We start from the raw sequence: 54,384 nt of genomic DNA on the forward strand, positions 1-54,384 counted from the left end.
GAAGCTCCTCGCGGCGTACGACGTGGAGACCGAGGGCGCGGACGCGGTCGTCGTCGGGCGCTCCGACATCGTCGGGAAGCCGATGGCGAACCTCCTGATCCAGAAGTCGCCGACGGGCAACGCCACCACGACCGTCTGCCACTCCCGGACCGAGGACCTGGCGGGGAAGCTCGCGGAGGCGGACGTCGTGGTCGCCGCGGCGGGGATCCCGGAGTTCGTCGACGGCTCGATGCTGAAGGACGGCGCGACGGTCATCGACGTGGGCATAAATCGGGTCGACGCGGACACCGAGAAGGGGTACGAGCTCGTGGGGGACGTCGAGTACGAGTCCGCGAGGGGGGTCGCGGGAGCCATCACCCCGGTTCCCGGTGGGGTGGGGCCGATGACCCGCGCCATGCTGTTGTACAACACGGTGAAGGCGGCCGGACTCCAGTACGACGTCGACGTGAACCTGGACTGAGTTCGGAACGTTGCGGACTCGGTCGGTTCCGTTGTGTTCGGTACTCCCGATCGCTTGAACGGCTGGCCTGGAACGATCGATAACGAACTGGCTAAGAACTCCTCCAAGGTCCCTGTTGGTCGATTAATAGCTGGTCGTGTGTCGGCGGAGAACATCTTCAAAGCCCCTGTCGCGAGGCGGGCGCACGCTCGCTGCGCTCCTCACTCAGTCGCTTACGCTCCCTCGTTTCGGTGCTTGTGTCGCCTGCCCCCGCCTCGCGACAGCCCCTTTGAGTCCCACCCCTACCGCACAGCGACTGCACCTCACGCCTCCCCAGCCTCGTCTGCCGGCCTCCGCTTCGCTCCGGCCGCCCGACTCCCTCGCGCGTGCTGCTCGGCCGCGAGGCGGCCTCGCAGGCACGCGCCACCGCGTCCGTTTGTAAACAGGCGGTCCTCTTCGCGGTCTCGTCAGTCGTCGTCGCTCGCGACGGCGCGGTTCCGGATCTCGATGCGACCCTCGATCTCGGGGTCGATCCCGTGCTCGCGGGCGTAGGCGGCGAGCACCTCGTACTGGATGTCGGCCTCGTCGATCCGGTGCCGCTGTCCGAGCGTCGGGTACTCGTGTTCGGAGTGGAGCAGGTACTCGGAGACCGCGACGGTGTAGCGCGCCTCGGGGTCGATCGGCTCGCCGCCGACGGTCGCCTCCAGGATCAGCTCGGCGTCGGCGTCCCAGACGACGCGGGCGTTGGAGACGTGGCCGTGCCACCAGTCCTCCTCGCCGAAGTCGACGTCGGGCGCGGCCATCTCGCGGAATATCTCGAAGAGCTCCGCGCCGGTGACCGACGCGAGCGCCACGGGCTCCTCGAACGGGATCAGGCTGATCAGGTCGGCCTTCGTCACCTCGCCGGTCCACGGGTCGCCCTGTCGGAGCCCGCCGGCGTTCGACAGCCCCACGTCGGCGTCGTGGGCCCAGCGGAACGCGTCCGCGACGAAGTTCCCGACCCGGCACTCGCCGCCGTGGACCACGTCGCCCGTGCGCTCGATCGGCCGGTCGACGACGTCGACGGTCTCGTCGAGGTCGGCCGCGGCCATGCGCTCCGCGAGCGCGTCGGCCAGCCCGGGGGCGGGCGTCGCGCCGTCCGGCTCGTGGAGGGTCGCCTCGGGGACCGCGGGACCCAGGTCGACCTCGGCGACCGCCTCGCCGTTGACGCCGGGGCGGACGAGCCGCGTCCCGGCGACGACCTCGTTGCGCCGGCTGTGGACGTGGCCGCCGAGGATCGCGTCGACGTCGAGCCCCCGTGCGAGGTCGTCGTCGCCCGCGCCGAGGTGCGAGAGGACCACGGCGTGATCGAGGCTCTCACCCTCCTCGGCGACCGCGGTCCGCATCGCGGCGAGCGCGTCGCGCGCCGCGTCGAGGGGGTCGTCGAAGGAGAGGTCGGCGGCCATCGGATTCAGCGAGTCGGTGGCGGGGTCGGTGACGCCGACGAACCCGACCGTGGCCCCGTCGACCTCGCGGGTCGCCCACGGGACGACGCCCTCGTCGCGGCCGAAGGGGTCGCCGGCCTCGTCGCGGACGTTCGCGGAGACGAACGTCGCGGGCGCCTCGGCGACGAGCCCGCGGAGCGCGTCCGGCCCGTAGTCGAACTCGTGGTTCCCGAACGTGTCGAGGGCGGTGTCGGTGGCCTCGTAGAAGTCGACGACCTGACGCCCGCTCGCGACCAGCGAGAGGACGCCCGGCGCGGTCGTGTCGCCGGTGGCGACGACCGCGGCGTCGGGGCCGGAGAGCGCCCGGATCCGGCCGGCGAGGCGGGCCGCCCGCTCGGGGGCGTCGAAGACGTTCTCGATGTCTGAGTAGTGAACGAGACGGACCATTCGATACGCGAGTCGAGGGGCGAGCGACGCTTAAAAAGCGCGGAGTTCGGGCGAGTTCCGTCCGGCGAGCCCTGGCGCGTCAATACGGGGGATCCGTCGGGGAGGACGTGGCTGAGGGGGGCGCCGACCCCCGTGGCTCCCGATCGCACACCCGGGGGACATTGAAAGCGCTTTTATGGATGTCCGGACTACCTCGGGTCACAGCCTCTGTGGGGTCGATGATGTGCCGTTCCGTTAGGGACCGACCACGGGACGGACACGCGAGCCTGCACGGAGGATAGGTGAACAACATATGCCCGTTTACGTAGACTACGAAACCCCGGCCGACCTCGCCGAGCGATCGCTCGAAGCGCTCGAGGTCGCCCGAGACACAGGCACCGTGAAGAAAGGAACCAACGAGACCACCAAGGCCGTCGAGCGCGGCAACGCCGACCTCGTCATCGTCGCGGAGGACGTCTCCCCCGAGGAGATCGTCATGCACCTCCCCGAACTCGCCGACGAGAAGGGGATCCCGGTCGTCTTCGTCGACACGCAGGACGACGTCGGCCACGCCGCCGGCCTCGAGGTCGGCTCGGCCGCCGCCGCCGTCGTCGACGCCGGCGACGCCGAGGACGACGTCGAGGACATCGGCGAGAAGGTCGCGGAGCTCCGATAACCACCCATGAGCGCAGAAGAGGGCACCGGCGACTCGACCACCGCCGAGGTGATCGAGGTCGTCGGCAAGACCGGGATGCACGGCGAGGCCATGCAGGTCAAATGCCGCATCCAGGAGGGATCGAACCAGGGCCGGATCATCACCCGGAACGTCCTGGGCCCCGTCCGCATGGGCGACGTGCTCCAGCTCCGGGAGACCCAGCGCGACGCGGACTCCATCGGAGGGCGATAACCAATGGTCGAGACACGCACCTGCGACTACACCGGCGAGGAGATCGAGCCCGGCACGGGCACGATGTACGTCAAGAAGGACGGACAGATCCTCCACTTCGTCGACTCGAAGGCGGAGAAGAACTACTTCCTCGGCCGCGAGGCGCGCGACCTCGAATGGACCGAGGAGGGCCGCGACCACGGTGGCGAGTAGATGAGCCACCACGACGAGCGCACCTTCGTGATGGTGAAGCCGGACGGCGTCCAGCGCGGTCTCATCGGCGAGATCGTCTCCCGCTTCGAGGAGCGCGGCCTGAAGCTCGTCGGCGGCAAGTTCGTGCGGATCGACGAGGAGCTCGCCCACGAGCACTACGGTGAACACGAGGGGAAGCCGTTCTTCGACGGCCTCGTCGACTTCATCACCTCCGGCCCCGTCTTCGCGATGGTGTGGGAGGGCGCGGACGCGACCCGACAGGTCCGCGCGATGGTCGGCGAGACCGATCCCGCCGAGTCCGCCCCGGGCACGATCCGCGGCGACTACGGCCTCGACCTCGGCCACAACGTGATCCACGCGTCGGACCACGAGGACGAGGGCGCCAACGAGCGCGAGATCGACCTCTTCTTCGACGAGGACGAGCTCGTCGACTACGACCTCGACACCGCCGCGTGGGTGTACGAGGACGAACGGCACTGAGGCCGCGGACCGCCGTTTCGCCGCTCTCGACGCCGAGAGCGCCAGCGCCGCCGACACACCGCGCTTCCGGTGAAAGACCGTCGCCGATACGACGACGTCCGGCGGTTTCCCGTCAGCACGGTTGATAAACCGCCGCTCAGTCGTCGAGCGCGAGCACGCGGCCGTCGGCGGTGACGACGAGCACCTCGTCGCTCCCGTCGCCCGTCGCGTCCGCGAACAGCGGCCCCGCGTACACCACGGCGTCGCCGGCGTCGCCCTGCGCGACCGCCTCGCCGTTGGCGTTCAGCGCGAGCACGTCGCCGGCGCGGTTCACCGCGACGGGGCCGCGTTCGTCGGTCTCGGTGACGGCCGCGACGCGCGGGGCGTTCACGCGGGTCTCACCGCCGTACTGCTGTTTCCAGGCCACCTCACCGTCGCGGAGGTCGACCGCCCAGACGCTGCCCGCCCCGCCGACGTAGATCCGACCGGGACTCGCGTCGCCGACCGTCACGGGGAGGTCCTGGAGCCCGACCTCGAACCGCCCGGAGCCGTCGGCGAGGTCGATCGTCTGGAGGTTCCCGTTCGTCCCGCCGAGCGCGAGCGCCGGGCCGTCCGGCGTGTCGACCGCGGTCCACGTCAGCGGCGTGACCGCGGGCGTCTCGGTCCACCGCGCGTCGCCGTCCGCGTCGAGCAGCCGGACCGTCGTCTCGCTCTCGCCGACGGTCGCGACCGCGACGCCGCGGGGATCCCCGGTTCCCGTTCCCCCGTTGGCCTCGAAGTCGGCGATCAGCGGGCGTCGGTCGACCGTCACGCCGAGGTCCGTCTCGAAGACGGGGTCGCCGGCCGCGTCGACGGCGAGGACGGTGCCGTCGGTCGCGGCCGCGGCGACCTCCGCGTCGCCGTCGCCGTCGAGGTCGCCGACCGACGGGCGGAGCCCGCTCGGCCCCCTGAGGTCGACGGCGAACCGAGCCGAGCCGTCTCTCGCGTCGAGCGCGACGAGCTCGCCCGCGTCCGTCGTGAACGCGACGACCGGATCGCCGCCGACGGTCGCGGAGACGAGGCCGCTGATCCCGGCCGGGTCGCCGTCAGCGGTTTCGGACCCGCCGTCGTCGGCTCCGGCACCGCCGCCCTCGCCGGCGAGGTCGCCGGCGGCGATCGCCGATACGGGGGTCCGCCACGCGACGTCGCCGCCGACCGCGGTCGCCCGGACGACCCGCTCGCCGCCGGCGGTCGTCGACTGGACGACGACCGAGTCGCCGGCCGTCTCGGCGACGACCGCGCCGCTCCCGTCGTCGCCGGGGACGGGCTCCGTCTCCCAGACGATCTCGGCGTCGACCGCGCCGCCGTCGACCCCGACGAACGCGAAGAGGGCGACCCCGACGCCGGTCGCGCCGCCGGCGAGGAGGATCAGGCTCGCGAAGAGGACGCGTCGGTCCATTGGCGACCCGTTCGGTCGACGCGGGCATACGACTGTCGGATGCGGGCCGATCCCGCGTCGCCGACGCCGGTCAGAGCACGAGTCCGATCGCCGAGACGACGAACCCGAGGGCGAAGACCGCGAGCAGCGCCATCGTGGCCACGACCACCGCGGGCGCGAGCACCTCCTCGTCCTCGTCCAGCGTCATCTGTTCGATGTTTCGCATGGGATCGGCGTCGGCGCGACGGGATTTGAACGCTTCGCTCGCGAGCGCGCCGGGAGAGGCGCCCGGACCTCCGATGACTCGCGGCGAACGCCCGAGAGACGTTAAAAAGTAAAGTGGCGGTGCCACGGATGGACCGACATGACCGACGCCGAGATCGACGACGTCGACGAGGCGATCCTGTACGCGCTTCAGGAGGACGCCCGGAACGCGTCGTCCGGGGACATCGCGGAGCGGACCGGGACCTCGGACAGCACCGTCCGCAAACGCATCCGGCGACTCGAGTCCGACGGCGTGATCAAGGGGTACAGCGCCAGCGTCGATTACCAGCGCTCGGGGTACCCGCTCCGAATGCTGCTGTACTGTACCGCCTCGATCCCCGAGCGCGGGGACATCGTCGCCGACATCTTGGAGATAGACGGCGTCGTCTCGGTTCAGGAGCTGGTCACCGGCGAGCAGAACCTGCTCGTGACCGCGGTCGGGAAGACGGACGGCGACATCACCCCGGTCGCGCAGGCCCTCCTCGACATGGGGCTCACCGTCGCCGACGAGGTGCTCGTGCGGACCCACGAGACGACGCCGTTCGGCAAGTTCGACTCGGGGACCCGCGCGCCGGACGACTCCTGAGCGAGGACTCGCTTCCTGAGCGAAGACTCGTTTCCCGAGCGATGACTCGCCTCCTGAGCGAAGACTCGTTTCCTAAGCGATGACTCGTTTGACGTCCAGCGCGGTCGCGCGTCGAACCACCGCGCGCACCGGGTCGGCCGTCCCCGTCAGATTGTCCGAGTCCCCGTCGAGCACGAGCAGCGCGGCCGGCCGACCGGGGGCGATGACGCCGCGGTCGAGCCCGACGGCCTCGGCGCCGGCCGCGGTCGCCATCCGCAACACCTCGCGCGCGGTCGCGTCGAACCGCTTCGCCGCGAACGACATCTCCCGGAACATCGACGGGGGGTTCAGCATCGCGTTGTCGGTCCCGAGCGCGACCGTCGTGTGATCGAGCAGTTCCCGTATCGGCGGGTCGCCGACGTCGAGGACGGCGTTCGCCCGCGGACAGACCGCGACCGGAACGGACCGCTCGGCGACCCGTTCGAGGTGGTCTCGCTCCGCGTGAACCATGTGTATCAGGAGGTCCGGGTCGAGGTCGAGCGCCGGGTGGATGTCGGTCGCGTCCGGTTCGCCGGCGTGGATGGCGAACGGGAGGCCGCGCTCCTCGCACGCGGCGCGCTGGTCGGTGAAGTCGCCGTCGTTCGCTCCGGAGGCGCCGTAGCCGTCGGCGACGTCGAGGACGGACCGGCCACCGCTGCCGAAGACGAACGCGTCCACGTCCACGGGCGCCGCCGCGTCGCGGAGCGCGCGCGCCCCGTCCACCCCGAACTCCCGAAAGTCCAGACACGAGAGCGTGCCGGTCCGCTCCATGAACCGCAGCGTGCGGCGCATCGCCGACACGAGGTCGGCCCGGTCCGCGGCCGCCAGCCGCCGGTGTTTCACGCTGTCCGGCGGGGCGACGGCGTCGTCGAGCGACAGCCCCACGGCCGCCTCCTTCGCCACGGAGTCGCCGATGTGCGTGTGGGCGTTGACGAACGCCGGCAGCACGATGTCCGTCGACGCCGTGTCCGCCTCCTCGACGGCCTCGATCCGACCGTCCGCGACGACGACGCGGCCGCGGATCGGCTCGAACGACCGCCCCGCGAGAACGGTTCCGGAGAGTTCGTCCATACCGGGACCGCGGGGCCGAGAACGATATGTTTTCCTACGGCCGGGCGTCGAGCGGTCCGGTCGTCCGGCTCCGTCCCGAGACGGAGCGACTCCCCTCCCGTCACCGATCGACGAGCGGCGCCGACCGCGTCGACGGGCGCCGTCGACCGGCTCTCGGCCGATCCCGGCGGTCGAGCGTCCCGCCACCGGACGAAAATATAACGTTCTATCATGCATAATTTTCGAACGATTTGTGAAGTTAGATAGATTTAATAGACGTTCTGTTCTCAATACGGGTGAAGAACGACCAGAAACGGACCCGAGCGCGCCTCGGTCACCGAGACGGGTCGTCGGACGACTCAACGATGTCAGGACGCACCCAGAAGCCGACGGTCGGACCGCTTCCGGAGGCGACGACCGCCTCTTCGCCCGTACCCGCCGCGCTGACGCGGCTCGCGTGGTCGCTGTTCGCCGCGAGCGTCGTCGCCCTCGTCGCCCGCCTCCGACTCGACGGGGCGTGGGAGGTCCCCGGTCTGGTCGCCGTGGACGGCCTGACCGTCCTGCTGTGGGTGGTGGTGACGTTTTTCAGCGGCGTCGTTCACAGCTACTCGCGCCGCTACATGGCGGGGAACGCCCGCGAGACGCGCTTCTTCGTCGGGGTGTTCGGCTTCACCGTCGTCGTGATGGGGCTCGTGGCCGCCGATCACCTCGCTCTGTTCACCGCCCTGTGGCTGGCGATGGGGCTCGCGATGGCCGAGCTGATCGGTCTCGACGACGGGTGGCGGCAGGCGCGTGCGGCCGCGACGGTCGCCCGCAGACACTTCCTCGCGAGCGGCGCGCTCCTCGCCGTCGCGGCGACGACCCTGTGGCGGACGACGGGGGCGACGACGGTGTCGGGCGTCGCCGCGACCGCGGACGGCGTCGGCGGCGTCGCGTGGCTCGTCGCCGCGGCCGCGCTCGTGCTCGCGGCGATGATCCAGTCCGCGCTCGTCCCGTTCCACGGCTGGCTGCTCTCGTCGATGACCGCCCCGACGCCGGCGTCGGCGCTGATGCACGCCGGGTTCGTCAACGCCGGCGGCGTCCTCCTGATCCGCTTCGCTCCCGTCGTGACCGCCGACGCCGCGCTCATGCTCGGCGTCGTGGTCGTCGGCGCGACGAGCGCCCTGTTCGGGAAGCTCCTCAAGACGGTCCAGTCGGACGTCAAGGGCGAACTGGGCTGCTCAACGGTCGGACAGATGGGGTTCATGATCATGCAGGCCGGTCTCGGCTTCTTCGGCGCCGCGATCGCGCACCTGATCCTCCACGGCTTCTACAAGGCGTACCACTTCCTCAGCGCGGGCGAGGAGGTCGAGCACACCGTTCCGACGGAGGCGGACCGCACGCCCGGGACGAGCGCCGCGGGAGCGGTCGTCGTGCTGGCGACCGGCCTCGCCGGCGGCGCGCTGTTCGCGGTCCTCACCGGGAAGGGGACCGCCCTCGACAGCGGGCTCCTCCTCGCCGCCGTCGTCACGCTCACCACGCTGCACGGGGCCCGGAGCGCAGCCCGGCAGACCGGGCTGTCGGCCGCGGCCCGGTACGCCGCGGTCCCGCTGTTGTTCTTCCCCGCCATCGCCGGCTACGCGCTCGTCTACGAGGCCGTCTCCGTCGCGCTCGCCGGGCTCCCGGTGGTCTCCGCCGCGACCGAACTAAGCGCCCTCCACGCGCTGGTCGCCGTCGCGTTCCTCGCCGCGTACGTCGCGATCGAGACCGGCGTCTACCGCCGGAGCGAGCGCCTCTACGTCGCGCTGTTGAACGCCGGACAGCCCGCGCCGAACACCGTGTTAACCGCCAGGGAGGAGTACGATGAGTACTGAACGCGCCGTCCGCGATCGCGTCGACGACGCGGCGAGCACCGTCGGGTCGGTCTGGCCGATCCACTCGTTCGTGACCGCCAACCCGCTCTCCGGCTTCGAGGACGTCCCGTTCGTCGAGGCCGTCTCCCGGGCGGCGGACCGCTTCGGCGGCCGCGGCTACCCGCGGGCGGAGACGTTCCGGGCGGCCGTCGCCGACGGGCGGATCGACCGGGAGTCGCTCGACGCGGAACTGGCGGCCCGGGGGCTCGACGGCGATCCGGAGGCCCTGCTGGACCGGTTGGAAGCGGCCGCCGACGCGGCGGAGCGCGGGAGCGCCGCCGACGCGGCGAGCAATCCCCGCGGCGTCGAACGCGTCGACCGGGTGCTGACGAAGTGGCTGTCCGCCTTCCTCGACGAGGGACGGGCGGGGTGGTCGATGCCGAACCGCGAGGCGGGGTTCTACGACGCCTTCCGCTCGGTGGCGGCGCACGACGACCGGATCCCGGAGACGGGAGTCGTCGCCGACCTCCCGGCGTCGCCGGTGGAGGCCGTCGAGTCCGTGATGAGGCCGTACCCGGAGGAGCGGTGGCGGGCGATCTTCGAGCGGGAGTTCGCCGCCCTGCCCGGGTGGACCGGGCTGATCAAGCGCCGCGCCGCCGACGGGGACGCGTGGCAGTCCGCCTACCCGATCACCCTCGAAGGCTACCTCGCGGCCCGTCTCGCGCTGGCGGACGCCTTCGACGTCGACCTCTCGCCGCCCGCCGACGCGGACGGGTCGGAACCGGACGCGACCGACGAGATCGCCGACGCGTTCCTGAGCGCGTGGGAGGCGAGCTACCGCGCCGAACTCGTCGACCGAGTGGCCGCGGAGAGCGAGGCCGAGGCCCAGATTGACGGCGACGAGCCCGGGCGTCCGGACGCGCAGCTGGTGTTCTGTATCGACACGCGCTCCGAGGTCATACGCCGTCACGTCGAGGCCGCCGGGGCGTACGAGACCCACGGCTACGCCGGGTTCTTCGGCGTTCCGATGGAGTACCGGGGCTACGACAGCGAGGTGACGGTCGAAACCTGTCCCCCGATCGTCGAGGCGAAACACCGGATCTCCGAGGTCCCGACCGACGGCGAGACGCGGGCCGAACGCGACCGGCGGGCGGGCCTCCGCGAGGCGGCCGGCGAGGTCATCGAGGCGTTGAAATCGAACCCGGCCACCGCGTTCAGCTTCGTCGAGGGCGCCGGCGGCGGCTACGGGCTGGCGCTCGCGGCCCGCACGCTCGTTCCCGACCGGGTCGCCGACCTGCTCGACGCCGCCGACGACGCGGTGCCCGACGACCACGAGTTCTGCGCGCCGGGGATCCGCGGTCGGGACGCGTCCGCGGGCGAACTCCCGGCGGGGCTGACTCTTGAGGAGCGTGTCGAGTACGCCGCGACCGCCTTCGAGCTGATGGGGTGGGAGGAGTTCGCTCGCCTCGTCGTGTTTACCGGTCACGCCGCCGAAACGGCGAACAACCCGTACGACTCCAGCCTGGACTGCGGCGCCTGCGCCGGCAACCCCGGCGGCCCGAGCGCCCGCGTGCTCGCGGCTGTCTGCAACGACGACGAAGTCCGGGCGGGCCTGCGCGACCGCGGAATTGACGTGCCCGAAGACACCGTCTTCCTCGCCGCCGAGCACAACACGACGACCGACGAGATCGAGCTGTACGACGGCGGGGTGCCCGACTCGCACGCGGACGACCTCGACCGGCTGCGCGCGGGCCTCGACACCGCCCGCGAGAACGCCGCCGCCGAGCGGATCGGGTCGACGAGCGGAGCGGGTTCGGCGGCCGCGGGCGGTTCCGCCGGCGCGCGCGAGGCGGAGCGCCGCGCGGGCGACTGGGCCGAGACGCGCCCCGAGTGGGGGTTGGCCGGCAACGCCGGGTTCGTCGTCGGCCCCCGGGACCTGACGAGCGATCTCGACCTCGACGGGCGCGCGTTCCTCCACTCGTACGACTGGTCGACCGACCCCGAGGGCGACGCGCTCGAAGCGATCCTCGCCGGACCGATGGTCGTCACGCAGTGGATCAACGCGCAGTACTACTTCTCGACGGTCGATAACGCCGTGTACGGCAGCGGGTCGAAGGTGACCCACAACCCGGTCGGAAACGTCGGCGTCTACCAGGGCAACGGCGGGGATCTGATGACGGGGCTCCCGCTCCAGTCGCTCGCGGCGGCCGACGGCGAACCGTACCACCAGCCGCTCCGCCTCTCGACGGTCGTCCACGCCCCGGTCGACCGCGTCGCCGAGGTGCTGGCCGACCACGAGGAACTCGTCCGACTGCTCGACAACGACTGGCTCTCGCTCACGGTCGTGGACCCCACGCGGGACCACCGCGCGTTCCGCTACGACGAGGGCCTCGAATGGACGCCGTCGTTCGACCGGGTCGGGGCTCGGGAGGCGACGCTGACCACGCCGGTGGCCGAGGACGACTGACTCGGACCCGCGGATGCGGAAGCTTCTTTTGGCTCACACCGGTGCGTAGCGACAGATGAGCGACCGAGGCGGTCGAGCGCCGGACCGAGCCGAACCGTCGACCGGGAACCGCGAGGCGGCGGGCGGGGGCGAGCGGACGCCGTCGGCCGCGACCGCCGACGGCGACGCGTCGCGCGGCCGACTGGCGGTCGTCTGCGGGCTCCCCGGAGTCGGCAAGACGACGGTGGCCGAGCGCGTGGCCGCCCACCTCGACGCCGAGGTCCTCCGCACGGACGTGATCCGCAAGGAGCTGTTCGACGATCCGGCCTACACCGACGCCGAGACGGAGGCGGTGTACGCGGCGCTGATCGACCGGGCCCGCGAGCGCGTCGCCGACGGGGACGCCGTCGTCCTCGACGCCACCTTCGCCGACGCGGGCTTCCGCGCGGACGCCCGCGAGATGGGCGAGCGGGCGGCCGGCTCGTTCGACCTCGTGGCGGTCGAGTGCGACGAGTCGGTCGTCGAGCGCCGGATCGGGCGCCGCGACGGGATCAGCGACGCCGACTTCGAGGTCTACCTCCACTTCAAGGACGCCTTCGACCGGATCGAGACCGAGCACGTGGTCGTCGACAACTCGGGCACCGAGGCGGCGACGTTCGCGCAGGTCGACGCCGCGTTCGGCCGTGGGGTCGACGGCGATAGCGATGGTGCCGACGGCGACGACGATGGAGTCGACATCGACGGCGACGCGTGAGCCGCGGTCGCCGGCTTCGGTGCGTGCCATCGATCCGCACGACAAACGCGCACACGTATCTCCTACCACTTATACCGCCGAACGCACTACGGAGTGTATGAGCGAAGAATCCGGGCGTCGGAACCTCCGAATGCCCTCGGACGACGAAGTGTTCGCCGTGGTGACAGAGCACCTCGGCGGGAATCACGTCCGCCTGCGCTGCGTCGACGGCGAGACGCGACTGGGCCGGATCCCCGGCCGCATGAAGTACCGCACGTGGATCAGCGAGGGCGACGTCGTGCTCGCGGAGCCGTGGGACTGGCAGGACGAGAAGGCGAACGTCGAGTGGCGGTACGAGGACGACGAGGCCGACCAGCTGCGGCGCGAAGGCCACATTCAGTAGTCGCGTTCGAGCGGTCACGACGCTTCTCACGGCCCTTCTGGACGTCTGCCGCGGGCGTGCCCACATCTCTCCCGATCGTCCTCGCCGCTCGCGGCCGCGACGCGGCCCGCGTCTCAGGCGAACAGCAGGATGATCACGGCCACGAACAGCAGCTCGCCGCCGACGAGCAGGACCGCGACCAGCCAGTAGCGGTAGGTCCAGAGCCACTCGGCGGTCCGGTTCCACCGCGCCGAGAGCCCTGCCCCCGCGGCGTCGTCCTCGTCTCCGTCGCCGCGTCCCCCGACGTACGCCTCGTCGAGCCGCCACCCCTCGTCGGGGTCGTACGTCGCGGGGACCCGCGTCCCGGCCAGCTCGTCGACGTCGAGCGGCGACACGCCCGCGGCGTCGAGGAACGCGAGGAACGCCTCGGACTCCGCGAGCGACCCGTCCCGCGGGGCCCGGAACCGCTCGACGTGGGTCGATCCCCCGTGCGGCGGCCGGAACTCCACGACGACGTGACGCTCCGTCGACCGCACGCCGGTCACGACGAGGACGCTCTCCTCGTCGTTGAGGTACGCCTCCCGGAGGCGACGCTGCACCTCGTCGTCGACGGCGCCCGTCTCGTCTGCGGTCCGGTCGATCGGATCCGTCCGCTCGCGCTCGTCGCCGAGCGACGCCGTCAGCTCGCCGTCGTCGTCCGGCGGCGGCTCGGTCTCGTGCCCGTCGTCGGAGGGGTCGTCGGGCATTCGATCGGCGATTGGCGGCGCGCGCTGATAAGCCCGTGGCAGCGTCGGGGCGGGCGCCGCGGCGCGCCTCGGAGTCGCTCGCCGGTCCGCGTCCCGGAAACCGTTTGAACCTCGACGGTCACCTCTCCGGTATGCGCGAAGTGACCCTTCGGATCCGCCACCGCGGCGGGCCGGAGTCGGAGGTGAGCGCCCGCCACCCGGAGGTGACCATGCGGTCCGTCTCGTCGATGACCGGTCGGGGGAGCGAGCGGAAGCGGATCGTGGAGCTCCGCGGCCCGACCGCGGAGATCGAGTCGTTCATCCGGGAGTTCCGCGCGGCCGACGACGTCGTCGAGGCGGAGCCGCTCTCGCCGGTCACCGGCAACCACGCGTACGTGGCGGTGGTCGTCGACACCGAGGGGTGGGAGGGGATCCGCGAGCGGCTCGCCGAGATGGGGATCCACTACCGGACCGGGACGACCATCGTCGGCGGGATCGAGCGCTGGACGGTGTACATCGAGGCCGACGACGACCTCTCCGCGGTGATCCGCGAGCTGGAGCGCGGCGGCAACGACGTCGAGCTCGCGCGCAACGTCGAGCTGGCGTCGATCGAGCGGCCCCCCGGACTCCCCGCGTCGGGCATCCTCGACGGGCTCACGCCGAGGCAGCGGGAGGTCCTCGCGACGGCGATCGCGGTCGGCTACTACGACCACGAGGGCGGCGTGGGCGTCGAGGACGTCGCCGACGAGCTCGGCCTCGGGTCGACGACGGTGTGGGAGCACCTCTCGCGGGCGGAGTCGACGGTGATGAACGCCCTCTTCGACCGGTTCGAGCGGTAGGTAGCGCGTCCGTCGAGCGGGAGCGCAAGCGCCAACTCCCCGCCCGACGAAGGGGGGCCATGTCCACGAACGCAGGCGTCGACGTCACCCTCGTCCGCAACGCCACGCTCCTCGTAACCGCGGGCGAGACGACGTTCCTCGTCGATCCGCTGTTCGCGTCGGAAGGTACGCTGCCGCCGATCGACGACACGCCGAACGACCGGGGCAACCCCCTCGTCCCGATGCCCGACGTCGACACGTCGCACGACGCGGTGATCGTCACCCACCGCCACCCCGACCACTTCGACGACGCGGCGCGGGAGGCGCTGGACTCGGACGTCCCGCTGTTCTGTCAGCCCGCGGAGGCGGCGGCGTTCCGCGACGAGGGGTTCACCGACGTGCGCCCCGTCGAGGACGCGGCGTCGTTCGCGGGCGTCACGCTCCACCGGACCCCGGGCCGCCACGGATACGGCGAGTTGGCCGAGCAGATGGGCCCCGTCTCCGGCTTCGTCTTCGAGGGCGACGAGACGCTGTACGTCGCCGGCGACACGGTCTGGTACGAGCCGGTCGCGGAGACGCTGGACCGGTTCGACCCCGACGCGGTCGTGCTCAACGCCGGCGCGGCGCGGTTCAACCACGGGGAGCCGATCACGATGGGCGTCGACGACGTCGCCGCGGTCCGCGAGGCCACCGACGCCGCGGTCGCCGCGGTCCACATGGAGGCGATCAATCACTGCCTGCTCTCGCGCGAGGAGCTCCGGTCGGAGACGGAGGGCGTGATCGTTCCGGAGGACGGCGAACGGATCGAGTTCTAGTCGCACGGCCGTCTGGGAGCGGCGTTCCGCAGACGGTCCGGGTGCGAGAATCGAACCCGAAGCGAGACTCGCTCCGCTCGTCTCGCGTGATTCAATCCCGCCTTCCGTCCTTCTTCATCACTACGTTCCTCAGAAGGTCCGGGTGCGAGAATTGAACCCGCGTCTCAGCCTCCACAAGCGCCCTCAGACCCAATTGCGATCTTCGGGCGCGAACTGAAGGATGGGACCTATACCGGTTCTCACCTAATACACAGGATACCCCACAATATAAAACAGCGCCTTTGTGCCGCAAGGGTCAACGAAGGTTCAAAGAGTTCTCCACCTCCTATCGAATACTTTGATATGATAACCGTCTGAACCCTCAACCATCTATGGATGAGGACGCGGTGAAAGACTACGTCGATCACGCTCAAGCGACTATCGGGGCGGCCCCACAAATGGATGAGGCCAACACGAAAGCCGCCGTTCTACGTGACTTTCTCGACCTTCTCGACTGGACGATCCCCGACAACACCCAACTGGAATACTCTGTCAAAGCCTTCGGAAAGACCTACAAGGTTGATTACGCCCTGATACTGGACGGCACTCCCGTTGCCTTCCTCGAAGCCAAAGGCGTAGACACGTCGCTTACGGACAAGCACAGAGAGCAGTTAGAAGCCTATCTCAAGAACGAAGACGTGAATTTGGGTATCCTCACGAATGGACAGAAATACGAGTTCTATCGGCGGGAAGTGATTGACACCAAAGTCAACGTGAATACACTCGGGAGAACGGATCTCCAAAGGCTTCCTGAGAGAGTTACCACTCTGAGAGCATTCACTAAAGACGCGATCCAGAACAACGAGTGGGAGAAGATACTCAACCGAATCAAGGAACTCCGAGAAGCACGGACGACACTTGAGAGCGAGAAGGATGATTTAGCGACGGAAGTCGCGGAGCTATTCTCTGAACGGGTTTCGGGAACAATCACCCCTCAGACGGAGTCTCAAGCAAAGGAAATGATTGACCGTCTAATCGGTGATATTGAGAACGAAATCAATAGTGACGGAGATCTACCTGACCGAGACGATTTAGAAGGATCTCCTCAAGTTGTAGTTGAGAAAGATCAGACGAACTCTAACGGAGCTTATCAGATTACGTTCTTTGATGGGGAGAACGAGCTTGCCGACTTCAGCGCGCCACAACAGGCCGACGTGTTTATTGAGGCTGTAGATTACCTCCTTAGAAATCATAACCTCATCTCGGAACTTGAGCCACTTCCATATATACCGGGACGGACACGCCCTATCATCCATAACGAGAACAGCTTTGAGGGAAAGCAGATGAAGCAACCTCGGGAACTTGCTGAAGGATATTATCTTGAAGTCAACCTAAGCTCTGGACAGAAGCGGAGGGAAATTGGTCGTTTAGTAGAAATGTGTGACTGCTCTGTTCAGTTCGGCGGTGGTTGGTAGTAAGTTCAGCCACACTATCTGTAGCTTTACAGCCAATTCGTAAGTGATCGAAAACTGGATATGTCCCTGTTATAATGATTTGCCGTGGCAACGCTTCGCAATAAGACTACCAGTAAGGGTGTGATTGTTAGATGGAAGCCATATCCAGATCACAATCGCCCAAGTACATATCAGGTCAAAAGTTGTGCTGTATCATTCCTTGCGGAACTTGGATTTAGTGTTCCCAATCAAGGGGATGAGGTAGATGTTCCGTGGGACATTTGCCGTCCACTCCGCGTATTAGGTGATCTACATTTCAAATCAAATAGTACGGGAGAAGTAGAGACGGATGATATTGGAGAAATAAATGAAGACTTTGCTCAAGATCTTTCAGAGTCCCAACGAGAAGATCTTAGACGATATATTGCTACACATGACAATTATCAAAAGCAGAGTTCCACACTAACTGGTGAAATCTCTTCATTACCAGAAGGCGAAGAAGAGAACGATGAGAGTATTGATCTATACAAAAACCAGCTACAGGAGGGAGATCGATTCGTATCCACAATAGATAGAATCAGCAACTCTGGAAATGGAATTGTCAATACAAATGAATCACATATCAATATTGGTCCTGTAAAATCGAATGCTGACGGGACAAAAGTAGCGGTGGAAATGTATTCTGGTGCTTCTGGAATCTGTATAACGGAAAGCGTTCGAGCCGAGAACTATACTTCGAACTTTTGGAGGGCAAATCGCCATCAGTTCCACAAATTTGGAAAAGATACTATTGACTCGGCGATGTTCTGCGAGGAGTGTGGCTCAGTCGCACTAAAATCAGGGAAGAAATGGGAGTGTGGCACTTGTGGTAGTACGTTTCCATCTGACGACGCTGGTGATAGTGGGGTAACTATAGACCTCAGTATAGCTGAAGTCCCGGATCCGGGTGAGGTAGTTAACGGAGTGACAGTTGGATATGACTCCGAGAATAATTTCTGTGCGAAGAGGGAGAGGCGCATAAAGATTGTAGGAGATCAAAATATTGGTTCGGAAGTTGATGTGGAGATACAATCTCGGCGGGCTGGTTACGTAGTGGCCAAAGTGGTCGATTCATCTGATGAAAATACAAGTTTGTTCTCGGAAGATTCCACGACACAGAAATCTCTTGATGAACTAAGAAAAGAAGCTGAAGAAGCGGCTACTGATAACGTTTCAGTAACGGTAAGTAAATCGAGTTCTACGACAATTCGCTATTCACGGTCACAAGAAATCAAGGATTACGTAAAAGCTCGTGCTGATGGTATCTGCGAGGGTTGTAATGAACCAGCGCCATTCACCGACAAAAGCGGCGATCCATATCTCCAAGTTCACCATATCCACGAACTAAGTGACGGAGGTTCTGACGCACCAGAGAATGTAGTAGCACTTTGTCCAAACTGTCACTATAGGGTTCATCACGGACAGGATGGGGAGAGCTATAACCAAGAATTGTCGTCTGAATCTGATGAGCAGAATAAAGATGGGGGCTTGTCCTCCTTACTTGAGGAAATATCTGAAGACAATTAGTCGATTGAGGTACATCAATTAGTTCTTAGGTCTACTTTTGTACCCCTATCTCCTCCGACCATTACTCACACCACAGGAGATATGACCCCCTGAATATACTACTCCTCTATGTCGCTGTCACTCCCCGACCTCGATTCTCACCTCTTCAAATGTGCCGACATAATCAGAGACGCCGTCGATCCGACGGACTACAAAGAGTTCATTCTCCCGCTCGTCTACTACAAGGCAATCTCCGACGAGTACGAGAAGCAATACAAAAAGAACGTTGAGAAGTACGGTGACGAAGATCTCGCCCGACGACCGAAGCTCTACGACGTTCCCGTTGTTCCCGAAGGCTACCTGTGGGAAGACCTCCGAAGCGTTAGCGACAACGTTGACCAAGCGCTGAACGAGGCTTTCGACGCCGTCACCGACGCGAATCCCGAGCTACAAGGCGTCTTCCGGGCCGACTACATCGACGCCGACGCCCTTGACGACGATCGCCTCGGGAAGCTGGTCGAACATCTCTCCACACATGACCTTGACCGGGACAGTATTCCTCCGGATATGCTCGGAGAGGCGTACATGGACCTCGTTCGTCAGTTTGCCGAAGAAGAAGGGAAATCGGGCGGCCAGTTCTTCACGCCGCCGCATATTGTCAACCTCTGTGTACGGCTCGTAGACGACTTTGAGGATGGTCAAACCTTCCACGATCCAACGGTCGGATCCGGGGGTATGCTCATCGAGGCGGCCCGCTACTACCGTGAGGAGCAAGGTGGCGACCCCGAGAAGCTCCGGTTCTCCGGGCAAGAGATCAACCCGGACATTGCCGCGATCGCGAAGATGAACCTCTCCATTCACGGACTGAATGGGACCATCGAACGCGAAGACTCCCTCTCGAAGCCAGCGTTCACCAATGAGGACGAAAATGAACTCACTCGGTTCGATCGGGTTCTCGCTAACTTCCCCTTCTCGGCTGATTGGGCGAAAGACGAGCTACAGGACGACCCCTACAATCGGTTCGACTGGCACGAGAAGCTTCCCCGAGCGGATCGTGGCGACTATGCTTTCATCCAGCACATAGCGAAACAACTCAATATTCCTGAAAAGGATGGGAACGGCGGGAAGGCGGCTATCGTCATCCCTCATGGGGTTCTATTCAGGAAACACGAGAGCAAGTATCGGAAGGCAATGTTGGAGAACGATATGGTGGAGGCGATCGTCGGCCTTCCAGAGAATCTATTCCAGAACAATTCGATCCCATCAGCCGTTCTTGTGTTGAATACGGATAAGCCAAATGAACGGGAGAACGAGGTCCAGTTTATTCACGCCGCTGATGAGCGCTTCTACAAGGAACTCTCGAATCAGAACGAATTGACCGAGGGAGGGCTTGACCACATTGTTGAGAACTTCCGTGGGTGGACAACCGAGGAGCGGGTAAGTCGGACGGTGTCGTTGAATGAGATTCGAGAGAATGAACACAACCTCAATATCGCTCTGTACGTCGATACGACCGAGCCTGAAGAGAATATAGATGTTAAGGAAGAACTGGCGAAGTTACGGGAGTTACAATCAGAGCGTGATGAGATCGAATCTCAAATGGATCAGCATATGGAGGCATTGAATTATGAATAAGGATTCGACTCTTGATCGTTTCCTCGAAGAGTCAGAATCCAGTGCGGAGAGCAACAACAGTGAACTTGATCCGAAGGTTCTAACAGGAGTGTTCGATGGATGGAAAAAAACACCTCTTGCTGAAGTGGCCGATGATCGAGAGAATAGTTTTGTAGATGGACCCTTTGGCGCGAATTTATTATCAGAAGAATATTATGACGAGGGATTCGCGCGAACAATCAAACTACAGAACATCAGAAGCGGCCGTTTCATTAATACTAATAAAAAATATATAACTGAAGAAAAATTCGAGGAATTGGAACGACATTCAGCATATCCAACTGAGATTGCGATAGCCAAAATGGCTAAACCAGTTGCTCGGGCCTGTATCCTCCCGGATTTTGAGAACCAATATATATTAGCGGCCGCTGACGTAGTAAAATTAGATACTGGAAATGGTTTTTCGAATATGTTTATAATGTATTCATTAAATTCATATCCAGTATGGAAACAAGCATATTCTCGCGCCCGTGGGACAGGTCGAAAACGTATCAATCTGAATCAATTGAAGGAGGTTCAGGTACCTACCCCACCACTCCCTGAACAGCGCAAGATCGCCACCGTACTCTACACGGTTGATCAGGCGATTGAGAAGACAGAGGATACTATTCAGCAAACAAGAAGGGTTCAAAAGGGATTGGAACAACATCTCTTCCAAAAAGGACTCTTCAACCATTCTGATATTAAAGAAAAGCGTCTGGTAAAATTGCCAGATGAATGGGAATTCGATCAACTATCAGAACATACTATGGATAGTGCTTTCGGCCCAAGATTTGGTTCAGAAAAATATAATGAGAACGGGAATATAGCAACACTTCGGACTACGGATCTTGATGATCAAGGCCACATATCTTTTGACACAATGCCAGTGGCTGATCTTGAGGAGAACGAAATTGAAGAACACCTTCTGGAGCCGGGAGATTTTATTATAACACGAAGTGGCACGACCGGCATAGGTACCGTTTGGGAGGGGTACGATAAACCCACAATACCGGGAGCTTTCCTCATACGCTTCCGGCTCAACGATACATTAGACCCAAACTTTCTGAAATACTATGTGAATAGTTCCATTGGTCGGAAAAGGGTTAACCGCCGTGCTAAGGGAGGTGTCCAAAAGAATCTCGCTGGTTCAGACCTTCTCAATATGAGATTCCCCATACCAACTAAAGAGGAACAAGAAGAGATTGTAGAGGTTTTCAGTACAATTGAGGACCGGATTCAATATGAACAGGAATACAAATCAAAGCTCCAACGTCTCAAACAAGGACTTCAACAAGATCTTCTCTCTGGAACAGTCAGAACAACCGACACTAACATAGAGGTGCCCGACGAAATCGCCCAACATGGTTAGTGTCCCCAACGAGGGCGGCGTCGAACGTTCCCTCCTCGCGTGGCTCGACGCCGTCGGTTGGGAAGTACACGGTCAAGACGGAAGCCGGGGTGCGAACGTTCTCGACGCAAAGTATGACCGCCGGAGTAACGAGGTCATCTACTGGAACCTCCTGAAAGAGCAAATAATCGAAATAAACGACGAAATCAACGAGGACAACGCCGATCGATTCCTCAACTCACTCCGTCGTGAACTTGACTACGAGAACCTACTGGAAGGCAATCAGAACTTCCACAAACTACTGAGTAAAGGCAAGAGCTTTGGAGTGGAGAACGCCCGCGGCGGCAACGACACGATCTACGTTGACCTGATCGACTTCGATCCGGACGACTTCTTAGAATCAAACCGATTCCACGCTGTCAATCAGTTTTCTGTCCCCCGAGGAGCAACCATTCGCCCGGACGTGACTCTGTTTGTCAACGGGATTCCCCTTATTACGATGGAATTGAAGAGCCTTACTCAGGACAACGACTACTACGACGCCATCAGCGACCTTCAGCAGTATGAGGAGGACGTTCCCCGGATGTTCATTCCCGGACTGTTCAACGTCGCCGCCGACACCATGGAGTTCCGGTATGGCTCTGTAGGTGCCCCTGACGAATTCTACGAGCTGTGGAACGAGGCCCCCGAACAATACGCCGACGAGGACAATCCGATGAAACAGGCTGTCCAAGCTCTGTGTAATCCGGCGACCCTTGTAGACGTCCTCAAGAACTTCGTTTTCTTCGAGAAACGGCCCGGTGGCGACGCCAAGATCATCCCGAGATACACCCAATACTACGCCGTCAACAGAATCCTCGACAGAGTCCGTGAGGGGGTCCACGATCGGGGACTCATCTGGCACACCCAAGGCTCGGGGAAGTCCTTCACTATGCTCTATGCGGCTGAGAACCTTCTCTCTCGAAGCGAGGTGGCCCGCAACCCGCAAGTCTTCATCATCGTCGATACGGACAAGCTCAACAGCCAAATGCGGGACCAGCTTTCGAACCTCTCGCTGGCCCAATGGACGGAAGCCAAATCTATCGACCACCTCCAAGAACTGATCGAGGAAGGGAGTAGCCAACTCGTTCTTACGACCATCCAAAAATTTCAAGACGTCGAGCCGGACACCCAAGGGAACGACGAGGTGATCGTCATGTCCGACGAGGCCCACCGATTCATGGAGGCCGACCTCGGAAGCCGTCTCGACGCCGCACTCCCCAACAGTTCGCACTTCGGCTTCACCGGGACACCTGTACGAGAAGGGGAACGCGAGAAGGACCGCAACACGTTCACCGAGTTCAGTCCCGAAGGCGAAGACTATCTCCATCGGTACTCGGTCAAACAAGGGATCGAAGACGGTCTCATTCTCCCTGTCTACTTCACCCTCCGCCACGAGATGGAGTGGAAGGTATCCGAAGACGCCCTTGACGAGAAGTTCGAACACGAGTTCCGTGGGATGACGACCGAAGAGAAGCGAGAGTTCATCAGTAAAAACGTCACCAGCCGGACTATGGCCGAACTCGAACCTCGGGTTGATCGGGCCGTCGAAGAAATAGACGCCCATTATCAGGAGAAGGTCGCCCCCAACGGCTGGAAAGGAATGGTTGTTACACCGAGCCGGCGATCAGCGGCGATGTACGGGGAACGATTGAGAGAGCGTCGGGGAGAGGACGCCGTCGAAGTCCTCTATACATCCACCAACGACGATCCCGAACTCATTCGGAAGTTCCACACGGACCCCGAGGAACGCGACAGTATTGTTGAAAGCTTCAAAGAACCCGACGAGGATCCGAGCCTTCTCGTCGTTCACAATATGCTCCTAACGGGCTTCGACGCCCCGATCCTGAAGACGATGTATCTCGATCGGAACCTGAAAGACCACAACCTCCTCCAAGCGATTGCCCGGACAAATCGGCCAGCCGATGGGAAACAGAACGGGGAGATCGTGGACTTTCAAGGTGTTTTCGAGAATATTGACGAGGCCCTCGACTACGACGCCGAGACGAAGGCATACGCGGCCCGTGACGAGGAAGAGCTATTCGACGATCTCGTTGACCAGTTGGAGACGGTTATGGACATTTTCGACGGAATCCCGAAAGACGACTCCCAAGAGGCTACTAACGCCGCCGTCTCACGGATCAGTAAGCACCCGGAACGCCGCGAATTCAAACAGGGCTTCCGTCGGCTCCAGAATCTCTACGAATCCGTTGCTCCCGATGGGCGGCTGATCAAGGAAGGGATTCAAGATCAGTACAAGTGGTTGAGTCGTATTCAGGTAGCATTTGAACGGACGACCTCGGGGAAGGAAGCCCCCGAAGACGATATGCGGGAGAAGACACGCCAGATAATCAACGAGAACGTGGACGTTGGTGAGATCCGCGACGATTTCCCTACGTACAAACTCGGTGAGGAATTCCTCGAAGACGTAGAGGGGCTGGACAATCCTGGCGTGAAAGCCTCGCAAATCGCCCACGCAACACAAGATCACCTCCATCCCAAAACGGGTCAGAACCCGCGCTATCAGCGTTTGAGTGAGCGCGTGACTGAAATCGTTGAACGCTGGCAAGGCGGAGACGTGTCTGATCCGGAGGCTGTAGAGGCTCTCAAGTCCGTTGAAGAGGAGGTGATTGAGGTTGAAGAGGAAGCTGGTGATGACGCCGACGAACGTGCCAAATACGCTATTGAGAATCACCTAACAGAGGAGCTTGACGAGGAATTTGAACGGGGGAAGGCCGCCGACATAGCAGATTCCATCGTTGATCAGTTTGAGGACCGCGTGGATCGTGCGTATTCAGGGTGGGAGACGAACAAGGCCACCGAACAAGATGTAGAGGAGCTGATCCTCGATGTGATTGCGCTTGAGTACAACCGGCCCGACCTTATTGACGACCCACTCGTAGACGCGATCCGGAATTACCTCGTGAACAATTACAATGCCTGAAACGGCACCTCGAAAGGTTACACTTCAACGGGAGAACGTCGCCTATGAGGTCCGATATAGCGACGAGGCAAGCGAGCCACGGATAGACGTGGACATACATGGGGTTCGGGTGGTTCTTCCAGAAAACTCCACCACGGACCCCGAGGAGCTTCTCAAGGAGAACGCCGTGTGGGTTCTGGAAAAGAAACGAAAGTACGAGAACTATCGTGAGCAAATCCCTGATCGGGAATTCGAAGAAGGAGAACGATTTCCGTATCTCGGGGAACAGTACGAGATCGTCGTGGAACAAAGGCCAGCTTCACAGGTAATCGAGAACGAATTTCGGCTGGCAAAGCACCACGTTGAACAAACCTCTCTCAAGCGGGCTTTGGAAACCCTTTATCGCCGGAAAGCTCGCGAACTCTTTGAGAACCGGGCCAACCACTTCGCGGATGAGATGGGAGTCGAGTACGACAAGATCGAGGTCAGAAATCAACGGACAAAATGGGGATCGTGTTCCACCACAGGTACTCTCGGTTTGAACTGGCGGTTGATGATGGCTCCATCAGAGGTAATTGACTATATTGTAGTTCACGAACTGGCTCATCTCCAATGGCAAAGTCACACAGACGAGTTTTGGTCTTTGGTTGCTGAATATGATCCAGAGTACCGAAAACACGCTTATTGGTTAGAAGAAAACGGAACACAGTTGACCTTCTCTCATCAAGATCTGTAGTGTGTGTATGTTGAACTACTATCGAGTAAAGAACCTCTGTGGACCCAGTTATATCAGAATAAATACTAAATAGGCGGAGGAATGGGACGGTGCCTGATGAATATGCTCTCAGACTCTACAAATTATTCTGATATTTTCAAACTTCTTAGATTAGCGAGGATGGCTTCTAAGCGTCTTTTGTTCGAAGGTGTACAAAACCATTCAGAAGCATAAGAAATCTACTGACGGGCCTACCAACCCTTTTAAAATCTATTTCTACTGTAAATCACTCTTCTCAATACAGATATAGGGTACAGATAGCGTCGGTGGTGGGTGGTAGATAGAGATGTGCTATTCGGTCATAAAGCCATTCATTCGGCTCTTAGACCCTGTTTGTCCAAGAGATTTTAACGAGAGAAGGCGGCTGTTGCTGACGCTGTTCGTTGCTGTTGTTGCTGACGCTGTTCGTTGCTGTTGTTGCTGACGCTGTTCGTTGCTGTTGTTGGTTGCGGGGGTTCTCTCGATCAACTAACTTGTACAGTACTGGTATCCATATCTGTAGTTATGTAATATATACAGTAAGGGATTGTCATGAGACTACCACGGTACATGATAGCATACTATTCATCGCAAAATGGGACCGATATTACAGCAGATATTCTCAAATATATCAAATACTAAGGTATTATTCGAACCTAAATATAGATAATAGTCTTGTATATGTTTATCAATACTACTGAAGGGGTAGTTGTGACTTGAAGATATTCAAATACTCCACTAAGAGGAGGTAACCCACTCAGAAATTTTCCTGATTTTGACGAGCTTTAGGTGCCATATTTTTCTCTCATTCTTATCTATTGACGGTGAGTAGTTATTTATTCATAGCCTTACTCCATGGCTGATACAAACATATGACAGAAGAAGAATCTGAAAAAGCAGTTATTGATTTGGCTATCGGACGAAATCAGATTCGGATTGAAGGTTCAGAATCATTCGTCTCCGACGAGATGGAGACAATTCTGGATACTATTGATCTACGAAAAGGGGAGCAGAACCCCTCCTCAAGAGGGACAGAGTCAACTGAATTACAAGATTTTGACGATAACTCTGAAGTAGATTCAACAAACGAAGCGGACACGAATAAGTCCGAGTTATCAGAAATTGCTGAATCACTTGGTGTCGAATTGAGCCGATTAAGAAGGCACTTTTTTATAGAGGATGGGAATATTCATGTTGAGAACCCACTAAATATACCCCCGCGCTTTGCGTTACTTGGTTACTGTACAATAGAGAACGAGCGGAAGAACACCACAACTTTCGATAACACAGAGATGAAAGAAAAGTTGATAAACGGAGAAGGGGTGGAGATCGATGGTTGGGGAGATTTCATATACAATGCCAGAAGGCGTGGTGATATTCGAGACGACCCAAATACAGATCAGTCTCGAAATAAACCATTCCGGCTTACCCGTGATGGTCGTGAGTCGTTCCTTGACTGGCTGAATGATAATGAATGAGAACAATTGAGGATTTCTTCATAGATATTGAGGATTTCCATGATGACTTGGAAATTAGGGATACAAAGACAATTCATACTCAAGAATATGAAGATACCGTTCGCGAATTATACGCAGACTGGCAAGCTGTAAAAGTTAGTCTGAAGCCTCACACATCCGAGAGGGTGATCGAGGAAATAGATACACTATTCACAGACCTTTTAGGTGAATCACGCCGATCAAGCCCGAGAGTTAGTCAGTCTGCTAATTATTTAGAATCTATTGAAAACATCTATATTGAGGAGATATATCCCGAAATATCTATGCGCGAAATTGAAGCGGGATTTGTCAATAGCCTTGTTTCGGAATTAGATCAAATTGAGGACGATAAGTATCATACATACATTGAAGAAGCAATTCAATGTATCCAAGTTGGCGCAAATCGTGGAGCGGTAGTTCTTGGATGGCAAGCGGCAATGTATGGACTCTATTGTAAACTTGAGGAACATAGTGAGCCGATACATGTAGCCTATGAGAAAAAGTTCCATACAAAACCAGACACATCAATAGATGATTTTTGGGATTTTCAAAAATTAAAAGATGAAAATGTACTCATCCTTGCCGAATATATCGGTATCATAGATAAGAGTTTAAAAGACATGTTAGTTAGATAAAAAGACATACGGAACAAAGCGGCACATCCGGGAATCTATGATGTTGGGCCAAATGGCACTAAGGCCCTACTGGAGACCGTTCTTCAACTACTTGTGGAACTTGAATTCTGATATACAGTCAATCCAAGCGGGTTGTCACACCAATTGTACGTTGATCTTATTTTAAGAAGGTACCAGCTCAGAAATTTTCATGATTTTGACGATCGTTTTGCCTTTGAGACACGCTCCGCCCTCCCCCCTATATATACCGTTGTGTATTACTTAGGGTGGAAGGTTCAGTCAAAAACGCGAATCAGCATAATTTCTATTTAAAAGGCAAACCGCTATGGTTAAACCTACAGACCGCGTCTGTAAAAGAGGGAACGAGTTGAGTGACGCGTTCATTCTAATTGGTTGTCTCTGATCAGCTGTTTCCGATTAGGCGTAGCTACTTACCAGAATGCGTTGCGGGACACCTAATCGTGAGAACGGGCTTCCGATCAAATTTGCGGTAGCTGGATTCTCGTTATTAGGATCCCCGCGATCAGTCAGAATAGGTTGGAACGGGGGCCTTCTCGCGAACACATGTACTTAAAGGCCAACCCTACGGTCAGATCGGAGCTTAATCGAGTACTGCTCCAAATTACAGCCATGAGAGCGAACAGTCTCGACTCAGTCTATCTCCCCGTCTCAATATGCCATTCGACGAAAACAAACCCGAGCCGATCACCTCGCTTGATACATCGAACGAAACTATGTTTCACCCAAACGAATGTACAGAACCGAGTACATCATGGGCTAAAGAGGGCCTTCTCACCAATAGAAACTACCACAAGAGACAAGATGAGTATGCTGATCTCAAATGGCTTGACGCGGGCCGTGGAGATCGTCGAAAGCGAGGTGATGATGAATCACTAAAGCAGATGATGGATCGAAAAAACCGGTTCGACGCCATTGCGTCTCAATTAGGCTTCACACACTATCAGAAATCTACTGGTAGAAATCTAAGAAACATTCAGCCTCTGAGAAATATGGGTTGTAAAGATGAGTACACCGCGTTCTGTCTCTGTGTTTTCATCGGTCGATACGGCACATACGCGCGTAGAACACCTGAAAATTCAAAATGGGATCCGGAGGGACCTGATTGTATCTCTGACGGCTCTCGAAAGGTCTACCACCCTACTCGGTCGGCGAAAAATAATGACGAGCGGTTCGTCGAGTTAGTCGAAAAGATCGGCCTTGATGAAGAGAAGATAGCTGAGGTCATGGGTAGAATGGCTGACAAGCTCCCTCCCGATCTGACTTGGCACAAGAACTAATCTTGCTTTGTCAAATTGATTGAGACACAATTGTAGATATTCGCCAAATCGAAGTATTTCAAATAAGGACTGTTTTAATATTCACCTTGGAATATTTCACGTGGGGTTACCTCTTTCCAATACTCTGTATTCCAAACAATCTCTGCGAAACGATCTGCGAGGTATTCGGCGTCATCTTTTGAAAGTCCGTGTAATTCTCCACGAGTTTTAGAACAAGTAGATACCCAAGAATCGTGTTGGCGATGTGTCTCAGCAGTACTCCGCCGCTCTTCAGCAATTTCCACACCCTCTTCGGTAAGATAGTACCAGTTTCGTCTATCTTCACCAGTAGTACCCATTACGTAGATTGCTTGCCAACCGGGAAGATCATCGTCATCAACCACGGCGAGGAAGGGTCTCTGTTCATTTTTCGCTCTCTGGTATTGCTCATTCTTTTCATCCATGTCATTACAAACTGGCACCGAAGCGGGGAAATCCGGATCCATACAATATCAATTTGTTGTCGGTTCCCTCATAATATTTTTGTCGCTTGTGTCCTTGAGCTGTTCAGCCACGACTGACTCCGTGTCGATGGACAGCTCCTTACACGTCTCGTAGAACTCCGCCACAGGGCCGTCAGAAGAGCCGGAGGTGCTGGACGACCCCATCACTCTCGGTACTCCCCGAAGCCTCTCCTGAGCTATCCTCGCTGGACTGAGCCGAACCGCCGTCGTTCTCCCATTAAAATTGGGCCGATTAAGATATTACCCTTAGTTATTTACAGGTTATCTAAGAATGGTCTCCGAACCAGTCTACTCACGTCAGGATCATCTCCCTCTATAGCGTCAGAGATGAGTTCCATTTCTTCCTCAGAGAACTCCGCAAATGCGCGGCCGTTCTCCCGTTCAAGTGCCTTCCAAAGGGTCACTTCAAGAAGCTCTATCTCTATCTCCCGACGCCGTTTGGGAGTTCCACAGCTAACGTATTCTTCGGTGAGTGCCTCGATCTCTTCGGTGTCAATATTGATCTCTGTCATCGTTATCCCATCCGGTTCAGCGCGTCGCGTCGGTCTTCTACCGGTGCCTGATCGTATCGCATAGTCGTCTGAGCGCTCTTGTGCCTTAGTTGAGCCTGTGCCGCTCCCAAGTCTTCCTCCCGGGCCATGTAGGTCGCCGTCGAGTGGCGGATCGAATAGAACGTGCGTCCCTCTGAGGGAATACACGCAGTCTCGCAGACTTGTCGAAACAGACGGTTCAGAGAGTAGTACTGGTACGGATTCCCCGACCGATTGAGCCACAGGGAATCCGAATCCAGATACTTGTCGTACTGTTGTCTCTCGGTGAGCCATCTATCGAGTGCGTTCGCAGTACGATCCGTGAGGGAGACGGTCCAATTGTCGGTGTTCTTGGAAGAGTCCTCTTTGGGAATCCGCAAGAGAGAGTTCCTAACGTCTACCCAATCGACTTTCGCCCGCTTGACCTCTACCGGACGCAAGCCAGTATCGAGCGCGGTCCAGAACAAGCTCGGGATCTTCCACGAGTTGGCCTGTTTGAACTCGTCGGGACCTACGTCTCTCTTGGGCTTCTCAAAGCGCTGTGCGAGGTGTATCTTCCATCGGTCGCGCTGTTCAGGTGTGAGGTTGTTGTAGCTCGGAACGCTCCCGTGTTCCAGTACGGCCTCTCTGACGGCACTCCGCTCTTCGCGGGTGAGGAAGTCCTTGGGATTGGTGTTCCCGGTGTTCGTGGTGAACGTGATTTCTGGTTCCCACTCTTCTCCGTCAAGCGTGTGCGCGCGCCAGCGGAACAGCATTTTAACCGCTTTCAGGTGGCTTGCCTTGTTCTCCTGAGAGGTATCTCCGTAGGCAAGCTTCCTCATGTAGGCGTCTGCGTGATCGTGTGTGATCTCGGTAGTATAGCGGTCTTCTTCGTCCCACACGAACCGGTAGAAGGCGTCGAGTCGGTATGCTCGTCCGTTCGCGGTGTCGTAGGCATATCCGTCTCCGTGGTCGGGATCCTTTCCGATGTTTACCATCCAGCCGATGAGGCGTTCTCGGTGTTCTCGGTAGTCGGTCAACTGACGTTGTGACAGGTATGCTTCGGACGGTTTTGGGACCACCCGGATACCCGCCTTTTTGACTTGAGACATATGGTTCTCGTTGTGTTGAGAACCGGTGAAAACGCCACACGGCTCCGCCGTGTAGGTCCGGGTGCGAGAATCGAACCCGCGTCTCAGCCTCCACAAGGCTGAAGGATAGTCCACTACCCTAACCCGGACACGCGTCGATACCTACCTCGCTTCGATAAATAACGGTTACGACTCCCGGACGGGCGTGTGACGCGGTGGCGTCCGGTGATCGTGCAGAGTCGCTTCGGGTCGTCTCGGTTCGTCCCCCGAGCGAACGAGGTCGACGCACCGCGCCGTTTTTACTGCCCGCCGGCGTACGTCGGCGCACCCGTGGCGTTCACCGACAAGATCTACGTGAAGAACCACCGGCAGCTCGCCTCTCAGCTGGAGACGAACATTCCGAAGGGGGCGTTCGCCGGCGCGACCCTCGACATGCTGTTCACCGGCGACGGCCTCTCGAAGCTCGACTCCACGACCCGCGACCGGATCCTCGACTTCGCCGAGGACTTCCTCGACTGCGACTGCCAGGCGAACCCCTACTGCGGCTGCCCGGAGGAGAAGTTCATGCGGTACGTGCTGGAGCTCCGGGCCGAGGGGCTCGGCCCGCAGGCGATCGTGGACGTGATGACGGACGACTACATGGTGTACGCGTACACCGGCGACGTGCTCTCGTTCCTCGACGACGCGGTGCGGAACCTGGAGGCCGTCGAGACCCTCGCCGACGTCGAGGGCAACGAGGAGATGTCCGACCGAGCGCGACGCGCGAAGCGCGAACTATCGGGATAAGCCGTTTATTGCTGCCGCGGTTCTGCTGGTCTCGTCGATTATTTATAACCCGTCGCCAGCGACTGCGCGACGGACGCCCACAGAGCCCCAGCCCCTCGCTTATAAATGACTGATTGTGGATCGGCGGAGAACACCTCCAAAGCCCCCGCCTCCCGGCTGCCCCTTTGAGTCCCTCCCGCACGGCACCACAACCGCACCTCACACCTCCCCAACCTCGCCGCTCACGCCCTTCGGGCGTTCGCGGCGTCCCTCGCGCGTGCGACTCGCGGCCGCCCTCGGCGGCCGCTCACCGGCACGCGCCACCGCGGTTCCATTTATAAACAATGACGTCGGTCACGGCCGATTCGTCTTCCCGTCCGCGTGGAGCGTCCGAACGGTCTAAGTGCGCTCGCGCCCGAACTCGGGTAATGAGTCTTCGGCCCGCGTGGCTGACCTTCAGGCGATACGCGGCGGCGACGACGGCGATGACGCTGACGCTGTTCGCGCTCGGCGTCTACACCGCGGCGACCGGCTCCGGACTGGCGTGCGAGGCGCAGTGGCCGCTCTGCTCGGACCGGCTCATCCCCGCGCTGACGATCAACCCGGACTTCATCGAGTGGTTCCACCGGGCGTGGGCGATGGTCACCGGCTTCCTCATTATCGGGACCGCGGGCTGGACGTGGCTCGGGAGCTTCGACCGCCGGACGCGGCTCGCCGCGACGCTCGCGGTCGCGATCCTCCCGCTGCAGATCACCGTCGGCGCGATCACCGTCACGGTCGGCGGCCTCGTCCCCGGCGGCTACACCGTCTCGACGCACGCGGCCCACCTGATCGTCGCGCTGACGATCTTCACGCTGCTCGGACTGGCGACCATCTGGGGCGGCGGCCGCGGGTCGGCGCGCCTCCTCCGGATCGCGGCGACCGTCGGCGTCGCCGGGATCGCCGCCAGCGCGGTCTTCTCGCGGGCGGTCCCGTTCGTCACGTACTCGCCGGGCGCGCAGGCGGGCTTCTACGCCGCCGGGCTCGCGGGCCACCTCGGCCTCGTCGCGACGGTCGCGTTCGCCACCGAGGCGGTCCGGTCGGGCTACGCGGGCGTGAGCCGCGACGCGGCCGGCACCGTCCGCCTGCTCGCCGCGGGCGCGATGGCCGCGCTCGTCGCGACGCTGCTCCTCGGCCGCGACCTGGTGTTGTACACCGCGGTCTGGGAGCGGATCAACCTCGTCGCGCTGGGCGTCGCCGTCGCGCTCGCGGCCGGCGCGGCGTGGGTCGCGCGCGACGCCGACGAGGTGCGCGACGGCTCGGCCCCGATCGGCGGCGACTGACCGGACGGTCGGCCGTTCGCGGAGGAAAGGTTGAAATCGGTCCACGTTCTCCCACCGATATGTCATACCGTACGGAAACAGACGTGAGTCGTCGGACTTACCTGAAGCTGACCGGTGGCGCGGGCGCCGTCGGGCTCTCCGGCGTCGCCGGGTGCCTCGGCGAGAGCGGCGGCGGCGATACCACGATCACCCCCGGCACCGCGCCGGGGTTCCCGCCGTTCGAGATGCAGCAGGAGGGCGAGCTGGTCGGCTTCGACATCGACCTGCTGGAGGCCGTCGTCGAGGAGACCGAGTACGAGATCGACGAGTGGGCGACCTTCGACTTCGACGGGCTCATCCCCGCGCTCACGCAGAACGAGGAGATCGACGTGATCGCGGCCGCGATGACGATCACCGAGGACCGCCAGGAGACGATCGCCTTCTCGGACCCCTACTGGGAGTCCGATCAGGCGATCCTCGTACGCGAGGGGGGCGACTTCCAGCCGTCGGGCTGGGCGGACTTCGAGGGCGTCCGCGTCGGCGCGCAGTCCGGGACGACCGGCGCCGACCAGGTGGAGTCGAACCTCGTCGACGAGGAGATCATCTCGGCGGACGACTTCTCCACGTACGACAGCTACGTCCTCGCGGTCGAGGACCTCGCGAACGAGAACATCGACGCCGTCGTCGTCGACAACCCGGTCGCCGAGACGTTCGCGGCGGAGCGCGCTGTGACGATCGCGTTCATCGAGGAGACTGGCGAGCGGTTCGGCTTCGGCCTCCGGCAGGGCGAGTCGGAGCTGCAGTCGGCGCTCAACGACGGGCTCGCGACCGTCCGCGACGACGGGACGTACCAGGAGATAACCAACACCTGGTTCGGGCAGGAGTAGGATGTCGGCCGCGGGGTCGCTCGCGCTCGCCGCGTCCGGTAGCCTCGGCGCCCTCGGCGTCGTTCCCCCCGGCGCGCCGTCGGCCGCGAGCGCCGTCTGGCTCGTCGGCGAGGCGGCCGACTGGGCGTTCGTCTTCCGGAACGCCGACTACCTGGCCGGGGGCGCCCTGCTGACGGTCGGGCTCACGGCGGCGTCGATCCTCCTCGGCTTCCTCGTCGGCTTCCCGGCGGGCGCGGTCGAGGTGTACGGCGGCGGGCTCCCGAAGCGGCTCGTGAGCGGCGCCGGCGTCGTCCTCCGCGGGACGCCCATCGTCGTCATCCTCCTCGTGATGTACTTCGTGATCGGCGTCCCGCAGGTGAACCTCGGCGTCGCGTCGATCTCGCCGGCGGTCTCGGCCGGGATCTTGGGGCTCGGACTCCGCAGCGCGGCGTACCAGTCGCAGATCTTCCGGGCGTCGCTCGCGAGCGTCGACGACGGCCAGCTGGAGGCCGGGCGGTCGATCGGGCTCTCGCGGTTCGAGGCGATCCGCTACGTCGTCGTCCCGCAGGCGCTCCGGCGGTCGATCCCGGGGTTCCAGAACGAGTTCACGATCGTGTTGAAGGACACGAGCATCGTCTTCGCGATCGGGCTCGCCGAGCTGTTGACCCGCGGGGCGGACCTCTTCACGCAGCGGACGACCGCGGTGTTGGAGGTCATCCTGTTCATCAGTGCGATCTACTTCGTCCTCACGTTCACGACGAACCGCGCGCTCGACCGCCTCGGCAGCCACTACGCGATCCCGGAGGGCGAGTCCACATGAGTGACGGCGACGCGTTCCTCCGGGTGACCGACGTCTCGAAGTGGTACGGCGACGAGCAGGTGCTCGACGAGGTCTCCTTCGAGATGGACCGCGGCGACGTCACCGTGCTGATCGGCCCGTCCGGCTCCGGGAAGTCGACGATGCTGCGCTGCGTCAACCGGCTCGCGGAGGCCCAGGAGGGGTCGATCGCGCTCGACGGCGAGGAGGTGCTCGCGCCCGACACCGACGTCGACGAGCTCCGCCGCGAGGTCGGGATGGTGTTCCAGAGCTTCAACCTGTTCGCGCACCTGACCGCGACCGGGAACGTCGCGCTCGGTCCGCGGCGCGTGCTCGGCCTCTCCGAGGACGAGGCCCGCGACCGCGCGGCGGCCCAGCTGGAGCGCGTCGGCCTCGGCGACCAGCTCGACTCGTACCCGGCGGAGCTGTCCGGCGGGCAACAGCAGCGCGTGGGGATCGCCCGCGCGCTGGCGATGGAGCCGAAGCTGATGCTGTTCGACGAGCCGACGAGCGCGCTCGACCCGGAGCTCATCGGCGAGGTGTTAGAGGTGATGCGCGGGCTCGTCGAGGAGGGGATGACGATGCTCGTCGTCACCCACGAGATGAGCTTCGCGCGGGCGGTCGCCGACGAGGTGGTCTTCTTGGACGACGGCCGCGTCGTCGAGCGCGGCCCGCCGGAACAGCTGTTCGAACGGCCCGAGCGGGAGCGGACCGGCCGCTTCCTCGAACGCATCGCGAGCCACGACTGATGGCGGGGGCGACGAGGCCGCAGACGGTGGCCGAGCGCGCGGCCGACGCGGAGGCGTCCGCCGGCCGGGTCCTCCTCGTCGCGGCCGGCGCGCTGTTCTGGGGCTGGCTCGCCGTCAGTTGGGTCAACCGGTGGCTCGGCGGACCGCTCGTCCCCGTCGGCGACCCGCTCGTCTCGCCGGCCGCCGTCGAGGCCGCCCTCGGCGCGGTCCCCGGCCTCGCCGCGGTTGCGGCCGACGCCGCGTTCGTGATCGGGCTCACCCCCGTCCTCGCGCAGGGGACGTGGCTCACGGTCGTCATCACCGGCGTGAGCCTCGTCTGCGGCTTCGTCATCGCCGTGCCGCTCGCGGTCGCGCGGGTGTACGGCCGGTTCTCGGCGTGGCTCTCGCTCGGCTACACCGAGCTGTTGCGCGGCACGCCGCTCCTCGCGCAGCTGTTCGTGCTCTACTACGGGCTGAACCTCGCGGCGTACGTGCCCGGCGCGCTCTCCGGCGTCTTCGCGCGCGACGTGGTCTGGGTCGCGATCTTAGGGTTCACGCTCAACGGGGCCGCCTACCAGGCGGAGTACATCCGCGGCGCGGTCGAGAGCGTCGACGAGGGCCAGATCACCGCCGGGCGGGCGATCGGGCTCTCGAAGGTGGAGTCGATCTACTACGTGGTGCTCCCGCAGGCGCTCCGGTACGCGATCCCCTCGTGGACGAACGAGTTCGTCTACCTGATCAAGTACTCGTCGCTCGCGGGCTTCATCACCGTCCCGGAGCTCTACTACCGGGCGGACCAGGTCGCCACCGACACGTTCCGGTACACCGCCATCTTCCTCGTGCTCGGCGTCATGTACCTCGCCTTAGTGCTCACGGCCTCGAAGGTCATGGAGCGCGTCGACGCCCGCGTCGCGATCCCGGGATTGGGCGCGGACCGGGACCGGTGACCGGTCACCCCTCGAAGTCGGTGACGACCTCCACGCCCTTCACCCCGTACTCGTCCATCGCCGCGAGCCGGTCGGAGACGTCCGACAGCGACAGTTCCCGGGCGACGAGCGCGCCGGGGTCGATATCGGTCGCCTCGATCAGGTCGAAGAGGTCGCCGTAGCTCGTCGGCGGCATCCCGCGCGCGCCGAGGAAGGAGACCTCCCAGCGCGTCATCCAGTCGGTCGGCAGCGACACCTCGCCGCGCTCGGCGTCGGTGGTGAGCCCGACCTGCACGTGGGTTCCGCGCGGGCGGACCGACCGGACCGAGTTTCGACACGTCTCTGCGATCCCCAGCGCGTCCATCGAGACGTCGGCGCCGCCGTCGGTGTGCTCGCGGATCCGCTCGGGGACGGGCTCCGCCGACGGCGACTCCGGGTTCACGAGGCGGTCGGCGCCGAGGTCGCCCGCGAGCGACAGCGCGTCGTCGTCGACGTCGACGGCGACGACGCGCGCACCGAGCGCGTCGCCGAGCTGGACCGCCGAGAGGCCGACGCCGCCGCAGCCGTGGACGGCGAGCCGGTCGCCCCCGCTCAGGCCCGCCCGCTCGGCGAGCGCGTGGTAGGCGGTCATGTACCGGCAGCCGAGCGCGGCCGCGGCGGTCGCGTCGAGCCACGGCGGGCGCTCGACGAGGTTGTAGTCGGCGGCCGGGACGGCGACCCGCTCCGCGAAGGCGCCGGGCGCGGCGGCCTCGAAGCCGAGCGCGCGCCCGTCGGCGCAGACGTTGCCCGCGCCCCGGCGGCAGTACGGACAGGTGCCGTCGCCGAGCGAGAAGGGGACGACGACGCGGTCGCCCGGCCCGAACCGGTCGACCTCGCCGCCGACGGCGACCACCTCGCCGGCGGGTTCGTGACCGAGCACCTGCCCCCGCGGGACGCGGTCGTCGGCCCACTCGCCGTGGCCCATCCAGGCGTGCCAGTCGCTCCGGCAGACGCCGCACGCCGCCACGCGGACCACGGCCTCGTCCGGTCCGGGCTGGGGAGCGGGGACGTCGCGGACCGCAAGCGGTTCGCCGTACTCGCGAAGGATCGCCGCGCGCATGGGCCGAGGGAGGGAGCGAAGCGGCGTAAAACCCTCCCGAATTCCGGTCGAATCCGAGTCGGCCCGCGTCGGACACGCATACAGGTACTGACACTACACGTCACGGTTTCGCGTAACGGGCCGAAAACCTCTCTTTTCGTCCTTATTCGACTTGATTCCGAAGAGATATCCGTTGATACTGAACGTCAGAAAACTGATATTTAGGTAAGGTTTATTATTCTACAAGATAGCCGTTCATGCGTGCGCCCATCGATGGAGCGTCGGCCCGGCGTCGCCTACCGGCGGCCGGACGGCGACCCGACCCGGTTCGTCGTCGAGGCCGCCGGCGAGCCTCGACTGGACGTCGACGCCCTCCCTCGGACCGGCTGGCTGGAGGCCACGGCCGAGGCCGACCGCGAGCGCCTCCGGTCGGCGCTCGACGGCGAGACGGTCGACGTCACCTATCGCCTCGCGCTCGGCGACGACGACCCCACGTGGGTCCGCGAGCGCGGGCGCTCCGACGGGAGCGGCGACGTCGTCGGCTACCTCCTCCCGGCGAGCGAGGGCGACGAGCGCCGCCGTCAGCTGGAGCGACAGCGCGAGCGGTTAGAGGAGTTCGCCAGCGTCGTCTCGCACGACCTCCGCAACCCGCTCTCGGTCGCCGTCGGCAACGTCGAGCTGGCGAAGGAGTTCGGGGGCGAGGCGGCCGACGAGCGGCTCGACCGCGCCCACGACGCGCTCGACTGGATGGACGACCTCATCTCCGATCTTCTGGCGCTCGCGCGCGAGGGCCGCTCCGTCGAGGAGACCGCAACGGTCGACCTGCGTTCCGTCGTCGACGCGGCGTGGCAGACGGCGGGGTCGGGATCGGACGCGACGCTCGTCGTCGAGGACTCGCTCCCGTGGGTCGAGTGCGACCGCAGCCGGCTCCGACAGGCGCTGGAGAACCTCTTCCGAAACGCGATCGAACACGGGGCGCCCGACGACTGCTCGCCGGGCGAGGTGTCCGGTGCGGTCGGGGGAGACGTCGGCGACGACGGGTCGGCGGACGCGTCGCTCCGCGTCTCGGTCGGCGTCACCGCGGACGGGTTCTACGTCGCGGACGACGGCTCCGGGATCGACCCCTCGGAGCGGGAGTCGGTGTTCGAGCCCGGACGGACGAGCGCGGACGACGGCACCGGCTTCGGGCTCGCGATCGTCGAGCGCATCGCCGAGGCCCACGGCTGGTCGGTGTCCGCCACCGAGAGCCGGCGGAGCGGTGCTCGGTTCGAGTTCGACGGGGTCGACGTCGTCGACGGGAGCGCCGACCCGACGGAGGCGGACGGGGGCGACGTCGCGACCGGCTTCGGCGGCTCGTCGACGGAGTAGCGCCGCGGTCGCGGCGACGGCCGTTCAGACGAAGTCCCCGAGCCCCGCCTGTCCGTCGTCCTCGCTCTCCTCGCCGTCCGTACCGTTCGCGCCGACCGCGTCGTCCGTCGCGGGCGCGTCGTCGCCGTCGGGATTCGAACCCCCGTCCGCGCCCGCGGCGCCGGCCCCCTCCGCGTCGGCGTCGACGCCCTCGGCCCCCCGCGCCCCGCCGGCGAACGCGCCCTCGGCGTGGTCCTCCACGCGCTCCTCGCGGAGCGCCTGCGCGTCCTCGACGATCGACGCGACCTTGTTGGTGGACTCGCCGGAGCCGGTGACGAAGGCGACGCCGGACTCGTCGAGGTCGTAGGCGGCCGCCATCGCGACCGTCAATTCGCGGGGCTTGCAGTGGTGCGTGACCGCCTCCAGGAAGGGGAGCACCTCGCGGCGCGCGGTCGCGACGCTGCAGCCGCTTCTGGCCGCGATCCGTCCGACCACCTCGTCGGCGGTCGCGTCCGAGGAGCTCCAGAACTGCGGGCGACCGTAGCGCGTCCATCCCCCCTTCTCCCCGTCGCGGGCGGCGGCGACCCCGGCGGCCGCGTTGTCGGTCGCGTAGCGCCAGTAGGTGTAGTTCTGGGTGGCGCGCACGCGGCCCAGCCACACGTCGGCGTTCGCGAGGCAGTCGTACGCCCGGACCGACTCCGCCGGGTCGTACACGTCGAGGACGTTGTTCTCGATCCACTTCGTGAGGTCGTCGGGCGTCTCGTCGACGGCGTACGCCGACTGCAGCGCCTCCTCCGCCGACTCCTCTTTCAGGACCGCGTCGAGGAACGGGAACAGCCCGAGCGCCTTGTCGCGGTCGCCGGTGACCACGTCCCCGATCGCGATCGACTCGCGGCCCTCCGTGGCGGCCTGCAGGTCGTTGATCGCGCCGCGGAGGTCCCCGCGGTTGCGCTCCGCGATCCGTTCGAGCGCGTCGGACTCGAACTCGATCCCCTCCTTCCGGCAGACGTCCCGGAGGACGGGGACGATGGAGCGCGCGGAGACGTCGCGGAACTCGATCTCTTGGGTGGCGTCCCGGAGCCCACGCGACATGTCGTAGTAGTCGTTGGCGATGAGCACGATCGGCTGCCCCGACTCCTTGACCAGCTCCGTGATCGCCGAGGCGCCGCCCCGGTCGTAGTTGCCGTGGATATTGTCGGCCTCGTCGACGATGACCAGTTGGCGGGAGGCGGTGTCGCCGCCGCTCGCGCCGCCGCCGGCCGCGCTCCCGCCGAGGGTGGCGTTGCGCGCCGCACGGCCCGCCGAGCGCTCGATGACGTCGGCGGTGCGCTGGTCGGAGGCGTTCAGCTCCACCGTCTCCCACCCCATGTCGTTCGCGAGCGCGTGGGCCGCGCTCGTCTTCCCGACGCCCGGGCTCCCGTGGAGGACCACGGCCTCGCGGTGGTCGTCCCACGAGCGCGCCCACTCCGCGAACGCGTCGCGGGCCTTGTCGTTGCCGCGGACCTCCGAGAGCGTGCTCGGGCGGTACTTCTCCGTCCAATCGGCCATTACCGGCGGTAGGTCGCTGCGGCGTTTAGTGGTTCCGGAGGGTCGCTCGCCGGACGGCCTCCTCGGATCGTGCAGGGGAGCGACCCCCTCGTACGTCCCGTCGCCGGAGACGACGGCGTCGCCGTCGGACTCGACGAGGCAGAGCGGCTCGTGGAGGGGGTCTGAGAGCGTTCGCCGACGGCACCGCCGCCGCTCCCGTTTTGAAAAGTCGAAGTGGGACCGCTGAGAGTTGAACTCAGGTCATACGGACCCCATCCGCATAGGATACCACTACCCCACGGTCCCTGGCTACACGCGGAAAAACGGCGGTACGGTAATTAAGGACTTCGCTTCACTCGCCGTCGCCCCCGCTCCCGTCCGCATCCGGACCCGCGGCGACGCGATCACAGGAGGACGCGTTCCAGCGAGACGACGACGCCGGAGTCGGCGTCCGGATCGCCGACGAGCCGCCCGAGACAGACCGCGGCGCCGTCGGGCGTGTGGCAGGCGACGAGCGGCGGGTCGCCGTCTCCGGACTTCGCGTCCGGATCGGCCGCCGCCCCCGCGTCCGCGCCGATGACGCCGGGCGCGTACACCGGCGCGCCGGTGGCGACGCTGCGCGCCGCCGAGGGCGCGACCGTGACCGACGGGAGGTGCACCAGCGCCTCCTCGGCGGGACGGACGACCTCGCGCAGCAGCGACTCGTCGCCGTCGCGCGCCCACGCGAGGCCGTCGACGAGGTCCTGTAAGGGGTGCAGATCGCGGTCGTCGAACGGGTCGGTGGCGGTCCGACGGAGGTGGCCCATGTGCGCGCCGACCCCCGTCGCGAGACCGATGTCGTGACACAGCTTCCGAATATACGTCCCCGACTCGCATCGGATCCGGAGGAGCGCTCGCCAGTCCTCGACCTCCAGCACGTCGAGCGCGCGGATCGTCCGCGTCCGGAGCCGTCGGGTCACGGCGCTCTTCCGCGGCGGCTTCTGGTAGATCTCCGCCTCGAACTCGGCGGCGATCTCGCGGAAGTCGTCCGGTGGCGACCCGTGGAGTTCGAGGACCGAGACGTACTCCTTGCTCCCCTCCAGGAAGACCTGAGCCGCTCGGGTCGCGTCGCCGGTGAGGGTCGGCAGGCAGCCGGTGACCTTCGGATCGAGGGTGCCGGCGTGGGCGACGCCGTCGATCGGGTCGCCTCCCGGATCGAGCGCGGCGAGGGCGTCGTTGACCGCGTCGCGCACCCACGCGGAGAGCTGGTGGGAGGAGGGGCCGGCCGGCTTGTCGACGTTGACGACGCCGAAGCGGAGCAGCTCGGGGACCGAGCGCTCCCCGGGCGGGGCTCGGAGCGGGTCGTCGGCGGACCCGCCCGGATCGTTCGCGGATGCGGGGTCGTCGCCGGCTGTGTCGGTCATTGGTAGACTCCGTCTCGTCGCGGACTCAGAAGTCGTAGCGAACGCCCTCGATGGGCGCCTTCCCCTCGTCGGCCGCGGGGTCGTACGCCTCGACGGTGGCGACGAGCACGTCGAGGAAGCGGTCGGGGGGCCAGCGGGCGGTGTTGTACGCGGCGTCGTAGATCGACAGGTCGTCGACGTCGATACCGTAGAGCTCGCGGTACCGCTTGCGCTCGGACGCCTCGCGGCGCTCCGTCTCGGCGCGCGCCCGGTCGACGGGCTTCTCCTCCCGCTCCGCGATCCGCTCGGCGCGGACCGAGAGGGGGGCGTCGAACCAGAACCGGAAGTCGGCGTGCTCGGCCGCGAGCCACCCGGCGAGCCGCGACTCCAGGACGAGCTCGTCGCCGGTCTCCGCGGTCTCGCGGAGGCGTCGGTCGAGCTTGCGGTCGAACCGAGGGTCCTCCTCCGCGAACTCGTTGAACTCGACCGGCGTCATGTCGCGTTCGGCCGCCATCTCGCGGAAGATGTCGCCGCCGGAGACGTGCTCCACGCCGAGGCGGTCGGCCAGCCCCGCGGCGTTCGTGCTCTTCCCGCTGCCCGGCGGGCCGGAGACGGTGATCAACATACCGCTACTGCGCGGGTGTCGTTCAAAACGGTTGTCGTTCGGCGCTCGCGGGCGACGTTCGTTCAGTTCCCGTGGGCGACGTTCGCCCGGTGCTCGCTGGCGACCGGGATTCGACGTCGCTCCTGTCGCGGCGTCCCTCGCTACCGGTTCCGCGTCGCCGCGGTCATCGACCAGACGGCGACGAGGCCGAGCAGGACGGCGGGGACGAGCGGGAGCGCGAGGTACGTCGCGAAGAACGGCAGCCCGAACCAGCCCGCCGCGTACGGGTAGAGGTAGATGATCCCCGGGATGACGAGGACGCAAGTGAACAGGACGGCCGTCAGCGCCCACCCCTTCCGGCCGAAGCCGTCGGCGGTCGGCCCCTCGGCGGTGACGGAGCCGGCGTCCGACCCCGACGCGACCGGCTCCTCGCCGGCCGGGCGCTCCCCGCTCTCGCCGTCCGGGACGTGGACGTAGCCGCCGTCCGCGCTCCCGTCGGCGTCGGTCTCAGAGCTCACTGTCGGGCCTTACCACTACCTTGCCAAAGCCCTCACGGTTCTCGATCATCTCGTGGGCGCGCGCGGCCTCGCTCATCGGGAGGGTGTCGCGGACGCGCGGCTCGAAGGTGCCGTCCCAGACGAGTTCGAGGACATCGTCGACCTCGCCGGGCGTCGCCATCGTCGAGCCGATGACCGACAGCTGGTTCCAGAAGATCCGGTTGAGCCCCGCGTCGGGGTTCGGGCCGGTGGTCGCGCCGCAGGTGACGAGCCGGCCGCCCTTCGCCAGCGACTTCAGCGAGTTCGGGTAGGTCGCCTCGCCGACGTGGTCGACGACGACGTCGACGCCGCGGCGCCCGGTCCGCTCGGCGATCTCCTCGGCGAAGTCGTTCGCCTCGTAGTCGATGACGTGGTCGGCGCCGCACTCCTCGGCGTGCGAGAGCTTCGCCTCGGAGGAGGCGGTCGCGAACACCTCACAGCCCGCGTGGTCGGCGATCTGGACCGCCGCGTGGCCGACGCCGCCGGAGGCGCCGAGCACGAGGACTGTCTCGCCCGCCTCGATGTCGGCGCGAGTCTGGAGCATCCGCCACGCGGTCTGGAAGACGAGCGAGGCGGAGCCGGCGACCTCCCAGTCGACGCCCGCGGGGACGGGGACGAGGTTCTCCGCGGGGACGGCCGCCCGCTCGGCGTGGACGCCCCGGACGTGCTCGCCGATGATGTGGAACGAGGGACACAGCGACTCCTCGCCGTGGCGACAGAACTCGCACTCGCCGCAGGAGACGCCGGCGCTCACGGCGACGCGGTCGCCGGGCTCGAACCGCGTCACCCCTTCGCCGACCGTCTCGACGACGCCGGCCGCGTCGCTGCCGGGGATATGCGGCATCTCCAGGTCGATCCCGGGCATCCCGCGACGCGTCCAGACGTCGAGGTGGTTCAGCGCGCCCGCCTTGACGTCGACGAGGACCTCGCCGCGGTCGGGCTCGGGGTCGGGGAACTCGCCGTACTCGATCACGTCGCGGTCGCCGTGGGAACCGAACTGGACGGCCTTCATGGATCGGACCACCCGGGGCATCCACTAAACAGTACGCCAAACGGAACCTCCCTGCGCGGTCCGCGTCTCTCCGACGGCGGTCCCCGTCCCCCCGTGCCAACGCCTCACACCCGTGGGAACCGGACGCACTCGCCCCGCCCTTCCGTGATGTTTAAGTAGCGAAAGCGGGACCGTACGGATGCACGAACTGCAGGGGCGCCGGGTCCCGAGTCCGCGAGGGCGACGATACGACGCGAGTTGCGGTAGCCAAGCCTGGCCCAAGGCGCAGGGTTGCTAACTCTGTGGCGTCACTGCCTCCGGGGTTCGAATCCCCGCCGCAACGCTCGAACGGACCGAGCACCGCCGGATTCGCGCCGGTAGGGCTCACCACAACCAACACATGAGCACGGAAGAACCACAGGACGACTCGCCGGAGGAGGAGGAAGACCTCCAGTACTTCGTCCGGATCGGGGGCGCGGACCTCGACGGGACGAAGACGGTCGAGCGAAGCCTGTCCGAACTCGACGGCATCGGCACGCGCACGGCGCGGCTGGTCGCCGAGAAGGCCGACGTGGACAAGAACGCCACGTTCGGCCTCCTCGACGAGGGGGACATCGACGCGGTGGTCGACATCGCCGAGAACCTCGAAGACCACGTCCCGTCGTGGATGACGAACAGACAGAACGACTTCTACTCCGGGGAGACGACGCACCTCGTCGGCACCGACGTCAGCGAGAAGCGTCGCCACGACATCAACCGGATGAAGGTCATCGAATCGTACAAGGGCGTTCGCCACAAGCGCGGCCAGAAGGTACGCGGCCAGCGCACGAAGTCCACGGGTCGCTCGGAGGGGACCATCGGGGTCAACGTCGAGGAGATCCGCGAGGAGATGGCGGAAGACGAGGCGGGTGACGACGAATGAGCACCGGCAAGAACACGAAGGGATACGAGACGCCGAACCACCCGTACCAGGGCGAGCGGATCGCCGAGGAGTCAGACCTCCTCTCGCGGTACGGTCTGAAGAACAAAGAGGAGTTCTGGCGCGCCCAGTCCGAGCTGCGCAGCATGCGACGCGAGGCGCGTCGCCTGCTCGGCGAGGCCCAGGGCGACGTCGACGCCGCCCAGGAGGCCGGCTCGGAGTTCGTCGCGCGGCTCCGCCGCATCGGCATCCTCGGCGACAACGACGACATCTCCGCGGTCCTCTCGCTGGACGTGACCGACCTGCTCGAACGCCGCCTCCAGACGGTCGCCTACCGGCAGGGGTTCGCGTCCTCGACCCAGCAGGCCCGCCAGTTCATCGTCCACGGCCACATCACCGTCGACGGCGCGCGCGTCACGCGCCCATCGGTGAAGGTCGACGTGGACGACGAGGGCGCCATCGCCTTCGACGAGACGAGCCCGCTCGCGGACGATCTCCACCCCGAGCGCGCGGAGTCACAGGAGTAATCTACCATGAGTGAATCCGAGGACGGAAAGTGGGGCATCGCCCACGTGTACGCGTCGTTCAACAACACGCTCATCACGGTCACCGACGAGACGGGCGCCGAGACGATCGCCAAGTCGTCCGGCGGCACCGTGGTGAAGCAGAACCGCGACGAGGCGTCGCCGTACGCCGCCATGCAGATGGCGGAGGTCGTCGCCGAGCGCGTCAAGGACGCCGGCCTAGAGGGCGTGCACGTTCGCGTGCGCGGCCCGGGCGGCAACCTCAACAAGTCCACCGGTCCCGGTGCGCAGGCGACGATCCGCGCGCTCTCGCGTGCGGGCGTCGAGATCGGCCGGATCGAGGACGTCACGCCGATCCCGCACGACGGGACGAAGGCGCCGAAGAACAAGCGAGTCTGACATGACGGAAGACGACTTCGACGTCCAGTACGTCGAACGGGACGATCGCAGCGCGCGGGTGCTGATCCGCGGGCTCACGCCGGCGTTCGCGAACGGCATCCGCCGCGCGATGATCGCCGACGTCCCGACGTTCTCGATCGACACCGTCCGGTTCGTCGAGAACTCCTCCGTCATGTTCGACGAGATGATCGGCCTCCGGCTGGGGCTGGTGCCCCTGACGACGCCGCTCGACGACTTCGAGGTCGGCGACGAGGTCACCCTCGCGCTCGACGTCGAGGGCCCGGCGACGGCGTACTCCGGCGACATCGAGAGCGCCGACCCGCTCGTCGAGGTCGCCGACGAGAACGTCCCGATCATCGAGCTGAAGGAGGGACAGCGGCTGGAGTTCGAGGCGGACGCGGTGCTGAACACCGGCAAGGAGCACGCCAAACACCAGGGCGGCGTCTCGGTCGGCTACCGCCACCTCCAGCGCGTCTCGGTCGAGGGCGACCGCGGCGAGTTCGACGACGACGAGCCGAACATCCTCCGCGGCGTCATCGAGGCGCCCGACGGGTCGATAGAGCTCACCGACGAGTTCGACAACGACCTCTCGGAGCGGTTCCCCGGCAAGGAGGTCGCGGTCGAGGACGTCCCCGGCGCGTTCGTCTTCCACATCGAGACGGACGGGTCGTTCAGCGTCGAGGAACTGCTGCTCCGCGCGATCGACTCCATCGAGGAGCGCGCGGACGAACTACAGACGAAAGTCGCGGTCTAACGTAATGACGGACCTTCGAACCACGCGGCCGGCGCTCGCCCCTGCACGGAGCCGCGGCGCCGCCCGATCCGACGCCGCGTCGGGTCGCGTCGAGCCCGCGTCGGGTCGCCCCGACGCCGGGACCGAAAGTGGTTTGAAGGGAGCCGGGTTACGCAGGAGTGCACGCAGGGATAGCCAAGTCAGGCCAACGGCGCAGCGTTCAGGGCGCTGTCCTGTAGAGGTCCGCAGGTTCAAATCCTGCTCCCTGCACTCCGTTTTCACGAACTCTCCGACTCAGGAGGGACAGCTATGAGTAGCAAGACGAATCCGAAACTACAGAACCTCATCGCCGATCTGAAGTCGGTCTCGCGAGATTCCGGTGCCAACGTGTGGCAGGATATCGCCGACCGACTGGAGAAGCCACGGCGCACGCACGCTGAGGTCAACCTGGGCCGTATCGAACGGTACGCCCAGGAAGACGAGACGGTCGTCGTCCCCGGCAAGGTGCTGGGCAGCGGTGTGCTCGAAAAGAACGTCACCGTCGCCGCCGTCGACTTCTCGGGCACCGCCCGCACGAAGATCGACCGGGCCGGCGAAGCGGTGTCGCTCGAACAGTTCATCGAACAGAACCCCGAAGGGAGCGACGTCCGGGTGATCCGATGAGTCTCGCGAAGATCGACGCGGACGTCGTCGTCGACGCGCGGGACTGCATCCTCGGTCGCGTCTCGTCGAAGGTCGCGCAGCGCGTCCTCGACGGCGAGACGGTCGCCGTCGTCAACGCCGAGCGCGCGGTCATCACCGGCAACGAGGAGGCGACGATGGAGACGTACCACACCCGCGCGGAGCTCGGCTCCGACAGCGGGCCGTACTACCCCAAGCGCCCCGACCGGATCTTCAAGCGCGCCATCCGCGGCATGCTGCCGTACAAGACGGAGGACGGCCGCGAGGCGTTCTCGAACGTCCGCGTCTACGTGGGCAATCCCTACGAGCGCGACGACGTCGAGAGCGTCGTCCTCGACGGCACCTCGCTCGACCGCCTCTCGAACATCAAGTTCACGACGCTCGGGGAGATCTCCGAGTCTCTGGGAGCCAACGTCACATGGTAACTAACACCTCAGGCAAGAAGAAGACGGCCGTCGCCCGCGCCACCGTGCGCGACGGCGAGGGCCGCGTTCGCATCAACTCCCAGCCAGTCGAGCTGGTCGAACCGGAACAGGCGCGGCTCAAGATGCTGGAGCCGTTCCGCATCGCGGGCGAGGAGCTCCGCGACGGCGTCGACATCGACATCAACGTCGAGGGCGGCGGCTTCAGCGGCCAGGCCGACGCGACGCGGACCGCCATCGCGCGCGGCCTCGTCCAGCACCTCGGCGACGCCGAGCTGCGCGACGCGTACATGAACTTCGACCGCACGCTGCTGGTCAACGACGTGCGCCAGTCCGAACCCAAGAAGTGGGGCGGACCCGGCGCGCGTGCCCGCTACCAGAAGTCCTACCGCTGAGGTGATCCAGTCATGATGATCCCCGTCCGGTGTTTCACGTGCGGTAACGTCATCGGCGAACACTGGGAGGAGTTCAAGGAGCGCGCCCGCGAGGGCGACGAGGACCCGGGCGACGTGCTCGACGACCTCGGGGTCGACCGGCACTGCTGCCGCCGGATGATGGTCAGCCACCGCGACCTCGTCGACGTCGTCTCGCCGTACCAGTAACAATGTCAACACAGCGATACAATCGATACGAGAAGGCACGCATCCTCGGCGCGCGAGCGCTGCAGGTGTCGTACGGGGCGCCCGTGCTGATCGACACGGACCAGACGGAGCCCATCCTCGTCGCCGCGGAGGAGTACGACGCGGGCGCGCTCCCGTTCACGGTCCGGAGGGAGAGCTGATGACCCGCATCACCGGCGTCTCGCTGCGTCGCGTGCTCGACTCGCGGGGGAACCCGACCGTCGAGGCCGACGTGCTCACCGAGTCCGGCGGCTTCGGCCGCGGGGCGGCGCCCAGCGGGGCGTCCACCGGCGAGTACGAGGCGATCGAACTGCCCGCGGGCGAGTCGATCGCGAAGGCCCGCGAACACGCGGTCCCCCGTCTCGAAGGGCTGTACGCGGGCGACCAGCGCGCCGTCGACGCCGCGCTCCGCGCGGCCGACGGCACGGACGACTTCTCGAACATCGGCGCCAACAGCGCGGTCGCGATCTCGATGGCGGCCGCGAAGGCCGCCGCCGACGTGCTCGGCGCGCCGCTGTACCAGCACCTCGGCGGCGCGTTCCGCGGCGAGAACTTCCCGGTCCCGCTCGGCAACGTCGTCGGCGGCGGGGAGCACGCCAAGGAGGCGACGCACATCCAGGAGTTCCTCGCGGCGCCCGTCGGCGCGCCCAGCGTCTCGGAGGCCGTCTTCGCGAACGCCGCGGTCCACGCGGCGGTCGCGGACGTGCTCGACGAGCGCGGCGTGCCCGCGGCGAAGGGCGACGAGGGCGCGTGGGCGCCCCCGATCTCGGACGCCGACGCGTTCGAGGTCGTCGACGAGGCTGTCGACCGCGTCGAGGACGAAGTGGGCTTCGAGATCCGCTTCGGCCTCGACATGGCGGCCGCCGAGCTGTACGACGACGACCGAGAGGCGTACGTCTACGGCGACGAGGCGAAGTCGACCGACGAGCAGATCGAGTACGTCGCCGGCCTCGTCGACGAGTACGACCTCGCGTACGTCGAGGACCCGCTCGACGAGAACGACTACGAGGCGTTCGCGGCGCTGACCGACCGGGTCGGCGATCGGACGCTGATCTGCGGCGACGACCTGTTCGTCACCAACGTCGAGCGCCTGCGGGAGGGGATCGACGCGGGCGCGGCCAACAGCATCCTGATCAAGCCGAACCAGATCGGGACGCTGTCGGACGCGTTCGACGCGGTGGAGCTCGCCGCCCGAAACGGGTACGAGACGGTCATCTCGCACCGCTCGGGCGAGACGGAGGACACGACCATCGCACACCTCGCCGTGGCGACCGACGCCGGCTTCATCAAGACCGGCACGGTCGGCGGCGAGCGCACCGCCAAGCTGAACGAACTGATCCGCATCGCGGACGACGCGGTATGACGGGTCCACACCACGCATGAGCGAAGACAACGACGCGGTCGAACTCGACGACGACGCGGAGACCGAGGCGGTCGACGCGGCGGTCGAGGAGGAGGCCGACACGACCGAGGAACCGACCGCCGACGCGGCCGCGGAGGACGCGGCCGCCGACGCCGAGACCGACGACGACGCCGAGGCGACCGCAGGCGACGACGACCCGGACGAGGAGGAGGCCTCCCCGTTCGACGACGACGTCATGCCCGACGACGACGTCGACCTGCTGATCCCCGTCGAGGACTACCTCTCCGCCGGTGTCCACATCGGGACGCAGCAGAAGACGAAGGACATGGAGCGGTTCATCCACCGCGTCCGCGACGACGGCCTGTACGTGCTCGACGTGAGCACGACGGACCGGCGGATCCGCACCGCGGCGGACTTCCTCTCCAACTACGACCCCGAGCAGATCCTCGTCACGTCCTCGCGGCAGTACGGCCGGTTCCCGGCCGAGAAGTTCGCGGACGCCATCGGCGCCCGCGCCCGCACGGGGCGCTTCATCCCCGGCACGCTGACGAACCCCGACTACGCCGGCTACATCGAGCCGGACGTCGTCGTGGTGACCGACCCGATCGGCGACGCGCAGGCCGTCAAGGAGGCCATCACCGTCGGCATCCCGGTGATCGCGATGTGCGACTCCAACAACCAGCTGTCGAACGTCGACCTCGTCATCCCGACGAACAACAAGGGTCGACGCGCGCTGTCGGTCGTCTACTGGCTGCTCGCCAACGAGACGCTCGACCGCCGCGGCGCCGACACCGTGTTCGCCCTCGACGACTTCGAGGACGAGCTGTAACGCGGTCGCTTTTCGAGTTCGATTTCCGTTCGCCCGCACCGCCCGCGAGCCGCCGGTGAACCGACCGGCGGAGCGACGCGCTCAGACGATCTCCGGAGTGAACGGGTACGAGTACACCTTCCCGTCGTTGGCCCTCACCGTGGCGATGAGCACCAGGACCACGTCGGCGATCGCGACGATCGGGAAGAGCAGGAGCCCGATGAAGACGAAGCTCAGGACGCCGGCGATCAGCAGCGCGACGAAGACGACGATCTGGAAGTTCAGCGAGTTCTTCGCGTTCCGCTCGACGAGTTCGTCCCCGTCGTCCGCGAGGACCAGGAACAGGATCGGACCGAGGAACGAGGCGAAAAGCGCCGACGCGTGCGACAGCGCCGCCAGCGTCGTGTCGCCCTCGACGGTCTCGTCGTCGGTCTCGGCGGCCGGTGTTGACATAGCGAACGGTCGGTTTCGGAGCTAATTCATAAGCTTTGGGAGACATCGGCGGCGGTGAGCGGTCCCACACCGCTCAGTCGGCCGCCGCCGGCTCGTCCCCGCCGGTGTCGTCCCCGCCGACCTCGGCCTCGGCCGCCGGCACGTCGTGGGTCCAGCGGGGCTCGATCTCGCGGTTCGCCATCACGATCCGGTCGCCGGCGTCGGTGTCGATCCGGGTCTTCCGGAGCTCGATCGCGGCGACCGTCCCGGTCACGCCCTTCGCCTCGACGCGGTAGCCGACGTTGAAGTCGGGGTCGCGGAGGAGGTAGACGCCCGCGACCGTGTCTTCGATCATCTCGGAGAGCGCGTACGAGACGCCGAGCGCGATGAAGCCGACGGCGGTGCCCAGGCTCGCCGCGATGTCGCCCATACCCACGACCTTCAGGAACGTCAGCGCGACGCCGAACCACAGGAAGATTGCCACGAGCGTGGCGATGAGGTCGCCCACGAGCTCGCGGTCGCCGACGTAGATCCGGTCGATCGAGGTCCGGACCAGCGAGAGGACGACCCGCACCGTCAGGTACGCCAGCGCGAGGAAGATCAGCCCCGAGAGCAGTCGCGGGATCGCGACCGCCAACCCCTCGACGAAGTTCGCGACCGACCGCGTCAGCAGCGACGGGAGCGTCGTCATGGCGCGCACGACGACGGCCGGCGGTGAAAAGGTGGCGGGGTCGGCCGGCCTCGCCGTCCCGCTCCGGAGCCGGCGGGGACGCCCCGCCAAGCGCAACGCCTGTAAGCCCCCGGAGAGAGGGAGTTCGTATGACCGTCTGTGAGGCGCCGGGGAAGGTGTACCTCTTCGGCGAACACGCCGTCGTCTACGGCGAGCCCGCCGTGCCGGCCGCGATCGAGCGACGCGCGACCGTGAGCGTCGAGCCGCGCGACGACGACCACGTGCGCGTCGAGGCCGAGGACCTCTCGCTCGACGGCTTCACCGTGGAGTACTCCGGCGGCACCGGCGACCGCCCCGACGTCGACGTGCCGACGCCGCTGGTCGAGGCCGCGATGGGCTACGTCGACGCCGCGGTCGAGCAGGCGCGCGACGCGGCCGACGCCCCCGACGCCGGCTTCGACATCGCCGTCGAGAGCGACATCCCGCTCGGGGCCGGCCTCGGCTCGTCGGCGGCCGTCGTCGTCGCCGGCATCGACGCCGCGACGCGGGCGCTCGGGGAGCCGCTGGACCGACGCGAACTCGCCGAGCGCGCGTACCGCGCCGAGTACGAGGTGCAGGACGGGCAGGCCTCGCGCGCCGACACGTTCTGCTCGGCGACGGGCGGCGCGGTCCGCGTCGAGGGCGACGACTGCGAGCCGATCGAGGCGCCGAACCTCCCGCTCGTCGTCGGCTTCGACGGCGGCGCCGGCGACACCGGCGAGCTCGTGGCCGGCGTCGGCGCGCTCCGCGAGGAGTACGGGTTCGCGGCCGACGCCGTCGAGTCGATCGGCGACCTCGTCCGGACCGGGGAGGCGCTGCTGGCGGACGCCGCGCCCGGGGAGGAGCCCCCGGCGGCGCTGCTCGCGGAGCTCGGCGAGCTGATGGACTTCAACCACGGCCTGCTCTCGGCGCTCGGCGTCTCGGCGCGCTCGCTCGACGCGATGGTGTGGGCCGCTCGCGACGCGGGCGCGCACGGCGCGAAGCTCACCGGCGCGGGCGGCGGCGGCTGCATCGTCGCCCTCGACGCGAGCGACGCGACGGAGACCGCGCTCTCCTTCACGCAGGGCTGCGAGGAGGCGTTCCGCGCCGAGCTGGCGACGGAGGGCGTCCGGGTGGTGGAGCCGTGAGCGCGGACGCCGGAGCGGGCGAGGCGGACGGCGACCCCCCCGTCGTGCTCAAGCTCGGCGGGAGCCTGATCACGGAGAAGGACCGGCCGGAGACGCTCGACGAGGCGGCCCTCGCGGCCGCCTGCGACGCGGTCGCCGACGCCCTCGCCGACGGGACGGTCGAGCGCCTCGTCGTCGTCCACGGCGGCGGGAGCTTCGGCCACCACCACGCCAGCGAGCACGGCGTGTCGACGAGCGCGGGGACCCGCGACCCGGCGGCGGTGACGGACGTCCACGGCGCGATGACGGCGCTGAACCGGGCGGTGCTCGACCGGCTCCACGACCGCGACGTGCCCGCGGCGCCCGTCCATCCCCTGTCGCTCGCGGCCCGCCCGGAGGGGGTCGACGGCGCCCTTGACCTGCCGCTCTCGTCGACGGCGACGCTGCTCGGCGAGGGGTTCGTCCCGGTGCTCCACGGCGACGGCGTCGCGACCGCGGGCGCCGGGGTGACGGTGGTCTCGGGCGACGAGCTGGTCGTCGAGCTCGCGGCCGGCCTCGGCGCGCGCCGCGTCGGCGTCTGCTCGACCGTCCCGGGCGTCCTCGACGGCGACGGCGACGTGATCCCCGCGATCGACGACTTCGAGGCGGTCGCGGACGCGCTCGGCGCGAGCGACGCGACCGACGTCTCCGGCGGGATGGCCGCGAAGGTGCGGGAGCTCCTGGCGCTCGACGCCCCGGCCCACGTGTTCGGCGCCGAGGGGCTGGCGCCGTTCCTGCGCGGCGAGGACGCGGGGACCCGGATCGACTGACCGGCGTCGGCGGCTCCCCGACCCCGTACAGAACCCTTATTCGGCCCACCGCCCTCCCTCCGGGCATGAACGAAGCGGACGTGCGAGAGCGGCTCGCGGACGTGCGGGACCCCGATCTGGGGGACGACATCGTCTCGCTCGGGCTGGTGAACGACGTCGCCGTCGAGGGGGACGAGAGCGGGGCCGGCGGGACGGTCCGCGTGTCGCTCGCGCTCGGCGCCCCCTTCTCGCCCCACGAGTCCGAGATCGCCGAGGACGTCCGGGCGGCGCTCGCCGACACCGGGCTCGACGTGGAGCTGTCGGCGTCGGTCCCCGACGAGCTGGACGCGGACGAGCAGGTGCTGCCGGGCGTGAAGAACGTGATCGCGGTCGCCTCCGGGAAGGGCGGCGTCGGCAAGTCGACGATGGCCGTGAACGTCGCCGCGGGGCTCTCGGAGCTCGGCGCGCGCGTCGGCCTGTTCGACGCCGACGTGTACGGGCCGAACGTCCCCCGGATGGTCTCGGCCGAGGAGCGCCCGCAGACCGACGGCGAGACGATCGTCCCCCCCGAGCGGTTCGGGGTGAAGCTGATGAGCATGGACTTCCTCACCGGCGAGGACGATCCGGTCATCTGGCGCGGGCCGATGGTCCACAAGATCATCACCCAGCTCGTCGAGGACGTGGAGTGGGGCGAGCTCGACTACCTGATCATGGACCTCCCGCCGGGGACCGGCGACACCCAGCTCACCATCCTCCAGACACTCCCGCTGACGGGCGCCGTGATCGTCACGACCCCGCAGGAGGTCGCGCTCGACGACGCGGTGAAGGGGCTCCGGATGTTCGGCAAACACGACACGAACGTGCTCGGGATCGCGGAGAACATGGCCGGCTTCCGGTGCCCGGACTGCGGCGGCTTCCACGAGATCTTCGGCTCCGGCGGCGGGAAGGCGCTGGCGGGGGAGCACGACCTCCCCTTCCTGGGCGGCGTCCCGCTCGACCCGGCGGTCCGGACCGGCGGCGACGACGGCGAGCCGGTCGTGCTCGACGAGGGGGAGACCGCCGACGCGTTCCGGGTGATCGTGGAGAACGTCGCGAACAACGCCGGCGTCGTCCGCCGCCGCGGGGTGAGCGAGGAGCGATGAGCGGGGAGCGCGACGACGGCGAGCCCGCGGGCGACGGGGACGCGGGCGACCGACCCGCAGGCGGGGCGAAGGGCGACGACCCCGCCGACCCCCTCGACGCCGCCGGCGTGGACCCGGTCGTCCCGGACGCCGTCGCCGACGCGGCCGACGAGGAGTTCCCCGACGACGACGAGATCCGCGCGTTCCTCCGTGAGGTCGCGGCCGACGTGCGCGGCGACAGCTCCGAGAGCAAGCAGCTCTCGGCGGTCCTCTACCGGGTGTCTGACCTGTACGACCCCGACGAGCAGACCTCGCCGGAGGAGATCTATCTGAACGTCCGGCACATCATGCGGATCAAGGCGGAAGGCGGACTCCGTCGCTGAGGCGCGCGGGACGGGCGGACGTCCGAGCGATCGGAACGCGTCGCCGGCTTCCTCGACCGCCGCCGCTCAGTCGTCCGAACCGTCCCTCGACGCGGAGTCGATCGGCCGCTCGTCCAGCGGCGTCGCCTCGTCGACGACGTCAGCCAGGCCGAGCCGATCGAGGGTCTCCGGCGTCGGCAGGCCGCGCGGACCCCAGCCGCGGGCGGCGTAGTACCGGTCCAGCAGGCGGTCGAACGCGTCGCCGTCGACGCCAGGGGTCCCGTCGGCCGCGGCCGAGCCGAGCGGGGCGGGGAGCGCGTCGTCCGTGCGGTCGAACCCCTCGCGGGCGTTGAACAGCCGCGTGAG

General features: G+C 64.9%; 61 protein-coding genes and 4 tRNA genes (2 of these 65 running past the window's edge). 45 read left to right on the forward strand and 20 right to left on the reverse strand.

All coding sequences use genetic code 11. The features are described 5' to 3' along the window. Nucleotides 1–460 carry the end of a tetrahydrofolate dehydrogenase/cyclohydrolase catalytic domain-containing protein gene (locus NO900_RS05440; RefSeq protein ID WP_256408205.1) on the forward strand. It extends 518 nt beyond the left edge of the window, so the window shows 460 of its 978 coding nt (coding positions 519–978); its start codon lies off the left edge, out of view; it ends in the stop codon at nucleotides 458–460. Between the two features lie 446 nt (nucleotides 461–906). On the opposite strand, the gene NO900_RS05445 is transcribed toward NO900_RS05440, so the two are convergent. Further along, entirely contained in the window at nucleotides 907–2,310 is a 1,404-nt protein-coding gene (locus NO900_RS05445; protein WP_256408206.1) for a bifunctional metallophosphatase/5'-nucleotidase, read from the reverse strand. Nucleotides 2,311–2,602: 292 nt separating this feature from the next. On the opposite strand from NO900_RS05445, the gene rpl7ae reads away from it, so the two are divergent. The 4 genes from rpl7ae to ndk are packed head-to-tail and all read left to right on the forward strand — an operon-like array spanning nucleotide 2,603 to nucleotide 3,868. Further along, the gene (gene rpl7ae / locus NO900_RS05450; protein ID WP_092565764.1) at nucleotides 2,603–2,965 is read left to right on the forward strand and encodes a 50S ribosomal protein L7Ae; all 363 of its coding nucleotides are present in this window, start codon (nucleotides 2,603–2,605) and stop codon (nucleotides 2,963–2,965) included. Nucleotides 2,966–2,971: 6 nt separating this feature from the next. Beyond that, entirely contained in the window at nucleotides 2,972–3,196 is a 225-nt protein-coding gene (locus NO900_RS05455; protein ID WP_004046478.1) for a 30S ribosomal protein S28e, read from the forward strand. 3 nt (nucleotides 3,197–3,199) lie between these two features. After that, nucleotides 3,200–3,388, forward strand: coding sequence for a 50S ribosomal protein L24e (locus tag NO900_RS05460; protein ID WP_092565766.1), 189 nt, complete (start codon nucleotides 3,200–3,202; stop codon nucleotides 3,386–3,388). Then, on the forward strand, nucleotides 3,389–3,868 hold the full coding sequence (gene ndk, locus NO900_RS05465) for a nucleoside-diphosphate kinase (RefSeq protein WP_256408207.1): 480 nt from the start codon (nucleotides 3,389–3,391) through the stop codon (nucleotides 3,866–3,868). Nucleotides 3,869–4,004: 136 nt separating this feature from the next. On the opposite strand, the gene NO900_RS05470 is transcribed toward ndk, so the two are convergent. Then, a complete protein-coding gene (locus tag NO900_RS05470; RefSeq protein WP_256408208.1) occupies nucleotides 4,005–5,285 on the reverse strand; it encodes an outer membrane protein assembly factor BamB family protein in 1,281 nt (426 codons plus the stop codon). A 70-nt stretch (nucleotides 5,286–5,355) separates the two neighbouring features. After that, nucleotides 5,356–5,490 (reverse strand): hypothetical protein, encoded by a 135-nt coding sequence (locus NO900_RS05475; protein ID WP_256408209.1) that lies wholly within the window; start codon nucleotides 5,488–5,490, stop codon nucleotides 5,356–5,358. A 138-nt stretch (nucleotides 5,491–5,628) separates the two neighbouring features. Between NO900_RS05475 and NO900_RS05480 the strand changes: the two genes are divergently transcribed. Next, complete coding sequence (locus NO900_RS05480) at nucleotides 5,629–6,114, forward strand: Lrp/AsnC family transcriptional regulator (RefSeq protein ID WP_256408210.1); 486 nt, start codon at nucleotides 5,629–5,631, stop codon at nucleotides 6,112–6,114. Between the two features lie 72 nt (nucleotides 6,115–6,186). On the opposite strand, the gene NO900_RS05485 is transcribed toward NO900_RS05480, so the two are convergent. Next, nucleotides 6,187–7,203, reverse strand: coding sequence for an amidohydrolase family protein (locus tag NO900_RS05485; protein WP_256408211.1), 1,017 nt, complete (start codon nucleotides 7,201–7,203; stop codon nucleotides 6,187–6,189). A gap of 344 nt (nucleotides 7,204–7,547) precedes the next feature. Here NO900_RS05485 and NO900_RS05490 point away from each other — a divergent pair, with 344 nt between their 5' ends. From NO900_RS05490 to eif1A, 4 genes are all read left to right on the forward strand, one after another. Next, the gene (locus tag NO900_RS05490; protein ID WP_256408212.1) at nucleotides 7,548–9,035 is read left to right on the forward strand and encodes a proton-conducting transporter transmembrane domain-containing protein; all 1,488 of its coding nucleotides are present in this window, start codon (nucleotides 7,548–7,550) and stop codon (nucleotides 9,033–9,035) included. Further along, a complete protein-coding gene (locus NO900_RS05495; protein ID WP_256408213.1) occupies nucleotides 9,025–11,481 on the forward strand; it encodes a DUF2309 domain-containing protein in 2,457 nt (818 codons plus the stop codon). Before NO900_RS05490 ends, NO900_RS05495 begins: the two co-directional genes overlap by 11 nt. Nucleotides 11,482–11,536: 55 nt before the next feature. Next, a complete protein-coding gene (locus tag NO900_RS05500) occupies nucleotides 11,537–12,214 on the forward strand; it encodes a P-loop nucleotide/nucleoside kinase family protein (protein ID WP_256408214.1) in 678 nt (225 codons plus the stop codon). Nucleotides 12,215–12,311: 97 nt separating this feature from the next. Continuing rightward, nucleotides 12,312–12,596 carry a translation initiation factor eIF-1A gene (eif1A, locus tag NO900_RS05505; RefSeq protein ID WP_092565781.1) on the forward strand — a complete coding sequence of 95 codons (285 nt, stop codon included), beginning with the start codon at nucleotides 12,312–12,314 and terminating at the stop codon, nucleotides 12,594–12,596. A gap of 113 nt (nucleotides 12,597–12,709) precedes the next feature. On the opposite strand, the gene NO900_RS05510 is transcribed toward eif1A, so the two are convergent. After that, complete coding sequence (locus NO900_RS05510) at nucleotides 12,710–13,321, reverse strand: hypothetical protein (protein ID WP_256408215.1); 612 nt, start codon at nucleotides 13,319–13,321, stop codon at nucleotides 12,710–12,712. 131 nt (nucleotides 13,322–13,452) lie between these two features. On the opposite strand from NO900_RS05510, the gene NO900_RS05515 reads away from it, so the two are divergent. The 11 genes from NO900_RS05515 to NO900_RS05565 all read left to right on the forward strand — a co-directional run bounded on the left by NO900_RS05515 (nucleotide 13,453) and on the right by NO900_RS05565 (nucleotide 28,060). Then, entirely contained in the window at nucleotides 13,453–14,139 is a 687-nt protein-coding gene (locus NO900_RS05515) for a helix-turn-helix domain-containing protein (RefSeq protein WP_256408216.1), read from the forward strand. A 59-nt stretch (nucleotides 14,140–14,198) separates the two neighbouring features. Further along, nucleotides 14,199–14,933 (forward strand): MBL fold metallo-hydrolase, encoded by a 735-nt coding sequence (locus NO900_RS05520; protein WP_256408217.1) that lies wholly within the window; start codon nucleotides 14,199–14,201, stop codon nucleotides 14,931–14,933. A gap of 371 nt (nucleotides 14,934–15,304) precedes the next feature. After that, complete coding sequence (locus tag NO900_RS05525; RefSeq protein WP_256408218.1) at nucleotides 15,305–16,387, forward strand: type I restriction enzyme HsdR N-terminal domain-containing protein; 1,083 nt, start codon at nucleotides 15,305–15,307, stop codon at nucleotides 16,385–16,387. Nucleotides 16,388–16,471: 84 nt separating this feature from the next. After that, entirely contained in the window at nucleotides 16,472–17,932 is a 1,461-nt protein-coding gene (locus tag NO900_RS17540) for an HNH endonuclease (RefSeq protein ID WP_256408219.1), read from the forward strand. 108 nt (nucleotides 17,933–18,040) lie between these two features. Further along, complete coding sequence (locus tag NO900_RS05535; protein WP_256408220.1) at nucleotides 18,041–19,546, forward strand: type I restriction-modification system subunit M; 1,506 nt, start codon at nucleotides 18,041–18,043, stop codon at nucleotides 19,544–19,546. Beyond that, nucleotides 19,539–20,936 (forward strand): restriction endonuclease subunit S, encoded by a 1,398-nt coding sequence (locus NO900_RS05540; protein ID WP_256408221.1) that lies wholly within the window; start codon nucleotides 19,539–19,541, stop codon nucleotides 20,934–20,936. Before NO900_RS05535 ends, NO900_RS05540 begins: the two co-directional genes overlap by 8 nt. Then, the gene (locus tag NO900_RS05545; protein ID WP_256408222.1) at nucleotides 20,929–23,898 is read left to right on the forward strand and encodes a type I restriction endonuclease subunit R; all 2,970 of its coding nucleotides are present in this window, start codon (nucleotides 20,929–20,931) and stop codon (nucleotides 23,896–23,898) included. The genes NO900_RS05540 and NO900_RS05545 overlap by 8 nt, the downstream gene beginning before the upstream one ends. After that, nucleotides 23,891–24,613 (forward strand): M48 family metallopeptidase, encoded by a 723-nt coding sequence (locus tag NO900_RS05550; protein WP_256408223.1) that lies wholly within the window; start codon nucleotides 23,891–23,893, stop codon nucleotides 24,611–24,613. Before NO900_RS05545 ends, NO900_RS05550 begins: the two co-directional genes overlap by 8 nt. An 890-nt stretch (nucleotides 24,614–25,503) precedes the next feature. After that, on the forward strand, nucleotides 25,504–26,109 hold the full coding sequence (locus NO900_RS05555) for a hypothetical protein (protein WP_256408224.1): 606 nt from the start codon (nucleotides 25,504–25,506) through the stop codon (nucleotides 26,107–26,109). Further along, nucleotides 26,106–26,762, forward strand: coding sequence for a hypothetical protein (locus tag NO900_RS05560; protein WP_256408225.1), 657 nt, complete (start codon nucleotides 26,106–26,108; stop codon nucleotides 26,760–26,762). The genes NO900_RS05555 and NO900_RS05560 overlap by 4 nt, the downstream gene beginning before the upstream one ends. 674 nt (nucleotides 26,763–27,436) lie before the next feature. Next, nucleotides 27,437–28,060, forward strand: coding sequence for a hypothetical protein (locus NO900_RS05565; protein ID WP_256408226.1), 624 nt, complete (start codon nucleotides 27,437–27,439; stop codon nucleotides 28,058–28,060). Nucleotides 28,061–28,134: 74 nt separating this feature from the next. Here NO900_RS05565 and NO900_RS05570 read toward each other — a convergent pair whose 3' ends face one another. The 5 genes from NO900_RS05570 to NO900_RS05590 all read right to left on the reverse strand — a co-directional run bounded on the left by NO900_RS05570 (nucleotide 28,135) and on the right by NO900_RS05590 (nucleotide 30,312). Continuing rightward, complete coding sequence (locus NO900_RS05570) at nucleotides 28,135–28,545, reverse strand: hypothetical protein (protein WP_256408227.1); 411 nt, start codon at nucleotides 28,543–28,545, stop codon at nucleotides 28,135–28,137. 6 nt (nucleotides 28,546–28,551) lie between these two features. After that, the gene (locus NO900_RS05575; RefSeq protein WP_256408228.1) at nucleotides 28,552–28,707 is read right to left on the reverse strand and encodes a hypothetical protein; all 156 of its coding nucleotides are present in this window, start codon (nucleotides 28,705–28,707) and stop codon (nucleotides 28,552–28,554) included. 110 nt (nucleotides 28,708–28,817) lie between these two features. Further along, entirely contained in the window at nucleotides 28,818–29,075 is a 258-nt protein-coding gene (locus NO900_RS05580; RefSeq protein WP_256408229.1) for a hypothetical protein, read from the reverse strand. 2 nt (nucleotides 29,076–29,077) lie between these two features. Then, complete coding sequence (locus tag NO900_RS05585) at nucleotides 29,078–30,184, reverse strand: tyrosine-type recombinase/integrase (RefSeq protein ID WP_256408230.1); 1,107 nt, start codon at nucleotides 30,182–30,184, stop codon at nucleotides 29,078–29,080. Between the two features lie 55 nt (nucleotides 30,185–30,239). Next, nucleotides 30,240–30,312: transfer RNA gene (locus tag NO900_RS05590), tRNA-His, on the reverse strand. A gap of 181 nt (nucleotides 30,313–30,493) precedes the next feature. Here NO900_RS05590 and NO900_RS05595 point away from each other — a divergent pair. The 6 genes from NO900_RS05595 to NO900_RS05620 all read left to right on the forward strand — a co-directional run bounded on the left by NO900_RS05595 (nucleotide 30,494) and on the right by NO900_RS05620 (nucleotide 35,587). Further along, nucleotides 30,494–30,949: a DUF5814 domain-containing protein gene (locus NO900_RS05595; protein ID WP_256408231.1), complete on the forward strand. Its 456-nt coding sequence runs from the start codon at nucleotides 30,494–30,496 to the stop codon at nucleotides 30,947–30,949. Between the two features lie 464 nt (nucleotides 30,950–31,413). Then, nucleotides 31,414–32,250 carry a COX15/CtaA family protein gene (locus NO900_RS05600; protein ID WP_256408421.1) on the forward strand — a complete coding sequence of 279 codons (837 nt, stop codon included), beginning with the start codon at nucleotides 31,414–31,416 and terminating at the stop codon, nucleotides 32,248–32,250. Nucleotides 32,251–32,309: 59 nt separating this feature from the next. Further along, entirely contained in the window at nucleotides 32,310–33,116 is an 807-nt protein-coding gene (locus NO900_RS05605) for a basic amino acid ABC transporter substrate-binding protein (protein ID WP_256408232.1), read from the forward strand. Between the two features lies 1 nt (nucleotide 33,117). Further along, nucleotides 33,118–33,915, forward strand: coding sequence for an amino acid ABC transporter permease (locus NO900_RS05610; RefSeq protein ID WP_256408233.1), 798 nt, complete (start codon nucleotides 33,118–33,120; stop codon nucleotides 33,913–33,915). Next, nucleotides 33,912–34,661: an amino acid ABC transporter ATP-binding protein gene (locus NO900_RS05615; protein ID WP_256408234.1), complete on the forward strand. Its 750-nt coding sequence runs from the start codon at nucleotides 33,912–33,914 to the stop codon at nucleotides 34,659–34,661. Before NO900_RS05610 ends, NO900_RS05615 begins: the two co-directional genes overlap by 4 nt. Next, nucleotides 34,661–35,587 carry an amino acid ABC transporter permease gene (locus NO900_RS05620; protein ID WP_256408235.1) on the forward strand — a complete coding sequence of 309 codons (927 nt, stop codon included), beginning with the start codon at nucleotides 34,661–34,663 and terminating at the stop codon, nucleotides 35,585–35,587. The genes NO900_RS05615 and NO900_RS05620 overlap by 1 nt, the downstream gene beginning before the upstream one ends. 4 nt (nucleotides 35,588–35,591) lie before the next feature. Here NO900_RS05620 and NO900_RS05625 read toward each other — a convergent pair whose 3' ends face one another. Beyond that, complete coding sequence (locus NO900_RS05625; protein ID WP_256408236.1) at nucleotides 35,592–36,665, reverse strand: zinc-dependent alcohol dehydrogenase family protein; 1,074 nt, start codon at nucleotides 36,663–36,665, stop codon at nucleotides 35,592–35,594. Between the two features lie 252 nt (nucleotides 36,666–36,917). Between NO900_RS05625 and NO900_RS05630 the strand changes: the two genes are divergently transcribed. Beyond that, nucleotides 36,918–38,012 carry a sensor histidine kinase gene (locus NO900_RS05630; protein ID WP_256408422.1) on the forward strand — a complete coding sequence of 365 codons (1,095 nt, stop codon included), beginning with the start codon at nucleotides 36,918–36,920 and terminating at the stop codon, nucleotides 38,010–38,012. 24 nt (nucleotides 38,013–38,036) lie between these two features. Here the strand turns inward: NO900_RS05630 and NO900_RS05635 are convergent, their stop codons facing one another. The 6 genes from NO900_RS05635 to NO900_RS05660 all read right to left on the reverse strand — a co-directional run bounded on the left by NO900_RS05635 (nucleotide 38,037) and on the right by NO900_RS05660 (nucleotide 43,052). Beyond that, complete coding sequence (locus NO900_RS05635) at nucleotides 38,037–39,539, reverse strand: replication factor C large subunit (protein WP_256408237.1); 1,503 nt, start codon at nucleotides 39,537–39,539, stop codon at nucleotides 38,037–38,039. A gap of 214 nt (nucleotides 39,540–39,753) precedes the next feature. Then, nucleotides 39,754–39,824, reverse strand: a tRNA-Pro gene (locus NO900_RS05640). A 98-nt stretch (nucleotides 39,825–39,922) separates the two neighbouring features. Further along, nucleotides 39,923–40,921, reverse strand: coding sequence for an RNA-guided pseudouridylation complex pseudouridine synthase subunit Cbf5 (locus tag NO900_RS05645; RefSeq protein WP_256408238.1), 999 nt, complete (start codon nucleotides 40,919–40,921; stop codon nucleotides 39,923–39,925). Nucleotides 40,922–40,946: 25 nt separating this feature from the next. After that, nucleotides 40,947–41,525: a (d)CMP kinase gene (gene cmk, locus NO900_RS05650; protein ID WP_256408239.1), complete on the reverse strand. Its 579-nt coding sequence runs from the start codon at nucleotides 41,523–41,525 to the stop codon at nucleotides 40,947–40,949. A gap of 140 nt (nucleotides 41,526–41,665) precedes the next feature. Continuing rightward, nucleotides 41,666–42,022, reverse strand: coding sequence for a DUF7977 family protein (locus NO900_RS05655; RefSeq protein ID WP_256408240.1), 357 nt, complete (start codon nucleotides 42,020–42,022; stop codon nucleotides 41,666–41,668). Then, complete coding sequence (locus NO900_RS05660) at nucleotides 42,012–43,052, reverse strand: zinc-binding dehydrogenase (protein WP_256408241.1); 1,041 nt, start codon at nucleotides 43,050–43,052, stop codon at nucleotides 42,012–42,014. Before NO900_RS05660 ends, NO900_RS05655 begins: the two co-directional genes overlap by 11 nt. 236 nt (nucleotides 43,053–43,288) lie before the next feature. Between NO900_RS05660 and NO900_RS05665 the strand changes: the two genes are divergently transcribed. From NO900_RS05665 to rpsB, 13 genes are all read left to right on the forward strand, one after another. Then, nucleotides 43,289–43,374, forward strand: a tRNA-Ser gene (locus NO900_RS05665). 57 nt (nucleotides 43,375–43,431) lie between these two features. Beyond that, nucleotides 43,432–43,953 (forward strand): 30S ribosomal protein S13, encoded by a 522-nt coding sequence (locus NO900_RS05670; protein ID WP_256408242.1) that lies wholly within the window; start codon nucleotides 43,432–43,434, stop codon nucleotides 43,951–43,953. Next, nucleotides 43,950–44,477, forward strand: a complete 528-nt coding sequence (locus NO900_RS05675) for a 30S ribosomal protein S4 (RefSeq protein ID WP_256408243.1) — start codon at nucleotides 43,950–43,952, stop codon at nucleotides 44,475–44,477. Before NO900_RS05670 ends, NO900_RS05675 begins: the two co-directional genes overlap by 4 nt. A gap of 6 nt (nucleotides 44,478–44,483) precedes the next feature. Next, the gene (locus NO900_RS05680) at nucleotides 44,484–44,873 is read left to right on the forward strand and encodes a 30S ribosomal protein S11 (RefSeq protein WP_004046448.1); all 390 of its coding nucleotides are present in this window, start codon (nucleotides 44,484–44,486) and stop codon (nucleotides 44,871–44,873) included. A gap of 1 nt (nucleotide 44,874) precedes the next feature. Next, nucleotides 44,875–45,627 (forward strand): DNA-directed RNA polymerase subunit D, encoded by a 753-nt coding sequence (locus NO900_RS05685; protein WP_256408244.1) that lies wholly within the window; start codon nucleotides 44,875–44,877, stop codon nucleotides 45,625–45,627. Between the two features lie 164 nt (nucleotides 45,628–45,791). Then, nucleotides 45,792–45,876 (forward strand) — tRNA-Leu (locus NO900_RS05690). 39 nt (nucleotides 45,877–45,915) lie between these two features. Beyond that, nucleotides 45,916–46,269: a 50S ribosomal protein L18e gene (locus NO900_RS05695; RefSeq protein ID WP_256408245.1), complete on the forward strand. Its 354-nt coding sequence runs from the start codon at nucleotides 45,916–45,918 to the stop codon at nucleotides 46,267–46,269. Continuing rightward, nucleotides 46,266–46,712, forward strand: a complete 447-nt coding sequence (locus tag NO900_RS05700) for a 50S ribosomal protein L13 (RefSeq protein WP_256408246.1) — start codon at nucleotides 46,266–46,268, stop codon at nucleotides 46,710–46,712. Before NO900_RS05695 ends, NO900_RS05700 begins: the two co-directional genes overlap by 4 nt. Continuing rightward, nucleotides 46,706–47,104, forward strand: a complete 399-nt coding sequence (locus NO900_RS05705) for a 30S ribosomal protein S9 (RefSeq protein WP_144796565.1) — start codon at nucleotides 46,706–46,708, stop codon at nucleotides 47,102–47,104. The genes NO900_RS05700 and NO900_RS05705 overlap by 7 nt, the downstream gene beginning before the upstream one ends. Before the next feature lie 12 nt (nucleotides 47,105–47,116). Beyond that, nucleotides 47,117–47,311 carry a DNA-directed RNA polymerase subunit N gene (locus NO900_RS05710; protein ID WP_092564719.1) on the forward strand — a complete coding sequence of 65 codons (195 nt, stop codon included), beginning with the start codon at nucleotides 47,117–47,119 and terminating at the stop codon, nucleotides 47,309–47,311. A 2-nt stretch (nucleotides 47,312–47,313) separates the two neighbouring features. Further along, entirely contained in the window at nucleotides 47,314–47,490 is a 177-nt protein-coding gene (locus tag NO900_RS05715; RefSeq protein WP_256408247.1) for a DNA-directed RNA polymerase subunit K, read from the forward strand. After that, complete coding sequence (gene eno, locus NO900_RS05720) at nucleotides 47,490–48,692, forward strand: phosphopyruvate hydratase (RefSeq protein WP_256408248.1); 1,203 nt, start codon at nucleotides 47,490–47,492, stop codon at nucleotides 48,690–48,692. Before NO900_RS05715 ends, eno begins: the two co-directional genes overlap by 1 nt. Nucleotides 48,693–48,708: 16 nt before the next feature. Continuing rightward, complete coding sequence (rpsB, locus tag NO900_RS05725; RefSeq protein ID WP_256408249.1) at nucleotides 48,709–49,521, forward strand: 30S ribosomal protein S2; 813 nt, start codon at nucleotides 48,709–48,711, stop codon at nucleotides 49,519–49,521. An 81-nt stretch (nucleotides 49,522–49,602) separates the two neighbouring features. On the opposite strand, the gene NO900_RS05730 is transcribed toward rpsB, so the two are convergent. Both NO900_RS05730 and NO900_RS05735 read right to left on the reverse strand, forming a co-directional pair. Beyond that, a complete protein-coding gene (locus NO900_RS05730; protein WP_256408250.1) occupies nucleotides 49,603–49,953 on the reverse strand; it encodes a DUF4870 domain-containing protein in 351 nt (116 codons plus the stop codon). A gap of 73 nt (nucleotides 49,954–50,026) precedes the next feature. Next, the gene (locus tag NO900_RS05735) at nucleotides 50,027–50,623 is read right to left on the reverse strand and encodes a mechanosensitive ion channel domain-containing protein (protein ID WP_256408251.1); all 597 of its coding nucleotides are present in this window, start codon (nucleotides 50,621–50,623) and stop codon (nucleotides 50,027–50,029) included. 128 nt (nucleotides 50,624–50,751) lie between these two features. Here NO900_RS05735 and mvk point away from each other — a divergent pair, with 128 nt between their 5' ends. From mvk to NO900_RS05755, 4 genes are all read left to right on the forward strand, one after another. Then, nucleotides 50,752–51,768 (forward strand): mevalonate kinase, encoded by a 1,017-nt coding sequence (mvk, locus tag NO900_RS05740; RefSeq protein WP_256408252.1) that lies wholly within the window; start codon nucleotides 50,752–50,754, stop codon nucleotides 51,766–51,768. Beyond that, nucleotides 51,765–52,556, forward strand: coding sequence for an isopentenyl phosphate kinase (locus NO900_RS05745; RefSeq protein ID WP_256408253.1), 792 nt, complete (start codon nucleotides 51,765–51,767; stop codon nucleotides 52,554–52,556). The genes mvk and NO900_RS05745 overlap by 4 nt, the downstream gene beginning before the upstream one ends. 65 nt (nucleotides 52,557–52,621) lie before the next feature. Further along, nucleotides 52,622–53,677 carry an Mrp/NBP35 family ATP-binding protein gene (locus NO900_RS05750; RefSeq protein WP_256408254.1) on the forward strand — a complete coding sequence of 352 codons (1,056 nt, stop codon included), beginning with the start codon at nucleotides 52,622–52,624 and terminating at the stop codon, nucleotides 53,675–53,677. After that, a complete protein-coding gene (locus NO900_RS05755) occupies nucleotides 53,674–54,039 on the forward strand; it encodes a DUF7976 family protein (protein ID WP_256408255.1) in 366 nt (121 codons plus the stop codon). The genes NO900_RS05750 and NO900_RS05755 overlap by 4 nt, the downstream gene beginning before the upstream one ends. A gap of 66 nt (nucleotides 54,040–54,105) precedes the next feature. Here the strand turns inward: NO900_RS05755 and NO900_RS05760 are convergent, their stop codons facing one another. Next, nucleotides 54,106–54,384 carry the final stretch of an aldehyde ferredoxin oxidoreductase family protein gene (locus NO900_RS05760; RefSeq protein ID WP_256408256.1) on the reverse strand. The gene runs 1,596 nt beyond the window's last position, so the window shows 279 of its 1,875 coding nt (coding positions 1,597–1,875); the start codon falls outside the window, past its right edge; the stop codon is at nucleotides 54,106–54,108.

Source organism: Halorubrum rutilum (genome assembly GCF_024494565.1).

Coding starts and splice junctions, on each gene's coding strand:
- NO900_RS05445 (WP_256408206.1), bottom strand. CDS start 2,310: ATGGTCCGTCTCGTTCACTACTCAGACATCGAGAACGTCTTCGACGCC.
- rpl7ae (WP_092565764.1), top strand. CDS start 2,603: ATGCCCGTTTACGTAGACTACGAAACCCCGGCCGACCTCGCCGAGCGA.
- NO900_RS05455 (WP_004046478.1), top strand. CDS start 2,972: ATGAGCGCAGAAGAGGGCACCGGCGACTCGACCACCGCCGAGGTGATC.
- NO900_RS05460 (WP_092565766.1), top strand. CDS start 3,200: ATGGTCGAGACACGCACCTGCGACTACACCGGCGAGGAGATCGAGCCC.
- ndk (WP_256408207.1), top strand. CDS start 3,389: ATGAGCCACCACGACGAGCGCACCTTCGTGATGGTGAAGCCGGACGGC.
- NO900_RS05470 (WP_256408208.1), bottom strand. CDS start 5,285: ATGGACCGACGCGTCCTCTTCGCGAGCCTGATCCTCCTCGCCGGCGGC.
- NO900_RS05475 (WP_256408209.1), bottom strand. CDS start 5,490: ATGCGAAACATCGAACAGATGACGCTGGACGAGGACGAGGAGGTGCTC.
- NO900_RS05480 (WP_256408210.1), top strand. CDS start 5,629: ATGACCGACGCCGAGATCGACGACGTCGACGAGGCGATCCTGTACGCG.
- NO900_RS05485 (WP_256408211.1), bottom strand. CDS start 7,203: ATGGACGAACTCTCCGGAACCGTTCTCGCGGGGCGGTCGTTCGAGCCG.
- NO900_RS05490 (WP_256408212.1), top strand. CDS start 7,548: ATGTCAGGACGCACCCAGAAGCCGACGGTCGGACCGCTTCCGGAGGCG.
- NO900_RS05495 (WP_256408213.1), top strand. CDS start 9,025: ATGAGTACTGAACGCGCCGTCCGCGATCGCGTCGACGACGCGGCGAGC.
- NO900_RS05500 (WP_256408214.1), top strand. CDS start 11,537: ATGAGCGACCGAGGCGGTCGAGCGCCGGACCGAGCCGAACCGTCGACC.
- eif1A (WP_092565781.1), top strand. CDS start 12,312: ATGAGCGAAGAATCCGGGCGTCGGAACCTCCGAATGCCCTCGGACGAC.
- NO900_RS05510 (WP_256408215.1), bottom strand. CDS start 13,321: ATGCCCGACGACCCCTCCGACGACGGGCACGAGACCGAGCCGCCGCCG.
- NO900_RS05515 (WP_256408216.1), top strand. CDS start 13,453: ATGCGCGAAGTGACCCTTCGGATCCGCCACCGCGGCGGGCCGGAGTCG.
- NO900_RS05520 (WP_256408217.1), top strand. CDS start 14,199: ATGTCCACGAACGCAGGCGTCGACGTCACCCTCGTCCGCAACGCCACG.
- NO900_RS05525 (WP_256408218.1), top strand. CDS start 15,305: ATGGATGAGGACGCGGTGAAAGACTACGTCGATCACGCTCAAGCGACT.
- NO900_RS05535 (WP_256408220.1), top strand. CDS start 18,041: ATGTCGCTGTCACTCCCCGACCTCGATTCTCACCTCTTCAAATGTGCC.
- NO900_RS05540 (WP_256408221.1), top strand. CDS start 19,539: ATGAATAAGGATTCGACTCTTGATCGTTTCCTCGAAGAGTCAGAATCC.
- NO900_RS05545 (WP_256408222.1), top strand. CDS start 20,929: ATGGTTAGTGTCCCCAACGAGGGCGGCGTCGAACGTTCCCTCCTCGCG.
- NO900_RS05550 (WP_256408223.1), top strand. CDS start 23,891: ATGCCTGAAACGGCACCTCGAAAGGTTACACTTCAACGGGAGAACGTC.
- NO900_RS05555 (WP_256408224.1), top strand. CDS start 25,504: ATGACAGAAGAAGAATCTGAAAAAGCAGTTATTGATTTGGCTATCGGA.
- NO900_RS05560 (WP_256408225.1), top strand. CDS start 26,106: ATGAGAACAATTGAGGATTTCTTCATAGATATTGAGGATTTCCATGAT.
- NO900_RS05565 (WP_256408226.1), top strand. CDS start 27,437: ATGCCATTCGACGAAAACAAACCCGAGCCGATCACCTCGCTTGATACA.
- NO900_RS05570 (WP_256408227.1), bottom strand. CDS start 28,545: ATGGATCCGGATTTCCCCGCTTCGGTGCCAGTTTGTAATGACATGGAT.
- NO900_RS05575 (WP_256408228.1), bottom strand. CDS start 28,707: ATGGGGTCGTCCAGCACCTCCGGCTCTTCTGACGGCCCTGTGGCGGAG.
- NO900_RS05580 (WP_256408229.1), bottom strand. CDS start 29,075: ATGACAGAGATCAATATTGACACCGAAGAGATCGAGGCACTCACCGAA.
- NO900_RS05585 (WP_256408230.1), bottom strand. CDS start 30,184: ATGTCTCAAGTCAAAAAGGCGGGTATCCGGGTGGTCCCAAAACCGTCC.
- NO900_RS05600 (WP_256408421.1), top strand. CDS start 31,414: ATGACGCTGACGCTGTTCGCGCTCGGCGTCTACACCGCGGCGACCGGC.
- NO900_RS05605 (WP_256408232.1), top strand. CDS start 32,310: ATGTCATACCGTACGGAAACAGACGTGAGTCGTCGGACTTACCTGAAG.
- NO900_RS05610 (WP_256408233.1), top strand. CDS start 33,118: ATGTCGGCCGCGGGGTCGCTCGCGCTCGCCGCGTCCGGTAGCCTCGGC.
- NO900_RS05615 (WP_256408234.1), top strand. CDS start 33,912: ATGAGTGACGGCGACGCGTTCCTCCGGGTGACCGACGTCTCGAAGTGG.
- NO900_RS05620 (WP_256408235.1), top strand. CDS start 34,661: ATGGCGGGGGCGACGAGGCCGCAGACGGTGGCCGAGCGCGCGGCCGAC.
- NO900_RS05625 (WP_256408236.1), bottom strand. CDS start 36,665: ATGCGCGCGGCGATCCTTCGCGAGTACGGCGAACCGCTTGCGGTCCGC.
- NO900_RS05630 (WP_256408422.1), top strand. CDS start 36,918: ATGGAGCGTCGGCCCGGCGTCGCCTACCGGCGGCCGGACGGCGACCCG.
- NO900_RS05635 (WP_256408237.1), bottom strand. CDS start 39,539: ATGGCCGATTGGACGGAGAAGTACCGCCCGAGCACGCTCTCGGAGGTC.
- NO900_RS05645 (WP_256408238.1), bottom strand. CDS start 40,921: ATGACCGACACAGCCGGCGACGACCCCGCATCCGCGAACGATCCGGGC.
- cmk (WP_256408239.1), bottom strand. CDS start 41,525: ATGTTGATCACCGTCTCCGGCCCGCCGGGCAGCGGGAAGAGCACGAAC.
- NO900_RS05660 (WP_256408241.1), bottom strand. CDS start 43,052: ATGAAGGCCGTCCAGTTCGGTTCCCACGGCGACCGCGACGTGATCGAG.
- NO900_RS05670 (WP_256408242.1), top strand. CDS start 43,432: ATGAGCACGGAAGAACCACAGGACGACTCGCCGGAGGAGGAGGAAGAC.
- NO900_RS05675 (WP_256408243.1), top strand. CDS start 43,950: ATGAGCACCGGCAAGAACACGAAGGGATACGAGACGCCGAACCACCCG.
- NO900_RS05680 (WP_004046448.1), top strand. CDS start 44,484: ATGAGTGAATCCGAGGACGGAAAGTGGGGCATCGCCCACGTGTACGCG.
- NO900_RS05685 (WP_256408244.1), top strand. CDS start 44,875: ATGACGGAAGACGACTTCGACGTCCAGTACGTCGAACGGGACGATCGC.
- NO900_RS05695 (WP_256408245.1), top strand. CDS start 45,916: ATGAGTAGCAAGACGAATCCGAAACTACAGAACCTCATCGCCGATCTG.
- NO900_RS05700 (WP_256408246.1), top strand. CDS start 46,266: ATGAGTCTCGCGAAGATCGACGCGGACGTCGTCGTCGACGCGCGGGAC.
- NO900_RS05705 (WP_144796565.1), top strand. CDS start 46,706: ATGGTAACTAACACCTCAGGCAAGAAGAAGACGGCCGTCGCCCGCGCC.
- NO900_RS05710 (WP_092564719.1), top strand. CDS start 47,117: ATGATGATCCCCGTCCGGTGTTTCACGTGCGGTAACGTCATCGGCGAA.
- NO900_RS05715 (WP_256408247.1), top strand. CDS start 47,314: ATGTCAACACAGCGATACAATCGATACGAGAAGGCACGCATCCTCGGC.
- eno (WP_256408248.1), top strand. CDS start 47,490: ATGACCCGCATCACCGGCGTCTCGCTGCGTCGCGTGCTCGACTCGCGG.
- rpsB (WP_256408249.1), top strand. CDS start 48,709: ATGAGCGAAGACAACGACGCGGTCGAACTCGACGACGACGCGGAGACC.
- NO900_RS05730 (WP_256408250.1), bottom strand. CDS start 49,953: ATGTCAACACCGGCCGCCGAGACCGACGACGAGACCGTCGAGGGCGAC.
- NO900_RS05735 (WP_256408251.1), bottom strand. CDS start 50,623: ATGACGACGCTCCCGTCGCTGCTGACGCGGTCGGTCGCGAACTTCGTC.
- mvk (WP_256408252.1), top strand. CDS start 50,752: ATGACCGTCTGTGAGGCGCCGGGGAAGGTGTACCTCTTCGGCGAACAC.
- NO900_RS05750 (WP_256408254.1), top strand. CDS start 52,622: ATGAACGAAGCGGACGTGCGAGAGCGGCTCGCGGACGTGCGGGACCCC.
- NO900_RS05755 (WP_256408255.1), top strand. CDS start 53,674: ATGAGCGGGGAGCGCGACGACGGCGAGCCCGCGGGCGACGGGGACGCG.